Below are 57,139 nucleotides of genomic sequence, written 5' to 3'. Positions count from 1 at the left end.
CGGATGGATCGACCGAGCGGGTCGAGATAGGCGGCCTGGAACCGATTCGGCGTCGCACCGGTGCGGTCGCGCACGTCGATCCGATCGTTCAGCAGATTCTCCACGGTCACGTTCAACGTCGTGTTTTTGGCCCACGGCTGGTGCACCACCTGATCCGCGTGGAGCGAGCCGTAGGCGACGATCCAAGTACGTCCGGAGAAATGCAGGTCCGACGCGGCGATCGAATTGCGGACCCGCGTCGGTCCCTGCAATTGTGTATAGGTGCCGAGATTGACCGGCCCGAACGAGCCGCCGATATCGCCCGTCACTTCCCACCGTGGACGACCGCCTGTGCCGTTCAGCGTCGCGCCGTCGAGCAGGTCGAGCGTCGGCAGGCCGGCGCGCAGCAACGCGGTGTCTTCGAGCCGCAGCGTCGCATTGGTCGATGCGTAGAGATAGGGTCGCGGCTTCGGCGGCTTCGGGGGCGGCGCGACCTTCGCAGCGCCACCGGCGGGCGACGCAGCGGCGGCCGGTTTCTTCCCAAGCTGCGTGAAGATGCTTCCGGTGAATTGCAGGCTGCGCTCCCGTTCCTCGGCGACGTTGATCGAGCGCAGATCGACGCGGGTCAGCTGGCCGATGTCATTGCGCTGAAACAGCTCGGGAAAGGCAGATTGGAAGGCAGACGTCGCGCTTCCGACCGAGGTCATCTGGTTGACGGTACGACGGTCGACGTAATCGACCGACAAGCGGAGCGGTCCATCGGCGAACGGCGTCAGCGATACGCCAAACCGGGCGGCGTGACGGCGCTCGGGCAAGAGCAGCGGATTGCCCCCGCTGATCGTCGTCACCGTCGCCGTGGTGCCGGTGACAAAGTCGAAGAACGGCGTGTTCGGCGTTGAGAGGATCGGCAGGGTCAGCACCATGAGATCCGGCGGCGTCTGCGAAAGGTCGATCGACGCGTTGAATTGGATGCGCTTGTCGATCGCCCAGGTGAGGCCGTAGGTCGATCGGACAAGGCTGCCGTAACCGGACACGTCGGAGATGCCGATCGTACCGTTCAACGTCAGCCTTCCGACAAATGACAGCACGCCCTGATCCGGCGCCGTGACGGGGACGGTCGCGTTGATGCTCGCACCGCTTGTCGTCCGGGCCAGCGCCCGGTCCGAGCCGTTGGCAAGGCCGATCGTGCCGGTTCCACGCATATAGTCACCCGTCACGGTGACCAGGGCATCGCCTGCCGGCAGTCGGACCAAGGGCCCGTTCGCGGTCGCTTTTGCGGTCAGGTTGTCGGCGCTGCCACGGCGGCGCGTGGCCAGCCGCGCTGCCGTCTCCGCGGCATCCAGCGGCTGCAGCGGGTCGCCGCCCGCGGTGACGCTGGCCTGTAAGGCGTCGGTCGGGATGCCGAGCTCGTTGTAGGTGCTCGATTGGGAATGGTCGTAACTGCCGGTTACGTGCCACGACCAGCGACCGATCAGCCCGTGTATGCCGCCGCCGGCGTTCAATTTCAGGTTGGTGCTACGTTGATGGAGCGTGGTGTCGGCGAAGTAGCGCGATACCAAGGTGTCGCCCGCGAACGGCAGGACGCCACCGCCCGGCACGCGCAGCGTGGCGGCAGCGAGTCCGTTGCGACCAAGGGTTTGCTGTGCCTCCATCCCGAGGGTCAGCGAACCGGAGACGGCGTCGGCGATCGGCGCGGCGAACGTCGCATCGGCTTTCACGGTGTCGATCCGCGCCTGCAGCGTGCGGTAACGACCGATGTCGGTGATCGCCGGCCTGTTCGCGGTCGCGGTATAGGCGGCGAGGTTGCGCCGGCCGGCGGAATCGGTGGGCAATGCGGCGACCTTCACCGTGTCGCCCACGAGGCGGTCGAGGGCGGGATCAATGCTGCCGCCACCGACGGCGGCGACATTGCCGGTCAAGGCGAAAGGGATGTCCGCATCGGGCAGGATTGCGCGGGAATCCTGCTGTACCGGGTTCTGCCGCAACCAGGATGCATTGACCGACAGGCGCCGCGATCCGGACAGTCGGGTGGCGATCATTTCAAGATAATTGGTGCCGCCGCCGCCTTCGGTCGTCGTGCCAGCGAGCTGCTGGGTCGCCACCGAACGAAATTGCTTCTTGGTGATGAAGTTCATCACCCGCTGCGTCGGCGGGAAGCCGAATCGTGCCGCATCCTGTCCGGGCAAAATTTCCGTGCGCTCGATCGCCTCGGGCGGCAGTTCCCAAATTTCTTCCGGTGCGGCGGTGCGCCGGCCGTTGAGCAGGAAGATCGGCGCGGCACCGCTGGCGCTTGCCGTCAAGCCTTTCAGCCGCTGCACCAACTCCTTCATGTTCATTGCGCCCATTGCGCGGATCGCTGCGGGGTCTAGCACTGCGATCGGCGTGGCATCGCCGATCGCGGAGCCGGCGATGCGGCGGGCGCTGATGATCACATCGTCCGCGGTGCCCGCTTCGGTTGCGGCAGCGGCCCGATCGGCTGCCGGTGCTGCACCGTTTTGCGAAAGCGCCGGCTGGGGAATTGCCGACGCCAACCCACTGCACCCGGCCATCAGCAGCATCAGGGATGTCCCGCGCCTGGTCATTGGATTATCCCCCGAAAGCAAATCGTTACCGTGTCAATTCTGGCAAGCCCGCAATTTCCCCCGAGACGAATGCTAGTATCATTCGGGCGGTGTTGCATTCTCATCTCAGCGTAATCGATTGTATACAGCAGTTATAGGAGAGAGATTGTGGCCGGCATGTGGCCTCAAGGTCGACAACTGCCCGTAAAGCCAAAGTGGCGGCGCCCTGACTGGTATGGACCTACATGGCCGCCGCTTCGTTACCCTGGCACAGATCGCGCATTCGGCGCGGTGATGGGGGGATGATGACGCCAATCCGGTGGCGCGTGGCTCGTGGTGTGGCGGTGACGGTAGCGACGCTGCCGGCGCTGTCGGGTTGCGTCCCGGGTGTCCTCGATCCTGCCGGCCCGGTGGCGGCCGGCGAGAAGAGCATCCTGATCAACGCGCTCGGCATCATGCTGGCGATCGTCGTCCCGACCATTGTCGCGACGGGTGCCTTCGCCTATTGGTATCGCGCCTCGAACGACCGCGCCAAACGCTACCCGGACTTCTCCTTCTCCGGAAAATTGGAGCTCCTCGTCTGGTCGGTGCCGCTGCTGATCATCATTTTCCTCGGCGGCATGGGCTGGGTCGGCAGCCACCAGCTCGATCCGCCGCGGCCGCTCGTCAGCAAGCAGGCTCCGGTGACGGTGCAGGTCGTCGCCCTCGATTGGAAATGGCTGTTCATCTATCCCGATCAGGGCGTCGCCAGCGTCAACCGGCTGGTCATCCCCGCGGGGGTGCCGGTACGGTTCCAGATCACCTCGGCAACGGTGATGAACAGCTTCTTCATCCCGCAATTGGGCAGCCAGATCTATGCGATGGCGGGGATGGAAGCGAAGCTGAACCTGATGGCGGATCGGCCCGGCCAATATCGCGGCCTGTCCGCGCACTATAGCGGCGAGGGCTTCGCCAACATGAACTTCACCGTGAACGCCGTGCCGCCGGCACAATTCGCGGCCTGGGCGAACGGCGTGCGCGGCAGCGGCGGCGCCGTGCTGGACGGCGCCAGCTACCTCGCCCTCGCCAAGGCGAAGGGCAATGTCTTGCCCTTCACCTATCGCGCGGTGCCGCCCGGCTTCTTTGCCGCGGCGGTGCGCCAGGCGGGGGCGCCGGTGCATGAAGTCGACAACGAGGGGCGCGAAAGCTGATGTTGGGCAAGCTCGGCTGGCATTCGATCCCCTTCGACAATCCGTTGCCGCTGTTCGCCGCCGGCGTAGTCGGCGCGATGATCCTCGCCGCCGCCGTCTGGGCGTGGCGGCATGGCTATGTGCCCTATCTGTGGAACGAGTGGATCACATCGGTCGATCACAAGAAGATCGGCATCATGTACTGCCTGTTCGCCCTCGTCATGCTGGTCCGCGGTTTCGCCGACGCGGCGATGATGCGCTCGCAACAGGCGATCGCCTACAATAATGGCGGCTGGCTGCCGCCCGATCACTACGACCAGATCTTCTCCGCGCACGGCACGATCATGATCTTCTTCGTGGCGATGCCGTTCATGGTCGGGCTGATGAACTTCGTCGTGCCGCTGCAGCTCGGCGTACGCGATGTGGCGTTTCCGACCCTCAACTCGGTCAGCTTCTGGCTGACCGCGGCGGGCGCGCTGCTGGTCAACCTCAGCCTGGTGATCGGCGAGTTCGCCAAGACCGGATGGCTTGCCTATCCGCCCTTGTCGGAGCTGCGCTTCTCACCCGGTGTCGGCGTCGATTACTATCTCTGGGCGCTGCAGATATCCGGGATCGGCACGCTGCTCAGCGGCGTCAATCTGGTCACCACGATCCTGAAGATGCGGGCGCCGGGCATGACCTACAGCCGCATGCCGATGTTCTGCTGGACCTCGCTGGCCTCCAACCTGCTGATCATCGCCGCGTTTCCGATCTTGACCGCGACCTTCGCGATGCTGCTGCTCGACCGATATCTCGGCTTCCACTTCTTCACCAACGAGCTCGGCGGTAACCAGATGATGTTCGTCAACATGATCTGGGCCTGGGGCCATCCCGAAGTCTACATCCTGATCCTACCGGCCTTCGGCATCTTTTCGGAAGTCGTGTCGACCTTCTCGGGCAAGCCGCTGTTCGGCTATCGCTCGATGGTCGTCGCGACGATGGTGATCTGCATCCTGTCGTTTATGGTCTGGCTGCACCATTTCTTCACGATGGGGGCGGGGGCCGACGTCAACGGCTTCTTCGGCGTGACGACGATGATCATCGCGGTGCCGACCGGGGTGAAGGTCTTCAACTGGCTGTTCACCATGTATGGCGGCCGCATTCGCTTTCATGTGCCGATGATGTGGGCGGTGGCGTTCATGATGACCTTCGTCATCGGCGGCATGACCGGCGTGCTGCTCGCGGTGCCCCCCGCCGATTTCGTCCTGCACAATTCGCTGTTCCTGGTCGCGCATTTCCATAACGTGATCATCGGCGGCGTGCTGTTCGGCGCCTTTGCCGGCTATAATTACTGGTTCCCGAAGGCGTTTGGCTTCATGCTCGACGAACGCTGGGGCAAGCGCGCCTTCTGGCTCTGGGTGACGGGATTCTACCTCGCCTTCATGCCGCTCTACGTCCTCGGCCTGATGGGCATGACGCGGCGGATGCAGCATTATGACGTTGCGGGCTGGCAGCCGTGGCTGATCGCCGCCGCATTTGGCGCGGTGCTGATCGCCAGCGGCATGGCCTGTCAGGTCATGCAGTTCATCGTCTCGATCCGAGATCGTGCGAGGCTGGTGGATAGCAGTGGCGACCCGTGGGACGGCCGCAGCCTGGAATGGATCACCAGTTCGCCGCCGCCGGCGTTCAACTTCGCCGCGTTGCCCAATGTCGAGGGGCAGGAGGCCTATTGGGGCATCAAGGAGACGGCGCGGGAGAACAAGGAACTGTCGAAGCAGCCCAAATACGAGAGCTTCGAAATGCCGCGCAATTCGCCGACCGGCATGGTCACCGCCTTCTTCGCCACCGTAATGGGCTTTGCCCTGGTGTGGCACATCTGGTGGCTGGTAGTGCTCGGCTTCCTCGGCGCCTGGGCGACCTTCGTCATCTTCGCCTGGCGCGACAAGACCGAGTTCGAGGTCAGTGCCGACGAGGCCCGGCGGCTCGATGCGGATCGGCGGCGTGGCAAGGCGGCGATGCTCGACCTGCCGGTGGAGCAGACCGCGTGAGCGCCGCCGCCACCAGCGCAGGCGATCCCCACCGGCTCGGCCGGTCGGAAGCGCAGGGCAGCAGCCACAAGGGGCCGGCGCCGAAACGGATTGTCGTCGCCTATGGCTTCTGGATTTTCCTGCTGACCGACTTCGTCATGTTCGCGGGCTTTTTCGCCGGTTATGCGGTGCTCGAACGCGCGACCGCCGGCGGGCCGTCGGGACGCGACATTTTCGAACTGCCGCTAGTCGGGGCGGAGACGGTGCTGCTGCTGCTGTCCAGCTTTACCTGCGGGCTCGCCGGCATCGCCGCGAGCGTCAAGAACCGCCTGTGGTTCCAGCTCGCAATGGCCGCCACTGCATTGCTCGGCGCGGGCTTCCTGTGTCTTGAGGCCTATGAATTCCTACATTTGATCAATGAAGGACATGGGCCACAGCGCAGCGCCTTCCTGTCCGCCTTCTTCGCGCTGGTCGGCTGCCACGGCGTGCACGTCACGCTCGGCCTGATGTGGCTGACGACGATGATGGCGCAGGTCTGGGCCAAGGGCTTCCGCGACGACATCATGCGGCGCGTCGCCTGCTTCAGCCTGTTCTGGCATGCGCTGGACATCATCTGGGTGGCGCTGTTCACCGTGGTCTATCTGCTGGGATCGGGCGCATGAGCGACGATAATGCCGAACTCGACGACGATCGCGCGCCCGGCGACGGGGCGAGTGCGGGCGCCAGCGTCGGGGAGAAGGTGCGTACCTACGCCGCCGGTTTCGTACTCGCCGCGCTGCTCACCGGCGCCTCGTTCACGGTGGCGGGAACCGGTCTGGTGTGGGGACCGGCGATCCCGGTCGCCCTGATCGCGTTGGCGATCGCCCAGATGGGCGTCCACCTCGTCTTCTTCCTCCACGTGACCAGCGGGCCGGATAATACCAACAACGTGCTGGCTTTGGCGTTCGGCGTGCTGATCGTCGGTCTGGTGCTGGTCGGCTCGATCTGGATCATGGGGCATCTCGACCACAATCTGATGCCGGGCATGGTGCGCCAGCCGGCGATGTGACGGTTCAGCCGATCGTCACCTGGCGCGTCACGCGATCGACCCGGATGCGGGCGCCGCGGACTTCCAGGATGAAGCCGGCTGCGCCGTCCCAGGCCGCGTCCGTCATTGGCGACCCCGACAGATCATACCATTGCGGCTGCTGATACGGAGCCGGATAGCCCAGCCGATGCGCCTCGCGTAACTCCGCCAGGCCGGCGACGTAATCTTCCAGCGCGCCATCGCGCGCCGCCCAATCGACCCAGCCGATCGCATTGTCCTGCGCATAGGCATTGTTGTTACCATGCTGCGTGCGCCCGAATTCGTCGCCTGCGGTCAGCATGATCGTGCCGCGCGAGGCGAAGAGTGTCGCCAGCAGCGCACGCCGGTCGCGGTCGCGCGCCGCATTCACGGACGGATCACCGCTCGGCCCCTCAACGCCGTTGTTCCAGCTGTAATTGTCGCCGTGACCGTCGCGATTGCCCTCGCCATTGGCGTGGTTGTGACGTTGTTCGTAGGCGACGAGGTCGGCGAGCGTGAAGCCGTCGTGTGCGGCGACGAAGTTGACGCTGCGCGTACCGTCATTGCCGAAGATGTCGTCCGAGCCAGCGACCCGCGTTGCCAAGGCTCCGGCACCGAGATCGCCGCGCCAAAAGCGGCGGACGTCGTCGCGATAGCGGTCGTTCCATTCCAGCCAACCAGCCGGAAATTGACCGAGCTGATAGCCGCCGGGTCCGATGTCCCATGGCTCGGCGATCATCAGCCGACCGGCAAGCAGGGGGTCGGCGGCAATCTCTGCGAAGATGGGCGCATCGGCGGCGAAACCCGGACCGCGCGCCAGCACGGTCGCGAGGTCGAAACGGAAGCCGTCTACCCCCAGGGCCGAAAAATGGCGCAGGGAGTCGAGGATCAGCTGCCGCACCTCGGGCCGTGCACAGTCGAGCGTGTTGCCGGTCCCGGTGTCGTTGATCAGGCTGCCATAGGGCGCATGGGCATAATAGAGCGCGTCATCGAAACCGCGCAGCGACAGCGTCGGGCCGTGTACGTCGCTTTCGCCGCTGTGGTTGAAGACGAGGTCGAGGATCACGCCGATCCCCGCCGCGCGCAGCGTCGCCACCGTGTCGCGGAGCTCCGCCACGCCGCCGGGAGCGAGCCGCGGGTCGAGCGCCATCGGCACGACCGGATTGTATCCCCAGGCGTTGGTGAGGCCGAGCGGCGGCAGGTGACGCTCGTCGATCCAGGCGACGATCGGCATCAGCTCGACCGCCGCGACGTGCAGCTTCCGGAGATGCGCGATGATGGCGGGATGGGCGAGGGCCGCGATCGTGCCGCGCTGCGCCGGCGGCACGTCCGGATGAAGCATGGTGAAGCCGCGGACGTTGATCTCGTAGATCAGCCCGCCGGGCGCGAAGAGCGGCGGTAGTGGGCGCGTCGGGTTGAGCCTCGGTCGCACGATCGCGCGGGGAACCAGAGGGGCGGTCTCGACGCCGGGCTCGCCCAGAATGGGATCGTAGACGAAGGGGCGGTCGAGTTCGACCGCATAGGGATCGACCAGCAGCTTGGCCGAGTCGGTGGCGCAGCGATAGCCGTAGCGCTGGCCGGGTCCGACGCCGGCGACGCGCACGCTCCAAATGCCCGCGCCGGTGGCTTCCATGGCGATCCGGCGCTCGGCATCGCCGTCGTACAGGCAAAGAGTGACAGGAGCGGAAGCACGAACGGTAAAGCGGACGGCGTCCTCGTCGACGATCGCGCCGAAAGCGGGGGCCGACGCGACGGACCCCGCAAGCCCGATCACGTCACCACGTCGGGCGCGGTCCGCCCGGTGTGCCGCCCGATGCCCGCGATCGCATCCGCCGCCGCGACGATGTCGGCAAGCATCGTGCCGGTCTCCTCGTCCAGCCGACCTTCGGCGGGCTCGTAGCGCTCGAGGTAGACACGTAGGGTCGCGCCGCTGGTGCCGGTGCCCGACAGACGGAAGACGACGCGGCTGCCGCCCTCGAACAGGATGCGCACGCCCTGGTGGCGGCTCACCGACTGGTCGGTCGGATCGGTATAGGCGAAGTCGTCCGCCGCGGCGATCCTCAGCGAACCGACAGTGCGACCCGGCAGGTCGCCCAGTGAACCGCGCAACTCCGTCATCAGGGCATCTGCCCGCGCGCTCTCGACGCCTTCATAGTCGTGACGGGCGTAATAATTGCGGCCGTAGGTCGCCCAATGATCGCGGGCGAGCTGGTCGACCGACTTGCCGGTGACGGCGAGAATGTTGAGCCAGAGCAGTACCGCCCACAGGCCGTCCTTCTCACGGACATGATCGCTGCCCGTGCCTGCGCTTTCCTCGCCACAGATCGTCGCCATGCCGGCGTCGAGCAGATTGCCGAAGAACTTCCACCCGGTCGGCGTCTCGAAGGCGGGGATACTAAGGCGCTCGGCGACCCGATCGGCCGCAGCGCTGGTCGGCATCGAGCGGGCGATGCCCTTCAGCCCGCCGGCATAGCCGGGTGCGCAATGCGCGTTGGCGGCGAGCATCGCCAGGCTGTCCGATGGCGTCACGAAGCGGCCCCGGCCGATGATGAGGTTGCGATCGCCGTCGCCATCCGACGCGGCGCCGAAATCGGGCGCGTCGGCGGACATCATCAGATCGTACAGGTCCTTGGCATGGACCAGATTGGGGTCGGGGTGATGGCCGCCGAAATCCTCCAAGGGAATGCCGTTGCGCACCGTGCCCGGGGCGAAACCCAGCCTGCGCTCCAGGATCTCGGTCGCATAGGGGCCAGTCACCGCGCTCATCGCGTCGAAGGCCATGGTCAGCCCAGCGTCGCGGATCGCAGCAAAGTCGAACAAGCGCTCCATCAACGCGGCATAGTCCGCGACGGGATCAACCACTTCGACCGTCATTGCGCCGACCTGGCTCTCGCCCAGCGTATCGAGGTCGAGGTCGGCTGCATCGACGGTCAGCCAGCGGTCGATGGTCTTGGTTCGCGCGAAGATCGCCTCGGTCACCGCTTCGGGCGCGGGACCACCGTTGGCGATGTTGTACTTGATCCCAAAGTCCTCGGTCGGGCCGCCCGGATTGTGGCTGGCCGACAGCACCAGACCACCCAGGGCCCGGCGGATGCGGATCATGTTGCTCGCCGCCGGCGTCGACAGCAGGCCGCCGCGGCCGACCACGACGCGCCCGAAACCGTTGGCGGCGGCGATGCGGATCGCCTTCTGGATCACCGCGCGATTGAGGAAGCGGCCGTCGCCACCGATCACCAGGGTCGCGCCGTCCTTGCCATCGATGACGTCGAAGACCGACTGGACGAAATTCTCGGCATAGTTCGGCTGCTGGAAGACGGTCACCTTCTTGCGCAGCCCGGAAGTGCCCGGCTTCTGGTCTGGATAGGGCGTCGTCGAAACACTACGGGTCATGCGATCAGGCTCTTGTAAAGATCGGCATAGCGGCGGCCGCTCTCGTTCCACGAGAAGTCCGCACGCATACCGTTGCGTTGGATGGTGCACCACAGATCGGACCGTGAATAGGCCCGAACCGTCCGCGCTATGGCGTGGCTGAGACTATGGTAGCTGACCTCGCCGTGTTGGAAGCCCGTCGCGACGCCGGCGGCGAGCGCCGCTTCATTGGCGTCGATCACCGTGTCGGCGAGCCCGCCGGTCCGCGCGACGACGGGGACGCAGCCATAGGCAAGCCCGTAGAGCTGGGTCAGCCCGCACGGTTCGAAGCGCGACGGGATCAGGATCGCATCGGCGCCGCCCTGCAGCAGGTGCGACAGCGGCTCGTCATAGCCGACCCGCACGCCGATCCGACCGGCATGGCGCCGGCTGGCCGTCAGGAAGGCCTGTTCCAGCGGCGCGTCGCCCGAGCCGAGCAGCGCCAGCCGGCCGCCGCGCGCGACCAATTCGTCCAGGCAGTGGACGAGCACGTCCATGCCCTTCTGCCAGGTCAGGCGACTGATGACAGTAAACAACGGGCCGTCGCCGGCCTCCAGCCCGAACATCTTTTCCACCGCACGCTTGTTCGCACGGCGCCGGCCGAGCGCGCGGGCGGTATAGCGCTGGGGCAGGGCGGCGTCCGTTTCCGGGTTCCACACCGCCGGATCGATGCCATTGACGATGCCGTGGACGCGGGACACGCGCGCTTCGATCAACCCCTCCAGCCCCATGCCGAAGCGGTTCTCCCGGATTTCGGCGGCATAGGTCGGGCTGACCGTGGTGATCGCATCGGCGCTTTCCAGGCCCGCCTTGAGAAAGCCGACCCCGCCGTAATATTCGACGCCGTCGATGCCCCAGGCGGCGTCCGGCAAGCCCAGTTCCGAAAAGATGTCGGCACCGAACTGGCCCTGGAAGGCGATGTTGTGCACGGTCGTCACGCTGCGCGCCGTGCCACCGCCGTAGCGCAGGTAAGCCGGCGCCAGTGCGGCCTGCCAATCGTGGGCATGTAGCAGGTCGAAATCCTTCGCCACGTCCGCCGCCGCTTTCGCCAATGCTGCGAAGCGCCGCCAATCATCCGCGTGGCCGTACAGCCCGCCGGTCCGCGCGAACAGCGCCGGCGCGTCGAGCACGAGCAGCGGATGCTCGCCAATCCGTGCGCTCAGCAGCCGCGCCTCGCTGTCCATCAGGTCGGGCCAACGCCGCACGACCTTGGCGCCCTTCACCGCCTTGCCGACCACCGGATAGCCGGGGATCAACGTCGTCGTCTGCACGCCGTGCGGAGCGAGTGCCGCGGGCAGCGCCCCGACGACGTCCGCCAGCCCGCCGGTCTTGACCAGCGGGAAGGCCTCCGAGGCGACGGACAGGACCTTCACGCCGTCAGCCGGTCGATCATCGGCTGGGTGATCAGACAGACGCCCTTGTCGGTGCGGCGGAAGCGCTGGCCGTCAAGCATCGGATCCTCGCCGACGACGAGATTATCCGGGATCACCACGCCGCGGTCGAGCACCACTTTCTTCAGCCGCGCACCGCGACCGATGTGGCAATAGGGCAGGACGACCGCTTCATCGAGCGACGAGTAGCTGTGCGCCCGCACGCCGGTCGACAACAGGCTGCGGTGGATGGTCGATCCCGACACGATGCAATTGCCCGACACCAGGCTCGACACCGCCGAACCGCGCCGCCCGTCGAGATCGTGGACGAACTTCGCCGGCGGCGTGATCTCGGAATAGGTCCACAGAGGCCATTCCTTGTCGTACAGGTCGAGCTGTGGGATGATGTCGGTCAGGTCGATGTTCGCTTCCCAATAGGCGTCGACCGTGCCGACGTCGCGCCAATAGGCGGCCGGCTCCTCCGACGAGCGCACGCAACTGGCGGAGAAGCGGTGCGCCTGCGCCTTGCCGTGTTCGACGAGGTAGGGGATGATGTCCTTGCCGAAATCGCGGCTCGATCCCGGCGTGTCGGCATCGCGGCGCAATTCTTCGAACAGGAACTGGGTGGAGAAGACGTAGATGCCGAGCGAGGCAAGCGCGACGTCGGGCTGGCCGGGGATCGACGGCGGATCGGCGGGCTTCTCGACGAAGTCGATGATCCGGTCGGTCTCATCGACGTGCATCACGCCGAACGCACGCGCCTCCATGCGCGGCACCTCCATACAAGCAACCGTGACGTCGGCGCCACTGTCGCAATGCTGCTGGAGCATGATCTCATAGTCCATCTTGTAGATGTGATCCCCGGCCAGGATCACCATAAACTCGGGACCGTAACTCTCGATGATGTCGATGTTCTGATAAACCGCGTCGGCGGTGCCCTCATACCATTGGAATTCCGAGACGCGCTGGCTGGCAGGCAGGATGTCGAAGCTTTCATTGCGCTCGTCGCGCAGGAAGTTCCAGCCGCGCTGCAGGTGGCGGATCAGGCTATGCGCCTTATATTGCGTGGCGACGCCGATCCGGCGGATGCCCGAATTGATCGCGTTGGACAGCGCGAAGTCGATGATCCGGCTCTTGCCGCCGAAATAGACCGCCGGCTTGGCGCGGGTGTCGGTCAGTTCCATCAGCCGGCTGCCGCGCCCGCCAGCCAGCACATAGGCCATCGCATCGCGCGACAGCGGGTGACGTCCTATCCGGTCTACCATCGACCCCTCTCCATCATCTTGTTCATTGTCGTTGCCATGAGGATCAGCCCGCGAATTGCAGCATGATCGTCGCGAGCGGCGGCAGCGTGACCCACGCCCCGCCGTCCTTCGCCGTCACGCCGCCCAGATTGCCCAGGCCGGATCCCCAATATTCGTGCGCGTCCGAATTGATGATCTCGCGCCAGCAACCGTCGTGCGGCAGCGGGATGCGGTAGGGCGCGCGCGCCACCGGGGTCAGATTGGCGATCACTGCCACCGGCTTCTCGCCCGGCGCGGTCCGCAGCCAGGCGAAGACCGAGTTGAGCGCGTCGTCGGCGACCAGCCAGGCGAACCCCTCCGCCTCGCAATCGCGCGCATAGAGTGCGGGCGTGTCGCGATAGACGCGGTTGAGATCGCGCAGCAGATTGCGCACGCCTTCATGCGAATGGGCGCAGCGCAGACCCCAATCGAGCGCGCGATCCTCGCTCCATTCGCGGCGCTGGGCGAATTCCTGTCCCATGAACAGCAGCTTCTTGCCGGGATAGCCCCACATGAACGCGTAGAGGCTGCGCAGGTTCGCAAACTTCTGCCAGTCGTCGCCCGGCATCTTCTCGAGCAGCGTGCCTTTGCCGTGCACCACCTCGTCATGGCTCAGCGGCAGCACGAAATTCTCGTTGAAGGCGTAGACCAGGCCGAAGTTGATCTCGCCATGGTGATGGCGCCGATGGATCGGCTCACGCGCGAAATAGTGGAGCACGTCGTGCATCCACCCCATGTTCCATTTGAAGCCGAAGCCGAGGTTGTTGCGCGGCCCGTCGTCCAGGGCGGGGGCGGACACGCCCGGCCAGCTGGTCGATTCCTCGGCGATGGTGAAGATGCCGGGATGCTCGCGATAGACCGCGCGGTTCATCGCGCGCAGGAAGTCCACCGCCTCCCAATTCTCGCGGCCGCCCTCCGCATTCGGGATCCATTCGCCCGCTTGGCGGCTGTAGTCCCGGTACAGCATCGATGCGACCGCATCGACGCGCAATCCGTCGACATGGTAACGTTCGGCCCAGAACAGGGCATTGTTGACGAGGAACGCCTCGACCTCGCGGCGACCGAAATTGTAGATCGCCGTGTTCCAGTCGGGGTGGAAGCCGAGACGGGGATCGTCGTGCTCGTAGAGCGCGGTGCCGTCGAACCTGGCGAGGCCGTGCGCGTCGGTCGGGAAATGTGCCGGCACCCAGTCGAGGATGACGCCGATCCCCGCCTGATGCGCGCCATCGACGAAGCGCGCGAAGCCTTCGTGGTCGCCGAACCGCGCCGTCGGCGCGTAGAGGCCGGTAGTCTGATAGCCCCATGACGGGTCGTAGGGATGCTCGCTGACCGGCATGAACTCGATATGGGTGAAGCCCAGGTCGACGACATAGGGGATCAGCCGGTCGGCCAGCGCGTCCCAGCTGAGATACCAGCCGTTGTCGTCGCGATCCCAGGATCCTGCGTGCACTTCGTAGATGCTGATCGGCACGCGGCGCGGATCGACGCCTGCCCAGCTGTCGCGATGCGGTGCGTCGTGCCAGACATGCGCGGGTGGGGCGGTGGTGATCGACGCGGTCTTCGGCCGCAATTCGGCGGCGAAGGCGAAGGGGTCCGCCTTCAGCGGCTGGACGCTGCCGTCCGGCCCGACGATCTCGAACTTGTAGGCACGGCCAGGGCCGATGTCGGGAAGGAAGATCTCCCACACGCCGACCGCGCCACGACGGCGCATGACGTGCCGCGCGCCGTTCCAGTCGTTGAAGTCGCCGACGACCGACACCCGCCGGGCGTTGGGGGCCCAAACCGCGAAATGCGTGCCCTGTGCGCCCTCATGCTCGATCTGGTGCGCACCGACCTTGTCCCACAGGCGGAAGTGCGATCCCTCGGCCATCAGATAATCGTCGGTGGGGCCGAGCACCGGGCCGAAGCTATACGGGTCGGTCAGCCACCATTCGTTACCATAGCCCTGGGCCTTATACTTCACCGGCTGCGGATCACCGGCGACGTCGCCTTCGAACAGGCCGCGGTCGTCGATGCGGGTCAGCGGGCCAAGGCTGGTGCCGTCGAGCGCATGCGCCTCCACCGTCTCCGCGCCGGGTATCAGTGCGCGGGCGAAACTGCCCTTCGGTCCGGTGAAGACGCCGAGTAGCGAGAAGGGGTCGTCGTGCCGCCCCTCAATCAGGGCTGCCAGGGCGCCGCGCGGCGGCTTCACATCACGCCCCAGATGTCGCGGGCATATTCGCTGATCGTTCTGTCGGAAGAGAACCAGCCCATATTGGCGACGTTGAGGATCGCCGACCGACCCCAGGCGGCGGGGTCGCTCCAACGGGCATCGACCGCCCGCTGCGCGGCGGCATAAGCGTCGAAATCGGCAGCGACCATGAACCAGTCATGGTCGTACAGGCCCCCCATCAACCCCTTGTAGCGATCGGGATCGTCGGGCGAGAAGACACCGGAAGCGATCGCGCTGACTGCCTGCGCCAGCTCGCGCGAGCCCTCGATCACCTCGCGCGGTTCATAGCCGGCGGCGCGCTTTTCAGCGACCTCGTCGGCAGTCAGGCCGAAGATGAAGATGTTGTTGTCGCCGACGTGATCCTTGATCTCGATATTGGCGCCGTCGAGCGTGCCGATCGTCAGCGCGCCGTTCAGCGCGAACTTCATGTTGCCGGTGCCCGAGGCTTCCATGCCGGCGGTGCTGATCTGTTCGGACAGATCGGCAGCGGGGATCATCCGTTCCGCCAGGCTGACGTTGTAATTGGGCACGAAGGCCACCTTCAACAGCTCGCCGACCGCGGGATCGGCGTTGATCCGCTTAGCGACGTCATTGGCCAATTTGATGACCAGCTTGGCATTGTGGTAGCTCGACGCCGCCTTGCCGGCGAACAGCTTGACCCGCGGCGTCCAGTCCCGCTCCGGATGGCTGCGAATCTGGTCATACAGCGCCACCGTCTCGACGATATTGAGCAACTGCCGCTTATATTCGTGGATGCGCTTGATCTGAACGTCGAAGATGGCGTCAGGATCGGCGCGCAAGCCAATGCTTTCCTTCAGATAATTCGACAGTGCCACCTTATTCGAACGCTTCACCGCGGCGAAACGCTCCCGAAAGGCTGCATCGTCGGCATAGGGCGCGAGCGCGGTCAGCGCCTGCGCGTCGTCGCGGAACGTCTCGCCGATCGCGCCGGCGACCAGCTCGGTCAGGCCCGGATTGCATTCCTGCAGCCAACGGCGCGGGGTGATGCCGTTGGTCTTGTTGTTGATCCGGTCAGGAAACAGCCGGTGCAGGTCCGCGAACACCGTCTTCTTCATCAATTCGGTGTGCAAAGCCGCCACGCCGTTGACCGAATGGCTGCCGGCGAAGGCGAGGTTCGCCATCCGGACGCGCCGTTCACCCCCTTCGTCGATCAGGCTGATCGCGGCGATGGCACGATCGTCGATACCGTCGACCTTGCGCGCATCGCGCAACAGCTTGGCGTTGATCTGATAGACCAACTGCATATGCCGTGGCAGCAGGCGTTCGAACAGCGGCAACGGCCAGCTTTCCAACGCCTCGGGCAGCAAGGTGTGATTGGTGTAGCCGAAGGTCGCACGGGTGATGTCCCACGCCTCGTCGAAGGCCAACTCGTGGAAATCGACCAGCACCCGCATCAGTTCGGCGACAGACACGGCGGGATGGGTATCGTTCAACTGGATCGCCGCTTTATCGGGCAGGGTGCGGATGTCCCCGAAATATTGGACGTGCCGGCGCACGATGTCCTGGATCGATGCCGAGGAGAAAAAATACTCCTGGCGCAGCCGCAATTCCTGCCCCGCGGGGGTGGAATCGTTGGGATAAAGAACGCGGGTCAGCGTCTCCGCCCGCAGCTGCCCGGCAAGCGCACCCTGAAAATCGCCGGCGTTGAACTGGTCGAGGCGGATCGGGTCAAAGGCGCGGGCACGCCACAGTCGCAGCGTATTGACCCGCTTGCCACGCCAGCCGACCATCGGCGTATCGAAGGCGACCGCTTCCACCGCCTCTGCCGGCGACCAATGGGTCAGGCCGGCCGCCGTGCTTGTCACCTCGCCGCCGAAGCCGACGAAATAGGCGCTCTCCCGGCGCTCGAATTCCCACGGGTTGCCGTGCGCCAGCCACGTCTCTGGCAGTTCGACCTGCCAGCCATCGTCGATGCGTTGGCGGAACATGCCGTTCACGTAGCGAATGCCATAGCCGTAGGCCGGCAGGTCGAGGCTGGCGAGGCTTTCCATGAAGCAGGCTGCGAGCCGGCCGAGACCGCCGTTGCCGAGCGCGGCGTCGGGCTCGATCTCCTCGATCTCCGCAAGGTCGACGCCGAGCGATGACAGGGCCGCCGCCACCTCTTCGGTATGGCGAAGGTTGGACAAAGCGTCGCGCAACAGGCGGCCGATCAAGAATTCGAGGCTAAGATAATAGACCCGCTTCGCCCCGGCGGCATGCGCCGCCTTGGTGGACTCCATCCAGCGTTCGATGATCTCGTTGCGCAGCGTGAGGATCGTCGCCGCCAGCCAATCATGGGGACGCGCCGCCTGCGCGTCCTTACCGATCCGGTGGACGAGCGTGTCGACGATCGAAGAGGCGAGCGCCTGAGGAGAATCGCTATCGGTCACAATGGCCCCGTAACTTGGGAAATGGGTGAGCACGTACTGACGACAGGGCCCATAATCTTGGCACTGTTAACATGTTGCCGAGGGGCGAAACGGCGTGGTGATCAGAACATTCCCCACAGCAAGGTGATGTTCAAGCCAATGATCGTCGCCGCGATGATCCAGGCCAAAGCGCGCAGCCAGATCGGGCTGGCGAACCGTCCCATCACAGTCGAGCGGCCGGTGAAGGCGACCAGGGGCACCACGGCAAACGGCAATTGCAGGCTCAGCACGACCTGGCTCAGCACCAGCAGCCGGGTCGCGCCGCTGTCGCCCGCCGCTCCGACGACGAGGACCGCCGGGACGATCGCGAGCAGCCGGGTGACCAGCCGCCGCAGCCAGACCGGCAACCGGATGTCGAGGAACCCCTCCATCACGATTTGGCCGGCGAGCGTTCCGGTGACGGTGGAATTCTGCCCGGAGGCGAGCAGGGCGATGCCGAAGACGATGCTGGCCGCGCCGACCCCCATGGTCGGCGCCAGCAGGCGATAGGCCTCGTCGATATCGGCGACGCCGGTCTGGCCGCTGGCATGGAACACCGCCGCGGCAAGGATCAGGATGGCGGCATTGATGAAGAAGGCGAGGCCGAGTGCAAGCGTACTATCGAACGTCGCCAGCCGGACCGCTTCCGCCTTGGCCGCGTCATCGTCCGCGATCGCGCGGGTCTGCACGATCGAGGAATGAAGATAGAGATTGTGCGGCATCACCGTCGCACCGAGGATGCCGATGGCGAGGTACAGTTTCGTCGGATCGGACAGGATGCCGGGTGTCGGCAGCAAGCCCGCGACGACACCGCCGGCGTCGGGTCTGGCATGGAACAGCTCGAACGCGAAACAGCCGGCGATGATCAGCAGCAGCACGACGATGAATGCCTCGATCTTGCGAAAGCCGTAGCGCTGCAGGGCGAGGATCAGGAAGACATCGAGCGCAGTGACCAGAACGCCCCAGACGAGAGGCAGATCGAACAGGAGCTTCAACGCGATCGCGGTGCCGAGCACTTCTGCCAGGTCGCAGGCGATGATCGCAACCTCGGCCAGCGCCCAAAGGCCGAGCGTGACTGGCCGGGAATACTGCGCCCGGCACGCCTGGGCGAGATCCAGCCCGGCTGCGATGCCGAGCCGGGCCGACAAGGCCTGCAGCACGATCGCCATCAGGTTGGACAGCAGAACGACGGAGAGCAATGTATAGCCAAAGGCCGAGCCACCGGCGATGTCCGTCGCCCAATTGCCCGGATCCATGTAGCCGACCGCGACGAGAAATCCCGGTCCAAGGAATGCCGCCAACCGCCGCCCCGGTTTACCTCCGACCGGCACCACGACGCTACGGTGGCTGCCGATCAGCGAGGGGGCGGAAGCAGGTGGCATCGGCCGAATGTGTGGCGGATGATGGCACGATCGGCAAAGAGAATGTTTTGTTGTGCGGTGCGGAACCTTTTCGGCCACCGCCTTCTCATGAGACAAATGGGCCCTCACCTCGGCGGATCGGCTCTCATCATCTTGCCCGCTCGCGCGGATCGTAGCGTTGATGCCGGCGGGGGAGAAGCCGCCGGACATTACGGCTGCACGATCTCGGTAGACGGTTTCTTGGCGGAAATGGCAGCCCGGCCGGCCTATAGCGGGTCGCCGGCATGGCAGCGTTCGAGTTCGACGGGGTCGTGGGTACAGGTGATTGTGACCGCGTCACGCCGTTCGATCGACAGCGTCCGCAGCCGCTGTTGATTGGCGAGGCGGGCGACCCGATCGACCTCCATCAGCCGTTGATAGGCGCGCAGCCCCGGGGTGCAGCGCCGCTGCGCATTGCGCATCTCGCCGCGATAGAAATAGGCGTCGCCGGCATGAAGCAACCATCGGCCGTCGCCGACGCGGACCGCGACCCCGGCGTGCCCCCAGGTGTGACCGGGCAGGGGCAGCAACAGAATCTCCGGCGGCAAGCCGTCCAGATCGCGGACCGCGTCGAAGCCGAACCACGGTTCGCCCCTTGCGCCATAGCCGCGCCAGCGCTGCACCTCGTCGATCTGGGCGGGACGCCAGCGGTGGCGGGCGACGAAGCCGGCCCGTGGGCCGGTCGCATCGTCATATTCACGCTGCATGACATGGACCGTCGCCTGCGGAAAATCCTCCAACCCGCCAGCATGGTCGAAATCGAGATGGGTGGCGATAATATGGCGGACGTCGTCGGCGCGATAGCCAAGCGCCTCGATCTGGCGCCGCGCGGTCTCCCGCTCGTCGAGCTGGATATTGAGCATCGCCCGCCACGCCGGGGTGATGCGGGGGTGGGGGTGATGGTGGGGATGGGCGACGTCGCGCAGGCCATAGCCGGTGTCGACCAGCACCAGGCCGTGCGCGTCCGTCTCGATCAACAGGCAGTGGCAGACGATCCGCCCGAGTGGGCCGAGGCTGCGGCCGTCGAACAGGGCGCCGCCGAGCGGGCAGTCGGTGCCGCAGTTGAGGTGGTGGATTCGCATCGCGACGCTCCTGCCAGATCGCCGCCGGGCGACCGTTCCTGGCAGGTAACCTCCTGACATCGAACGGGATCAGCCGATGTTAGTCAGTCTGCGAGATTTGGATCAGACCGGCGCCTTGCTCAGCTCCACGTCGGGTCCGGCGCCATAATGATGCCAGGTGAAGATCGCGAGCGCGCCGCGGTGCGGGCGCCATGCCTCGGCAAGTTCCCGCACCAGCTTCTCGGAAGGACGGGTGTCGTGGCCGAGCAATTTGCCGATCTCGATCTGTACCGCCAGATCGCCAGCAGGCCAGACGTCCGGACGCCCCTCGGCGAACAACAGATAGATTTCTGCCGACCAGCGGCCGATGCCCTTGATCCGGACGAGTTGCGCGATCGCCTCTTCGTCATCGGCGGCCAGATGGTCGAGGTCGAGGCGGCCGCTCGTCACTTCTTCGGCGAGGCTGTGTGCATAGGATGCCTTTTGCCGCGACAGGCCGGCCGCGCGCAGCGTCTCGTCGCTGGCGGCGAGGATGGTGTGCGGATCGCTGGGATTACCGACCAGCGAGGCGAGCTTGGCATAGACCGCATTGGCCGACTGGACGCTGACCTGCTGTCCCAGGATCGTCCGCAGTAACGTATCGTAGCCGCGGGCGCGGATGCGCGGGGCGGGATAGCCGACGCGGGCGAGGCCGTCGGCAAAGGCGGGCTCGATCGCGCCGAGCGCATCGAGCGCGTCGCGCAACTGTTCGGCGTTCAGGCCCATGCTTGATCCCGGACGGCGCAGGCGGCTAGGGCGCGGAGACGAATTCTGGAGAAGATCATGGCCAAGCTTATCGTCGTCACGCGCACGGGGGAAGAACGCGAAGTCGCTGGCGACACGGGGCTTTCCGTGATGGAAGTGATCCGCGACGGCGGCATCGACGAGATCCTCGCGCTGTGCGGCGGTTGCTGCTCGTGCGCGACCTGCCACGTCCACGTCGACCCCGCCTTCGCCGACAAACTGCCGCCGATGAGCGAGGACGAGAATGACCTGCTGGATTCGGTCGACGACCGTGACGCGACCAGCCGGCTGTCGTGCCAGCTGCCGTTCGGGCCGGCGCTGGACGGGATGCGCGTGACGATCGGCGCGGACGAATAAGACGTTGCCGAGCCCCTCCGACGACGGAGGGGCTCACGGGCGATCAGCGGGCCGCCACTGCGTAGAGCGCGATCGCCGCGGCGTTGGAGACGTTGAGGCTTTCGACCTTGTGGCTGATCGGCAGTTTGGCGAGCTCGTCGCAATGCGCCTCGGTGTTCTGGCGCATGCCCTCGCCCTCTGCGCCGAGCACGATGCAGATGCGCTGTTTGCCCATCGCCTGTGCCAGCGTCTGATTGGCGTGGCCGGTCAGGCCGATCCGCCAGAAGCCGGCCTCGGCGATCTCCTCCAGCGCACGGGCGAGATTGACGACGCGGACCCATGGCACCGTCTCCAGCGCACCGGACGCCGAGCGGGCGACCGTGCCGCTTTCCGGCGGCGCGTGGCGATCCTGCGTGACGATGCCGAGCGCGTCGAACGCCGCTGCCGAGCGCAGGATCGCGCCGACATTGTGCGGGTCGGTGACCTGATCGAGCACGACGAGCGGGCGCTGGTCATCCTGCCCCTCGATCAGCAGGTCGCCCAGCCACATGTCTTCGAGCGGCTCGACCTCCGCGACCAGGCCCTGATGCGGGGCATCGGCGGGCACCAGCCGGCCGAGGTCGGCTACATCGGCGAAGGTCACCGGCAGCACCGGCGGCAGGTCGAGCGCGGCGAGCGCCTCGCGCGTGCCCCACAGCTTGCGCACGACGCGGTTCGGATTGGCGAGCGCCGCCGTCACCGCGTGACGACCCCAGAAGCGGGGACGGTTGGCGGTGCCGGTCGACGGACGGTGGCCACGACGCGCCATCAGCGGGCGCTCGTCATTCGGGGAAAGGCAGGATCAGTCATCATTGTCGCTATAGGCAAAGGGATCGGTGACCACCGGCCTGGTCGGCAGCGGCGGGCGAGGCAGCGCCTTGTCCGCATTGGCGGCGGAGAGCAAGACGCCGGCGAGCACGATCGATCCCTGGCGCATGTCCTCCGCCTTCAGATGGTCGTAGGTGTCGATCGCGCTGTGGTGGATGCGGCTGCCGTAGTCGAGCGGGTCCTGGATGAACTGGAAGCCCGGCACGCCAACCTGTTGCATGAAGACGTGATCGGTGCCGCCGGTCTGGCGCGCGACGACGTTGCCGGCGCCCATTGCGGCGTAGGGGGCCAGCCATTCGCGGAAGATCGGCACCACCGCCGGGTTGTTCTCCGCATACAGGCCGCGCAGCTTGCCCGAGCCGTTGTCGATGTTGAAATAGGCGGCGAGATCGCCGTAGCCGGGCAGCGGCGTGATCGGCCAGCGATCGGAAAAGCCGTAGAAGCCCTTCATGCCAGCCGGCATCGCTTCGCCCGGTGCGCCGCGGCGGGCGAGATGCGCCTGCACATAGGCCATCGAGCCGAGCAGGCCCTGTTCCTCGCCCGCCCACAGGGCGAAGCGGATCGTCCGCTTCGGGCGCACGCCGCTCGCCGCGAGGATGCGTGCCGCCTCCATGATCTCCGCCGAACCCGCGCCATTGTCGGCCGCGCCGTCGCCGGCGACCCAGCTGTCGAGATGCGCGCCGGCCATGACATAGCCGGCCTTGGGATCGGTGCCGGGGATCTCGGCGAAGACGTTGTACGCTTGCTGGTCGCTGTCGTCGAAGCGCACGTCGCTGGTGATCTCCAGCGTCGGCGCCGGACCGACCTTGGCCAGGCGGGCGAGGCGCAGATAATCCTCCTGCGCGATCTGTACCGAGGGCAGCGACGCCGTTTCGCCGGTGCCGAACAGATAGCCTTCGCCGGAGACGAGCTTGCCGTCGCGATAGGCCATGGTCGCGATCGCCACCGCCCCCTCGCTGTTCAGGAAGGCGTCTAGCTTCTTGGTGAAGTCGAGCCGCTTCAGTCGGCGGTCGGTCGCGGCGGGATCGTAGTTCGGCTGCTGGAACTGGTCGAGCTTGCCAATGTCCTCGCCGGACAGGCGCTTGAACGGCGCGTCGGTCGCATCGCCCGCGGCGCGCGGCAGGGTGACCATGACGATCTTGCCTGCCAGCTGGCCGCGATATTTCGCGAAGTCGCGTTCGTTGCCGATCGGGGCGACGACGACAGGCGCGGTGATCGTGCCGTTGGTCGCCGGTGTCCAGGCAACCGGAATGGCGGTCAGTTGGACCGCGCGCGGGGTCACCATGCGGACGCTGGCCCGCTCGATCGACCAGCCGCGGCCGAAGGCGAAGCCTTCCTTGTGGACGTTCTTCAGACCCCACTCGCGGAACTTGGCCTGGGTCCAGTCCTCCGCCCGGCGCATCGCCGGCGAGTTGGTCAGGCGCGGGCCGATCACATCCGACAGATGCTGCGCGATCGGCATCACCTCGCTGTGGTTGGTGCCCTGATCGATGATCGCGTTGACCGCGCCGCGATCCTGCGCGGTGGCGGCGCTGGCGAGCGCGACGGCGGACACGGCAAACAGCAGGTGACGCATGATATTCCCCCCGGGTGTTTCGTTGGCGAGGGTGCTAGGGTCCGCTGCCGGACGATGCAAGCATGCCGTTGACAGGGGCGTTCCGCTTCGCCAATAGGCCGCCTCCGCTTCGAGGGAAGCGACACCCCGGAAGGGTGGCCGAGTGGTTAAAGGCAGCAGACTGTAAATCTGCCCACGCAAGTGTACGCTGGTTCGAATCCAGCCCCTTCCACCATCGATCCGACATCGAGGGAGCAAGCGGGACGGCGCCGAGAGCGGCGGACGACCCGTTGCCGCGCGCGAGTCTTGACAGAATTGTCGCTTGGATGTTGCGAATGGCGCATCTGTCGTGACAGTAAATTGCACGATGAGAAAGAATCGGGTTAGCGCTGCACACGGCCTAGCGCCCCGCTCGCGTGTAGGACAGCGCGGTTTTTGGGCCGCCTTGATCTAGGCGTCGACATACGTCCTCAGCGCTAGCCCGGCGAAGGCCTAGCCGTAGGGTCAGCGCTACACCGGCGAAGGCCGGGGTTCAGGTGCGAGTCCGCTGCGGTCAGCGGGTACGCTCCGTCACCTGGGCCTTCTCCTCTGGAGCCCGGCATTCGCCGGGTGATGCTGGTGTGGAGGCTTGGCCCCTCTGGCTGGTCGGGACGACGCAACCGACCGCTTACTCGCCGCCCTGTACCGACAGATCTTCGGTGAGCTGGTCGTGAAGCGCGTCGGTATCCTTGTCCGACCGGACCGAATTCTGAGGAGCCGCCGGCTTCGCGCCGTCTTCGTCCACCTGTGCGGCAAGGGCCGTTTCGCCGGTGGTGTGCTGCGGCTGCATCGCTGCGCGCTGCGGAGTGTCGGTGATCGCGTCGGTGATCGGCTGATGGTCGGTCATGATTGTCTCCTGGCTGTTGCTGACGAACGCGCGGCGGCACGGATCGGCCGCTCCGGCCGCAAGATTCATGTTTATCTGTTTTAATTCAGGGGTGTAACGGTTGGAACGGGCAACCGTGGCGGCGGTTGGGCGGGCATTCGACGAGAGGAGATGCCGATGTCCGACGCCCGTGAAGGCCTGAGCGACGACGCGCCGCTGTCCGCCTCCAAACAGGCCCATGCCGCCGATGCCGCGACCGACGCGCTGGTCGAGGGCAAGGGCTCGTCGGTGGTCGGCCGCGCCGTGACGATCAACCGTCCGGTGGCAGAGGTCTACGGCTATTTCCGCGACTTCCAGAACCTGCCGAGCTTCATGGAGAATGTCGTGTCGATCACCGTCGGCGACGCGCAGCGTTCGCACTGGGTGGTCAAGGCGCCGGGCGGTTCGACCGTCGAATGGGACGCGCGCATCACCGCCGAGGAGCAGAACCGCTTCATCGAATGGACGTCCGAACCTGGCGCCGACGTCGCTAACAGCGGCCGCGTCGAGTTCCGCGACGCCGGTGCGCGCGGCACGGTGGTGAGCGCGACGATCGCCTATGATCCGCCAGGCGGCATCATCGGCAAGGTGATCGCCAAGATGTTCCAGCGGGAGCCCGCGATCCAGGCGCGCCGCGACCTGCGCCGCTTCAAGCAGTTGATGGAAACCGGCGAGATCGCGACCCCCGCGATGAATCCCAAGCAGTTCGAGGAGATGGGCCTGTGAGAGCGCTGGCTTGGCATGGCAAGCATGACGTCCGCATGGACACGGTGGACGATCCGGAGATCGTCAATCCGCGCGACTGCATCATCAAGGTGACGTCGACCGCGATCTGCGGATCGGACCTGCATCTGTACGACGGCTATATTCCAACGATGCAGGCGGGCGACGTGCTTGGCCATGAATTCATGGGCGAAGTGGTCGAAGTCGGCGCCAAGTCGACGCTGAAGAAGGGCCAGCGCGTCGTGGTGCCATTCACCATCTCGTGCGGCAGCTGCTACCATTGCAACAAGCACCAATATTCGGCCTGCCCGAACGGACTGCCCGCCGACAATCAGGACATTGCCATGTCCCTGTACGGGCAGGAGATGTCGGGCCTGTTCGGCTATAGCCACATGACCGGCGGCTATGCCGGGGGACAGGCGGAATATGTCCGCGTGCCGTTCAGCGACGTCGGCCCCATCGTGGTCCCCGATGGGGTCGACGACGACAAGGTGCTGTTCCTGTCGGACATCCTGCCGACCGGCTGGCAGGCGGCGGAATACGCGCAGATCGAGCCGGGCGACACCGTCGCGGTCTGGGGCTGCGGCCCGGTCGGCCTGTTCGCCGTCCAGTCGGCCTTCCTGATGGGCGCCGAGCGGGTCATCGCCATCGACCATTTCCCGCACCGGCTGGAGCTTGCCAAGCGCTTCGGCGCGGAGACGATCAATTTCGAGGAAAGCGCCACCTACGAGGCGCTGATGGAGATGACCGGCGGCATCGGCCCCGACGCGGTGATCGACGCCGTCGGGCTGGAGGCGCACGGGCTGTTCGTCGACAATATTATCGACCAGATCAAGGCGTCGACCTTCCTCGGCACCGACCGGCCGCACTCGATCCGCCAAGCGATCATCGCGTGTCGCAAGGGCGGGCGGGTGTCGATGCCGGCGGTCTATGGCGGCTTCGTCGACAAATTCCCGCTCGGCGCCTTCATGGAGAAGGGGCTGACGCTGAAGACCGGCCAGACCCACGTCCAGCACTACATGCCCGCGCTGCTCAACGCGATCATGGAGGGCAAGATCGACACCGAGTTCCTGATCTCCCACCGTATGCCGCTCGAGGACGCGCCCAAGGGCTACAAGATGTTCCACGACCAGCAGAACGACGTGACGAAGATCGTGCTGAAGCCGGGCATGGCGGCGGCGTGAGCCATCCCGCCGCCATCCTGTTCGTCATCTCGGCGCACGCCGGGATCCATGGACCCGATCGGTCGGCGTTGGCGCGTTCCACCGGCCGCCCGTGACCATGGGTCCCGGCTTGCGCCGGGATGACGAGGAAAAAAAGAGGAAGGATCACCATCATGGCCGATAAATTCGCGATCATCACCGGGGCCTCGACGGGCATCGGCTTCGAGCTCGCCACGCTGGCGGCGAAGAACGGCTACGACATTCTGGTCGTCGCCGACGAGCCGTTGATCGACGCCGCCGCGGCGGACTTCAAGCAGTTTGGCACCGAGGTACGCTCGGTGCAGGCGGACCTGTCGACGATCGACGGCGTCGATACGCTGCTAGCCGCCGCAGACGGGCGGCAGGTCGACCTGCTGTGCGCCAATGCCGGCCACGGCCTGGGTCGCGCCTTCCTCGACCAGGAGGTCAAGGACTGGCGGCTGGTGGTCGACACCAACATCACCGGCACCACCTATCTGCTCCAGAAGGTGCTGCGCGACATGGTCGCGCGCAATGACGGCAAGGTGCTGGTGACCGGCTCGATCGCCGGTTACATCCCCGGCGCGTTCCAGGCGGTGTACAACGGCACCAAGGCGTTCATCGACAGCTTCGTCGCGGCGATCCAGAACGAGATCAAGGATGCCGACGGCGTCACGCTGACCAATCTGATGCCGGGGCCGACCGACACCGAATTCTTCGCCCGCGCCGACATGCTCGACACCGACGTCGGCACCGATCCCAAGAAGGCTGATCCGGCCAAGGTCGCGCAGGACGGCTGGGACGCGCTGATGGCCGGCAAGGCCGCGGTCGCCTCCGGCCTCAAGAACAAGATCCAGTCGGCGATCGCCAACGTCACGCCCAATGCGGTGCTGGCGGAGCAGCATCGCAACATGGCCGAGCCCGGCACCGCCAAGAACTGAACCAAGCAGGAGGACCGACAATGAACCGTTTCCTTACCGCCGCCGCCATCGCGGCCATCCCCTTCGCCGCCGCCGTGGCGCAGACGCCGATGAGCGGCATGACCTATGTCGCCAAGGCCGGGGCCGGCGACCAATATGAGATCCAGTCGAGCAAGCTGCTGCTGCAGACGACGCAGAATGCCAAGCTGCGCAGCTTCGCCAACATGATGATCCAGGATCACACCAAGAGCACCGCCGAGGTTAAGGCGGCGGCGCAGCAGGCGCGCATGACCCCGCCGCCGCCGAAGCTCGATGCGATGGGCACGCGCGACGTCGCCGCGCTGCGCGCCGCCAAGGGCACCGCCCGCGACCAATTGTACGTCACCCAGCAGAAGGCAGCGCACCAGCGCGCGCTGGCGCTGCATCAGGGCTATGCCGCCAGCGGCACGGTCGCGCCGCTGAAGGCGGTCGCGGCGCAGGTCGCGCCGGTGGTGCAGACGCACATCACCGAACTCCAGTCGATGTAAGGCGGCGCAGCGCCGCAAGGTTCGTCGCGCGGACGGGGCGGGGCATGCTTGCGCACCCCGTCCCGTTTCGTTTAAGGGCTCAACCCTCGATGGCGATCCGCCCTCGCGGGTATAGCACAATGGTAGTGCAGCAGCCTTCCAAGCTGAATACACGGGTTCGATTCCCGTTACCCGCTCCATCGCCGCACGCCGCCTGACTGGCGGATCCGAACCGAAGCCATGCGGCTCTTAAGTCTCTCGGCGGCATAGTTCACGGCTTGCTTACCAGTGTCGCGCTAGCACAGCCGGCATGTATCACGATCCGGCGCTCGCGGCGCCTATCCAGCAGGCGAAGCGGCCAGCGTCCGCGGTGAGCAGCGGGGTCGGGCTGGCGGGGCTCGTCGGCTTCGCGCTGTGGGTGAGCGTCGCGCGCCACGTCGGCATGGACGGACCTTATGCGGCGCTGGTCGCGCTCGCCGCCTGCGCGATGCCGATGGTCGGCTGGTCGCTGATCGTCGACAAGGTGCACCGGCGCGCCAGCACCGGCATCGACTGGACCTTGCCGCACGAGCGGCGGACGACGCTGGACGTCAGCCTGACCAAGCTGTTCGGCCTGTACGCGACCTGGGCGGGGATCGCGCTGATCTATTGCATCTGCCGCTTCTATTGGCGCGGGCCGTTCGCCTTCGCGATGGAATGGCTGGCGCGGGCGATGCCGTTCGTCGCGGTGCTGGCGGTGCCCTATGTGCTGTGGCTCGACCGGCGGCTGGTGGACCCACGCGACGGCGCCTGGCATTTCGGCAGCTGGCTCTCGCGCCGGTCCGGCTGGCAGGCGGAGGCGATCTACGGCCATCTGCGGGCCTGGGCGGTGAAGGGTTTCTTCCTCGCCTTCATGCTGGCGGTGGTGCCGGGGGGCTGGAGCGATCTGATCCGCACCGACCTGACCCAGGCTGTGCGCGATCCGGTGGCGCTGACGCAATGGCTGATCGGCCTGATGTTCAGCGTCGACGTGATGTTCGCGACGGTCGGCTATGTGCTGACGCTGCGCCCGCTCGACGCGCATATCCGCAGCGCCAATCCGTTCGCCGCGGCGTGGACGGCGGCGCTGATCTGCTATCCGCCGTTCATCCTGATGGAGAGCGGCGGTCCGCTCGATTATCATCCTGGCACCCAGGATTGGGCGACCTGGTTCCAGTGGCATCCCTGGCTGCTCGCCGGCTGGGGGGCGATGCTGGTCGCGCTGACCGCGATCTACGCCTGGGCGACGGTGGCGTTCGGCCTGCGCTTTTCCAATCTGACCAACCGCGGCATCCTGACGCACGGTCCCTATGCGCTGTCGCGGCACCCGGCCTATTTGTCGAAGAACCTGTTCTGGTGGGCGTCGACGCTGCCGGTGCTGACCACGGGCAGCGTCGTCGACGCGGTGCGGGCGACGGCGCTGATGGGGGTGGTCAGCGGCGTCTACTACTGGCGCGCCCGGACCGAGGAGCGGCATCTGCGACTCGATCCGGATTATGTCGCCTACGATGCCTGGATCGCCCGCCAGGGCGCGGTGCCGCGCTTCCTGCACTGGATGGTAGCGCGCTGACCTCCCTGCCGGCGTGACGCGCGCGGAAGGTCGCAAAGGTCTCACCTGTGCGCCTTCGCGACCCGACCTCCCGACTTCGGAAAGTCTCGAAAGTCGCACCGGTACACGGCCGTCCGGCCGCGGAAGGTCGCAAACGTCTCAGCCGAGACGAATGGGGGCGGCGCCTGTGATCGACGATAAGAAAGAGCCGCGGTCAGCATAGCCGCCGCGGCCCGTGTAGGACAGCGTCAGAAGCTCGCCTCGGCATAGACGCGGGTGATGTCCTGCCGCCAGTCGCCGTTGTAGCGGTCGAGCAGTCGCTGGGCCGGCACCTTGCCGCTGCGCACCACCTCGCGCAGCGGGTCGAGAAAGCCGGTCTCGTCGTCGCCCGCGGCATTGAGGCGGCCGCGCGCGGCGAGGCCGGCATGGGCGATGTCGAGCACCCGGCCGGCGATGTCGTGGAGGCGTCCACCGCCGGGCAGCGGCGCGTCGAGGCCGAGGCGCGGCACCGCGTCGCGCAGCGCCTGCCGCTCGGCGAGGCTCCAGCCCTTGACCAAGTCCCAGGCGGCATCCAGCGCGCCCTGGTCGTAGAGCAGGCCGACCCAGAAGGCGGGGAGGGCGCAGATGCGGTTCCACGGCCCGCCGTCGGCGCCGCGCATCTCAAGGAAGGTCTTCAGCCGCACTTCGGGGAAGGCGGTGGAGAGATGGTCGTTCCAATCGTCGAGCGTCGGCTTCTCGCCGGGCAAGACGCTGAGCTCGCCCTTCAGGAAGTCGCGGAACGACAGGCCGGCGGCATCGATATACTGGCCGTCGCGGTAGACGAAGTACATCGGCACATCGAGCATGTAATCGGCGTAGCGTTCGTAGCCGAAGCCGTCTTCAAAGACGAAGGGCAGCATGCCGGTGCGTGCCGGATCGGTGTCGGACCAGATATGGCTGCGGAACGACAGGAAGCCGTTGGGCTTGCCTTCGGTGAAGGGCGAATTGGCGAATAAGGCGGTGGCGAGCGGTTGCAGCGCCAGGCCGACGCGGAACTTCTTCGCCATGTCGGCTTCCGACGCATAGTCGAGGTTCACCTGGATCGTGCAGGTGCGCAGCATCATGTCGAGGCCGAGGCTGCCGACGCGCGGCATGTGGCGCAGCATGATCGCATAGCGGCCCTTGGGCATGATCGGCAGCTCGGCGCGCGCCTTGTCGGGCCACATGCCGAGGCCGAGGAAGCCGAGGCCGAGCCGCTCGCCCGCCTCCTTGACCTGGCGCAGGTGCCGGCCGGTCTCGGCGCAGGTCAGGTGCAGGTTCTCGAGCGGCGCGCCGGACAGCTCGAACTGGCCGGCGGGTTCCAGGCTGACGCTGCCGTCGGCGCCGGTCAGCGCGATCAGCTTGCCATTCTCCTCGACCGGCTGCCAGCCGTGGCGTTGCAGGTCGGTGAGCAGGTCGCGAATGCCGCCGGCCTCGTCCCACGAAGGGGCACGGTGATCGCCAGAGGAGATGGCGGTGCGGTAGACGAACTTCTCGTGCTCGGTGCCGATCCGCCAGCGCTCGGCGGGCTTCTCGCCGCGGGCGAAGCTGGCGATCAGCTGGTCGCGCGACTCGATGATCGGCGAGTCCTTCTGGATGTCGGTCTTGGTCGTCATGGCGCGGGCCTTACGCGGGGATGAACGGAGGCGCCAGAGACCAAAGTTAAGCCCTGGATAGGACCGGATTTGCCCAATCGCCCGCCGCCGCCATCCACACGGCGACCGCCGCCGCCGCGGCAGTATCGGCGCGCAGGATACGGGGGCCGAGGCCGATGCCGACGGCGGCCGGATGCGCGCGGATCGCGGCACGTTCCTCGTCGGTGAAGCCGCCTTCTGGACCGATCAGGATCGCCGCCGGGCCGGGCCGGGCGCGCATCGCGTCGAAGGCCGCGACGCCGCCGCTCTCGTCGGCGAAGAACAGGGCGCGCTCCTGCGGCCAGTCGCGCAGCAACGCGGTCAGCTTGGCGGGCTCGGCAAGGCCGGGCAAAGCGGTGCGGGCGCATTGCTCCGCCGCCTCGACGATATGGGCGCGCAGCCGGTCGAGCTTGAGCTTGTCGACCACGGTGCGGCTGGTCAGCACCGGGACGAGCCGGTCGACGCCCAGTTCGCAGGCTTTTTCGGCCAGCCAGTCGATCCGACCCTTCTTGAGCGGCGCGGCGACCAGCCACAGGTCTGGCACCGGCTCGCGCGGGCGCAAATGGTCGGTGACCTCGACGGTCAGATCGCGCCGGCCGACGTCGCGGGCGATGGCCAGCCATTCGCCGCTGACGTCGTCGCACAGCTTGACCGGATCGCCGACCGCGAAGCGCAGCACGGAGAGCAGATAATGGGCGGGCGGGCCGTCGAGGCGGAGCGGGCCGGGGGCGAGCGGCGCCTCGACGAACAGCCGCGGCGTCGATTGCGGCGGCCAAGCGGGGGTGGCGGTCACTTCATCCTCCGGCGGCGCTGGCGCGCCCATAGCTTGCGCAGGACGATCAGCACGAGCAGCGCCGCGGCGGCGGCCGCGACCACCGCGACCGTCACCACCCCCGCCACGCGCAGGATCGCCCAGAACAGCGCCTCCACGAAACGGCCCACCGCTACCGACAAACCGATCATGCCTGAGGACGTGCACGATATTTGCGGCTGGCGCGAGGCAACAATTTATCCTCCCCGGCACGGGGAGGATAGGGTCTTGCGGTCGTCACATCGGCGGGGGAAGGAGCGGCATGGCCACCTCTACTCCCGAGATCGTCCCCGACAGCGAGCATAAGGGCCTTGTCGGACAGCTGCCGCAGCCGCTGCGCGGCCTGGCTTTGCTGGCGCGATTCGACCGGCCGATCGGCTGGTGGCTGCTGTTCTGGCCGGGCGCGTGGGCGGTGGCGCTGGCCGGCGGCGCGATCGCGCGCTGGCCGCTGATCCTGTGGATCCTGGTCGGCAGCATCGCGATGCGCGGCGCCGGCTGCGTCTACAACGATATCGTCGATCGCGACCTCGACGCGCAGGTGGCACGGACGCGCAGCCGGCCGATCCCGAGCGGGCAGGTGTCGCTGCGCCTCGCCTGGGGCTGGCTGATCCTGCTCTGCCTGATCGGGCTGGTCGTGCTCGTCCAATTGCACGGGTTGGCGATCGGCGTCGCGCTCGCCAGCCTGGCGCCGGTCGCCGCCTATCCCTTCATGAAGCGTATCACCTGGTGGCCGCAGGCGTGGCTCGGCCTCGTCTTCTCCTGGGCGGCGCTGGTCGGGTGGAGCGAGGTGACGGGGTCGCTGTCGCTGCCGATCTGGCTACTTTACGCCGGGTCGATCTTCTGGGTGGTCGGCTATGACACGATCTACGCGCTGCAGGATCGCGAGGACGATGCGCTGATCGGAGTGCGCTCGTCGGCGCTGCGGATGGGCGCGCATGTCCGCGGCGGCACGGCGCTGTGCTATGCGCTGGCCCTGTTGTGCTGGTCGGGGGCGATGTGGAGCGTGCGGCCCGATCCCGTCGCGGTGCTCGCCCTGGCGCCGATGGCGGTGCATCTGATCTGGCAGGTCGCGACGCTGCGCCCGGACGATGGGGCGGGGGCGCTGCACCGGTTCCGCAGCAACCGCTTTGCGGGGTTGCTGCTGTTCCTCGCCTGCCTGGTGGTCGGCAGCGCGTGAGAGGATAGCTCCTCCCCTGAAGGGGAGGGGCTTATAAGCCATTACGCCGCGACCACCGATCCTTCGCCCCAGCCGCGGTTGGCGAGGGCGCGGGCCTCGTCGACGGGGAGCGGGCGGCCGAAATAATAGCCCTGTACCTTCGTACAGCCGAGGTCCTGGACCATGTGATGCTCGGCCTCGGTCTCGACGCCCTCCGCGGTGGTCGCCATGCCCAAGCTCTGCGCCAGTGCGACGACGGCGCGGATGATCGCGATCGCCTCCTTGACCCCCTTGGACGCGCCCTGGACGAAGCTGCGGTCGATCTTGATCGACGAGAAGCGGGTGCGCGACAGATAGCCGAGGCTGGAATAGCCGGTGCCGAAATCGTCGAGGCTGAGCCGCACGCCGAGGTCGAGGATGCGTTCCAGCACCTTGGTCGCGCCGAGCCCCTCATGCATGAAGACGCTTTCGGTCACTTCCAGCTCGAGCCGCTCGGGCGACAGGCCGGAAGTGGCGAGCGCGCTGGTCACCACCTGGACGAAATTGGGGTTCTGCAGCTGGTCGGGCGAGACGTTGACCGCGACGCGCACCTCCGACGGCCAGCCCGCCGCCTCGTGACAGGCGGTGCGCAGCACCCATTCGCCAATCGGCTGGATCAGCCGCGCTTCCTCGGCGAGCGGGATGAACTTGGCGGGCGAGACGTTGCCGAACTGCGCGCTCTGCCAGCGCAGCAGCGCCTCGAAGCCCTTCAAGCCGCCGGTGCCGGCATCGACGACGGGCTGGTAGTTGAGGTGCATCTCGCCCTTCTCGAGCGCCTGGCGCAGCGCCATTTCGAGGACGCGGCGCTCCTCCGCCTGGACGTGCAGTTCGGGCTCATAGGCGTGATAGACGCCGCGGCCGGCATCCTTGGCGCGGTACAGCGCGAGATCGGCGGATCGGATCAGCATCTCGGCGGTGCGGCCGTCGCGCGGACCCATGGCGAGGCCGACCGAGGCTCCGATATAGAGCGTGTGCTGGTCGACCTCATAGGGGCGGGACAGCGTTTCGATGATGCGGCGGGCGAGCTTCTCGACCTCGGCGGGATCGCGAGCGTCGCGGACGACGACGGCGAATTCGTCGCCGCCCAGCCGGCCGCACATTTCGTTCTGGCTCATCAGCTGGGCCAGCCGCTCGGAGACGCGCCCCAACAGGCGGTCGCCGATCGGATGGCCGAGCGTGTCGTTGACCGCCTTGAACCGGTCGAGGTCGATCATCATGAAGGCGCAGCGGCCGCCCCATTGTTCGGCGTCGCTCATCGCGCGCTGCAGCGTCTCGTTGACCATCACCCGGTTGGGCAGGCCGGTCAGCGTGTCGAACCGCGCCATGCGGTTGATCTTGTCCGCCGAGGCGCGCTGTTCGGTGACGTCGGAGCCGACGCCGCGGAAGCCGCAGAAGCTGCCCGACGGGTCGAAGCGCGGCGAGGCGGCGAGTTCCCACCAGCGTTCCTCGCCCCCGACCGTCACCGGCAGGCGCAGGTCGCGGAAGCTTTCGCGGCTCTTCAGCTTTTCCGCCAGCGTGTGCAGGCCGGCGGCGAAGGTGCCCGTCTCCCAGCTCGGCCCGGCGAGCACTTGCAGGAACGGCATGCCGTTGATCGTGACGGGGTCGAGACCGCAGGCGAAGGCGAAGCGCGGGCTGGCCTTGACGATGCGGCGCGCCGAATCGGTCTCCCACAGCCAGTCGGCGTTGGTCTCCTCAAACTCGCGCAGCAGCAGGCTGACCGTCTCGTCGCGCTCGCCGAGCGCCATCTGCACGCTGCGAATCGCCACCATCGCCCGCGCGCGGTGGACGCAGGCGACGATCAGCAGGGCGGTGAACAGGCAGGTCGCCGCCGCCTCGGCATAGCCGCCGGTGACCAGCAACTTGACCGACACCGCCGTGCCCAGTCCGCCGAGGAAGGCGATCGTCGCCAGGGCGAGCGGCGCCATCGCGAACGAGCCGGCGGTCATCAGCACCGACAGGATCATCCACAGCGCATAAGCGGTGGCGGAGGCCGGGCCGCTGATGAAGATGATCGGCGCGATCGACCAGGCGAGCGCCAGCGCCGCGCCCTCCAGGCCGGTGTTCCGCAGCTCCGTGGTCGTCGCATAGCCGTCGGAGCGATGGTGCGTCGCCAGCCGGCGCATCGCCACCGCGATCGAAACGACCGCGACCAGACCGGCCCAGGCGCCGAGCTGCCAATGCGGCACCAGCGGCGCGAACAGTCCGACGGTGAGCGCGGCGGCGACCAGATTCGCGCCCAACAGGACGATCGCCATCTGCCGTCCGGCGTGCAGCTGCGCGGCGCGGATCCGCGCCCACTGCGCCGCGTCCGCGCCGTCGCTGAGGCCAAGCAGTTGCGCGAAACGGATCGCGGTGGGGTCGGAAGGGGCGGTATCGTTCGTCACGCGCCGGAGTCTATCGCCCGGCTGGTTGACGCATGGTTGAGAGATCAGGATTTTTTGATTTGGCTCAGCATAGAGGCGCCGCTCCGGCGCGAACGGGCGCGGTCAGGCTGCCGTGCTCCCGGGAACAGGTCCGGGAGCACGGAAGCGGTGCCGAGCCGACGCCGATGTCCGGAGCGACCCGCCGGTCGCGCCGGTGTCAGGCGGCGATGTCGTAGGGCTTGATGTCGCCTGACAGGTAGAGGTTGCGCGCCTTGGCGCGGCTGAGCTTGCCGGAGCTGGTGCGCGGCAGCGTGCGCGGCGGGATCAGTTCGATCACGCAGTTCATGCCCGTCACCGAACGGACGCGCTCGCGAATCTCCTCGCGCAGCCGCTGGCGCTCGTCCTCGTCGCTGCTGCGGCACTGGACCAGCACCGCCGGCGTTTCCTCGCCCCCCGGCGTGGTGATGGCGAAGGCGGCGATGTCGCCCGCCTTGAACCCCGGCAACTGCTCCACCGCCCATTCGATGTCCTGGGGCCAGTGGTTCTTGCCGTTGATGATGATCATGTCCTTGGCGCGGCCGACGATATAGATGTAGCCGCCCGACATATAGGCCATGTCGCCGGTGTCGAGCCAGCCGTCGGTCATGCACGCCGCGGTCGCCTCCGGATCGCGGAAATAGCCGACCATGACGCTCGGGCCCTTGCACCACAATTTGCCGATCGCGCCCTCGGGCAGCGGCGTGCCGTCCTCCTCGCGGATCTCGACGGTCATGTCGCGCACCGGCTTGCCGCAGTTGACGATCGCGCGAAAACGCTGCGGACGGGGGCCGTCGTTGGCGGCGAGCGACGGTTCGTCCGACCCGCCGGACAGCTGCGTCTCCTCGACCAGCTCGACGCGGATGCCCTCGCCCGGCGGCATGATCGACACCGCCAGCGTCGCCTCGGCCAGGCCGTAGCTGGGCAGGAAGGCGGAGGCCTTGAAGCCGGCATCGGCAAAGGCGTCGACGAAGGCCTGCATCACGTCGGGGCGGATCATGTCGGCGCCATTGCCGGCGATCCGCCAGCGCGACAGGTCGAACCGGTCCGACGCCTTGGTCTGCGACGACATGCGGCGGGCGCAGATGTCGTAACCGAAGGTCGGCGAATAGGAGAGGGCGGTGCCGTCGTGGCGGCTGATCAGATCGAGCCAGGCGAGCGGCCGCCGCGCGAAATCCTCGGTCTTCAGATAATCGGTCGAGACCTGATTGGCGATCGGCGACAGGAAACAGCCGACCAGGCCCATGTCGTGATACCAGGGCAGCCAGCTGATGCAGCGGTCGGTGCCGTCGATCTCCATGCCGTGGCTGTGCGCGGCGAGGTTGTTGAGCAACTGATGATGGGTGATCGCGACGCCGTGCGGGAAGCGCGTCGAGCCGCTGGAATATTGCAGATAGGCGATGGCGTCGCCCGAGGCCTGGGGCAGGGGCGTCTCGGGCGCGTCGGATTGCGCAAATTCGGCCCAGTCGATGCCCTGCGTGCCCGCCAGCGCCGCGGCCTCGGCCGCGAAGGCGGCGAGTTCGGGCGGGTAGATCAGCATCTTGGGTTCGCAGCTGGCGAGCTGGACGCGCAACTGCTCGATGTACGAATCACGGCCGCCGAAGCTGGTCGGCAGCGGCAGCGGCACCGGCCAGGCGCCGGCATAGACCGCGCCGAAGAACAGCGCCGCGAAATCGGGGCCGGTCTCGGCGACCAGCGCGATGCGATCCTCTGGCTGCACGCCCGCGGCGATCAGCCGACGCGCCATCGCCAGCGCATCCTCGCGCAGCTCGGCAAAGGGATAGGGACGGGTCAGCGTGCCGCGCGCATCGTGGAAGTTGAGGCCGCGCCGGCCGCTGGCGGCATAGTCCAACGCGTCGCCCAGTGTCACGAAATCGGCATAACGGCGGGGCAGTTCGTCCAGCGTCGGCGTCGGAGTCGGCGCAAGCTGGGGAGGAAGCTGCTCGGTCATTCGGTCGGTCCTGTTCACTCGTGCGCCCGTCGCCAGGGCTCCATCACTACGCCGCCCGTCACGACGGCAAGCGTTCTTTTTCTCGCGCCACTGTGGCAACAACAAGGCCATGACGCGCCTCCGCTCCGCCGACCGCGATCGCGATGGTCCCGACGCCCCATCGCGGCGAAGGTTGCCGCCGCCGCTCGATGCCGCGGCGCTCGACCGGCTGGCGCTGCGCTACGTCGAACGGTTCGCAACGACGCGGGGCAAGCTCGCCGACTATCTGAGGCGCAAGATCCGCGAGCGGGGGTGGGACGGGCCGCCCGCCGATCCCGCCGCGGTCGCCGAGCGCATGGCGTCGCTGGGCTATGTCGACGACCGCCTCTATGCGGAAAGCAAGGCGGCGGCGCTCGGCCGGCGCGGGCTGGGCGCGCGGCGCGTCGCACTGGCGCTGCGCGCGGCGGGGATCGAGGCCGCCGATGCCGACCATGTCGCCCCCGCCATTGCGGAGGATGCGGAGGCGGCGGCGGTGCGGTTCGCCCGACGCCGGCGGCTCGGCCCGTTCGGCCCGCCACCGATCGACCGCGCGGCGCGGGAGAAGCAATTGGCCGCGATGCTGCGCGCCGGACATCCCGTCGACCTCGCCCGGCGGGTGCTGGCGGCCGCATCACCCGACGATTTGGCGCAAGAGGGGTAAAAAGCACTAGGTAAACGGGTCTTTCGCAATTGCGGTAGCGACGCAACGTGCTAGCGTGGCGGCAACAGGGGTGCAGTGATGCGTAGCGAGCCGCAACAGGAGGGCGACGAGCACGGTGGGGGCGTCATGCCCGCCGACCCTGTCGTCGTGCGAGGAACGATCAAATGGTTCGACGGCACGCGCGGCTTCGGCTTCGCGGTGTCGGAGGATCCGGCGATCGGCGATGTCTTGGTCCACTTTTCGGTCCTGCAGCCGCATGGCCGGCGCAGCCTGCCCGAAGGCGCGCGCGTCGAGGCGCTGGCGGTGCAGCGCGGCCGCGGCTGGCAGGCGCGCGAGATCGTCGCCATCGACCTGTCGCAGGCCGTCGAAGAGGCGCCGCGCCCGCCGCGCGGCGGCGGCGACCGGGTCGATCCGGTCGCGCTGATCGATGCCGCCGGGGCATTCGAGCCGACCGCCGTCAAATGGTTCAACCGGCTGAAGGGCTACGGCTTTCTGGTTCGCGAGTCCGACGGCAGCGACGTGTTCGTCCATATGGAGACGTTGCGCCGCGCCGGAATCGCCGTCATCGAGCCGGACCAGCCGCTGCGCGCCCGTATCGTCAGCGGGCGCAAGGGGCCGTTGGCGGTGATGGTCGAGGGTGATGAGGCACAATGATCGGTAGCAAGGCGCTGATCGCGATCGTCGCGGTTCTCGGTATCGGCGGCGCCGGCGTCGCGGTGCAGCAGGGCCTGTTCTCCGGCAAGCCCGACAGCGTCGCCGACGCCAAGGCGCCGCTGGCGGTGACGATCGCCTCCGCCAACGGTTCGCACCGCTTCACCGTCGAGCGCGCGGTGACCGTGCAGGAGCAGGAGCGGGGCCTGATGTTCCGCACCGACCTGACACCCGATGGCGGCATGCTGTTCTGGCCCTATCCGGCCGGCGGCGGCGGGCCGCGCGAGGCGAGCTTCTGGATGAAGAACACGCCGACGCCGCTCGACATCATCTTCATCCGCCCCAATGGCACGATCGCGACGATCGCCGAAAATGCCGTGCCTTACTCGGAAACGCCGATCCCGTCGGGCGAGCCGGTCGATGCGGTGCTGGAGCTGATCGGTGGCCGCAGCGCCGAGCTGGGCATTGCCGCTGGCGACAAGGTGAGCTGGGCGGGGCGCTGACGTCCAATCCGTCCGGCACCGGCGCGACGGTCGAGCCGTGCCAGAGCCGGCCATGGCGGCAGCGTACCGGAATCTCGGTTGAAGCGCGCGGCGGGGGCGGGTAAGCGCTGGGGCCATGGGCATCAACCTCAATCCCTTCACCTGGTGGAACGGCGCGACCTGGGGCACCGTCCTCTACGGCCTGCGCGGCATGAAGCAGGTCGGCACCGACGAGCTGGGCAACGTCTATTGGGAAGGCGGCAAGGATACCGCCGGCCGCGCGCGCCGCTGGGTCATCTATGAGGGCGCGAACGATGCCAGCCGGGTGCCGCCCGATTGGTTCAGCTGGCTGCACCACCATATCGACGACGTGCCCGATCGCGCGCTGCCGCCGGCGCGGCCGTGGCAGAAGCCGGCGATGCCGAACATGACCGGCACGCCGCTGGCCTATCGACCGAGCGGCGCGCTCGAGAAGGGCGGGCATCGCCAGGCCGCGACCGGCGATTACGAAGCCTGGACGCCGGAAGGGTGACACGCCGCTGGCTGGCCGCCGCCGTGCTGGTGGCGGTGCTGGCGCTGGCCGGCATATTCGGCTGGCGCGTCTATCGGGGCGGTGAGGGCGCGGCGACCTCGTCCGTGGTCGCGACCCAGGACATCGGTCCCGCCCCGCGCGACGCCGCGGCGAACGGGATCGAAACCGTGGCGGGGCCGGACGAGGCGGTGCCGACCGGCGGCACGCCGATGGCGGAACGGGTCGCGGTGGTCGGCCTGCTCAACAAGCGCAACGGCGTCGCCCGCGAGCTGACCCTGAAGCCGGGTCAGGCGGTACGGGTCGGCGACGCGATCGTGCGGCTGCGCGCCTGCGAGAAGACGGCGCCGTGGGAGCAGGATCCGCTGACCGGCACCTTCGTGCAGCTCGACGTGCGCGGCAGCGACAAGCACTGGCGCCGCTATTTCTCCGGCTGGCTGTACAAGGAACGGCCGGGGCTCAACGTCGTGCCCCATCCGGTCTACGACGTCTGGGCCAAGAGCTGTGCGATGAGCTGGCCGGCGACCGGCCCGGACACGGTGTCGCTCAACGCCGTCGCCGCCGGCAATCGATCGAGCGCCCCGAAATCGGCCGCGGCCGATGCCAACGACGATGCCGCCGATGGCGAGGCGGACGGCGGCGCGGCGGCAACCCCGTCGAGCGCCCCGCTCAGCAATGCGCAATAGGCGTCACGGCTGATCTCCACCGCGCCCAGCGATTCGAGGTGCGGGGTCTGGAACTGGCAGTCGAGCAGTTCGAAGCCGCCGACGCGTAGCCGGGCGACCAGCCAGGCGAGCGCGACCTTCGACGCATCGGTCCGCCGGCTGACCATCGATTCGCCGAAAAAGGCACGGCCGAGCGCCAGGCCGTAGAGGCCGCCGACCAGTTCGTCGCCGTCCCAGCATTCGATCGAATGCGCGAAGCCGAGCCGGTGCAGGGTGACGAACACCTGTTCGATGCCACCGTTGATCCAGGTTTCCGGCCGGTCCGCGACACTCTCCGCGCACAGGCGCAGGATCGATTCGAACGCGGTGTCGGCGGTGACGCGGAAGCGGTCGCGGGCGATCGTCTTGCGCAGCGAGCGCGACAGGCGAAAACCGTCGAGCGGCAGGATCGCGCGGGTGCGCGGCTCCACCCAATAGACGCTGTCGGCATCACGCCGATCCGCCATGGGAAACACCCCCATCGCATAGGCGCCGAGCACCGTTCTTGGGTCGAGCAGCTGCATGGCCACCCGCAAGGTGGCGGCTGGGCGCGGCGATGGCAAGGCGTTGCGTCGGTCGGGCGGATGGGCCGCATTAGCGGCCGTTAGGTGTTCAGTCCCGCCCTTGGCTAGCGGGATGATGTAGTCGGGTACTGTGGATGGCGTGATGACGCCGCGCTCAAAGCTGATGCGGCAGAGAGGCTCGGAGGCCGTGCGCGTTGCGCCTGCCCGGCGCGCGCTCTTATCCGCTTGGTCAAAGCTTCATCGCCCGTTGCTCAGATGCTGCTTTGCCTGCCGCATTTGAATCCCAGTTTTGATTCACCCGCTTATTCTGAAAGCGGGTGAATCACTTCGAGTTTGACCTCCGTTAACCTTTGCAGGGAATCCGGGAGGCCGCTCTGTTGCAATTTTGATTGAACGGGTCCGTATCAGAGTGACCAGGTATCCACTGCCCGCCGCCACCGTATGCCTTCTGCTGCAGGTATTCACGATATCTCTGGTCAATGCAGACTTGCTCTGTCGCATAACCGAGATGATTATCAGGATCAGCCTGACAGTCCGTTATAGCCTGTCCTCTGAGATAGATGTCCTCCCCCTGCGCGGCCACGGGGGCAGAGGGGATGGCGACGCTGCCGACTACTAAGCCGAAAATCCCGATTTGCTTCCACATGAGACTCTCCTCCTGGTTCCGCAGTGTGCGGAAAGGTGAGAATTGCTGGTGTATCTTGATCTGGCAACCGCCTGCGTGCTCATAGAGCGCAAGATCGGCTGGATCGGCTGGATCGGCTGTATGGCAGCGGCACCGGTGTGACGCTGCAGGCGGTGATGGAGCTGAGCTTGCCGGTCATGCCGAACAGGCGCAGGCGATGCTGCATCGCGCATGGCCCGTCCGCTCCGGCCGTGGTCATCTCGAGGTCGGGGATGAAAAGGAGTCATGGCGTGCGATCTGCATCGCAATCGTCAATTCTCCCTATTGGCACCGTTTCGATCTTGCCCGCTTGCCGCAGTCGGACCTCGTGGCGAGCGTCGCGCGCGGATAAGCCATGCTGCCCGTATCAGGGCGCGGGCTGACTAAGCGGATTGGCGATGCGCGCGCGGTCCTCGGCAATCAGGCTGCGCAGCGTCGGCGACCGCGTCAGCCAGTCGGCCGCGATCGCCCAATTGGCATGGGCCGGCTCGAAGCGCGTCAGCGGCCGGCGCGTCGCGCCGAACTCGCCCGCATTCATGCCGACGACGGTGGTTCCGGCGAGCAGCGGCGCGCCCGACGCACCCTCGCGGGTGGCGCAATCGTGGAACAGCCAGCCGCGACGCCGGTCGAATGCCCGGATCGTGCAGCCCTGTTGGACACTCAGCCGCCGCATGCTGCGGTCGCGCGAGATGCTCGCCATGACCAGCGGGACGCCGGGGATCGCGTCGGCAGAGGGCAGGCCGAGCGGCAGGTCGAGCCACCCGATGTCCCGGCCGTAGCAATGGTCGAGGCGGATCAGCGCGACATCGGGCGCCGCCGGGCCGGCCGGGTCCCAGACGCGCACTTGCCCGCGCGCCATCACCGCGGCGCTGCCCTTGGCATCGATGCCGAAGCGGATGCGGACGGCATAACGCGCCATCGGATCGTAGGAGACGAGGGCGGTGCCGAACAGCACGTGATAGCTGGTCATCGCATAGCAGGGCGACACCAGAAAGGTGGTGCCCATGCCCGGCATGATGCTGCCGAAGCCGTCCTGACCCTGCTTGTTCTGCATGGCGAATTCGGAGGTCAGCTGTCCGACGGGCAGCAGCCTGCGCCACAATGGGTCGCGCGATTCCAGATAGCGGCGTGGGTCCGTGCCGTCGGCCGAGAAGACATTGGCGGGGGCGGGCGGCGATGCGGCGGCGACCGCCAAGGCGGCGATGGCCGCCAACCGCCGCCGCATCACCGACTGCACCGGATCAGCGCGCCGCCGCGACCTTGTCATAGGGCGTGAAGGCGCCGAACTGGCAAACGCCCGACGGCACCGAAGACGTCGCCTGGACGGTGCGGAAACGATCGCCGCTGCACAATTGCGCGCCACGCCGTTCGACCACCAGGCTGCGCATCGGATGCAGGCCGGGGCAGGCGCCCTGCGGATGCGTGATCCACATGCGGTTGGCGGTGCGCGAATAGGCGATGGTCTTGTCGTCGACGATACGCACCTGCGATCGGGCGTCGAGATCGCTGATACATTGCACCGTCTTGCCCGCGGTACGACCGGCAAGCGGATCGTCCTTGGCCGCGGTAAGCGCCAATGCCGGAATGATGAGGAGGAGAAGCCGCTTCGTCATATAATTGACTCCCGATTGTAACACGAGTTCTCGTAATCTTCGGTGCGAGTGCCGTAGCTTAGAAGCGGCACTATCGGGCGGCAATGGCGAAAGTCTATTTGAAGGACCTTCGATCGAATAGTTCGCCAGACGCGCGGATCGATGCCGCTTCGCGAGCCGGGCGCGTCCGGCGCGGCCCCCTTCGCCCGTTCGGCGACGGCAAGGGGGCTCAAGGTTCGGTGGCGGTCGCCGATCAGAACGCGCCCGACAGCGTCAGAAATGCCTGGCGCGGCGGCTGGGCATAGCTGTTCCACGTCTTGCTCGGGGCAGCGACGACGATCTCGTAGATGCCCTTGCGATTGGTCACGTTGGCGATGTTGACCGACAGGCGCAGCGACTTGAATGCGGTGCCGGGAATCGGGCCAAGGCCGTAGGCCGCCTGCAGGCCGAGCAGGAACCGGCCGGGCACCGACTGGTCGTTGGTGAAGGTGGCGAAGCGCCGGCCGACATAATCGCCGATCGCCTGTACCTCGACCGGCCCGGCAGTGGCGGTGACCACCGTCTTGTTCAGCCAGCGCGCGACGTTGGGCACGTCCTTGCCCGCGGTCGGCACGACGGTGCTGCCGCTGGTGTAATCGTCGTCGTAGCGCGAGCGATTGTAGGACAGCGCGTTGTACAGCGACAGGCCGCCGCCGAAGCGCAACGTCGCCGCCGCGTCGATGCCGTCGGTGGTGACGCCGCCGACGTTCTGCAGGATCGGCACGCCGCCGATCACCGACGAGATCACCGACGTCGGGCTGATCGACAGCAACCGGTTGCGGAAGGCGACGTGATAGGCGCTGACCTGCGCCTCGAAGCCGGTGACCGGCCCCAAGGCGAGCTGGTGGCGGGTGCGCAGGCCGGCCTCGTAAGTCCAGGAGCTTTCCGGTTCGACGCTGCTGCGGATCCGGTCGAACGCCTGCTGGCTGCCGACGTTGTAGGGGGACTGGCCGGCCGCGACCGACGCCTGGAACTGGCGCACGTTCTTTTGGACGTGGGCGAACAGTTGATCGTCGGGCGTGATGTCCCACACCGCGCCGATCGCGGGCAGGAACCATTTGCGGGTGTTGAGCCGCCCTTCCGGGAAGCCGGTCGACGAGCCGGGCAGGGCGCCGGGCAACGGCTGGACGGGGATGCGGCCGTCGGCGAATTGCAGGCTGGACTTGAACCCGGCCTCGATCGCCAGATCGGGGGTGACGTGCCAGCGATCCTGCAGGTGGAGCTGGACGATGTCGTAGCTGACGATGCTGGCATATTGCGTCAGCCGGCGCAGCGACGGGTCGGCCCATTGATAGGGCGAGGGCGGGCTGTCGACCGGCGCGGCATACCAGCGGCGGAAGATCGTGTTGCGATTGTGCTCGTACCAGCCGCCGAATTCGATCTCATGCGCGCCGGTACGGACCTGCAGCGTCGAGACGAGGCCGCGCCGGTCGATGCCATATTCGGTGGTGCGCAGCGCATAGCCGGAATTGCCGAACACCTGCTTCAAATTCTGGCCCGGATAATAGATGCGGAACAGGCCGGGCAGGCCGGCGGCGGCGATCGGTCCGGTGATCTGGCCCTGACCCTCGTCATGATGGCCGTAGATCTGGTGCGACAGGCTGACCGCGTCGCTGAAGCAATATTCGTATTTGAGATAGGCGAGATAATCGGTGCGCTGCGCATCGCCGAAGTAATTGGCGTAATTGTTCGGGTTGCTGGCCGGCGGCGCGCCGTTGCCGTCGACGTAGCGCAGCGCCGCCTGCCAGTCCGGAAACAGCAGCGAGCGGTAGTAAGGCTCCGCGCCGCCGGCATTGTGGGCGACCGAATCCTGATTCGGTTCGACCTTGTCGGACAGGGCGAAATAGCCGGTCAGGGTATCGCGCTCGCCCTTGTGGACGAATTTGGCATTGGCCTGCCAGCCGCCCTGGCGCGCGTCGAACTCCCACGCCCGCGCGCGCTGGCGCACGACCGCGACATAGCCGGCATTGCTGCCGCCGAGGCCGTCGACCAGCCCGCTGTCGAGGCGGAGATAGGTGCGGTTCGCGTCATAGCTGCCGATCGTCTGGCCGAAGCGCGCGCCATAGCTGGCGGCAGGATCGCTGGTGTAGGTTTCGAGGCCGCCGCCGAGATTGCTGACCGAGGCGGTGCCGAGATCGGCCGCGCCGGCGGTGAGCCTGACGCTGCCGACATTCTCGCTGATCACGGCGCGCTGGGGAGAAAGGCCGTTGAAATTGCCGTAGCTCTGATCGCCGAGCGGGACGCCGTCGAGGGTGAATCCGAGCTGGTTCTGGTTGAAGCCGTGGACGAGCAGCGAGATATTCTGTTCGTTGTTGCCCCAGGGATCGGCGGTTTCGAACTGGACGCCGGGCAGCGTCTGGATCGCCTTGACCGGATTGACGCCGGGCAGCACCTTCTGGATCTCGCTGCCCTCCAGCGTCACCGCGGAGCGGGTCGCGCGCTTGCCGGTGACGACGATCAGCCCCTCCTCACTGTGAGGGGCGTCGGACTGTGCGGCGGCCGGTGCGCCATCCTGGGCGAGCGCGGGTGTCGCGGCGAGCAGCGACGATGCCAAAGCGAGCGCCGCACGACAGCGTGCGCCGGACGAAGAAACGGCCATGTTATCCCCCAAGGTCCGCGGGATCGCGGTGGTGGGCGATTAGGGGCGGGATATGACCGTTTCGGGATCGCCCTATGTCATGCCGATGACGGTTGCCGGGCGATCCGCCGCTCGATCGCGATCCAGAGATCGCAAAAGGCGCGTGTGGCCGCGGAGCGCGGCGCGTAGGCGCCGACCGGCGCGCGATGCTGCCCCATCGCCTCGACCGCGCTGGCGGCCGGGATCGTCGGCCAGTCCGGCTTCGCCGCCAAGGCGTCGGCATGGAGCCGGCGACGGCGGTCGACCATGGCGTGGACCGGCAGCACCGGCACCTTGCCGCCGAGATGCCGCGTCACTTCGTCCAGGGCACGTTGCGCGAGCGGGGCGGGGACGACGGGCACGACGATAAGGTCGGCGGCGCGGATCACCTGTTCGGTGGTTTCGGTCAGACCGGGTGGGCAGTCGAGCAGGACGTGATCATAGTCGCCGAGGCCGTCGATGAGCCGGCCGAGCCGCTTGCGCTTGCCCAAGGCGTGGAGGGTATGGTCGAGGTCACGCAGCGATGGGTCGGCGGCGATCAGGTCGAGCCGCGGCACGGCGGTCGGGCGCGCCTGCGCCGCGGCGGCGACGTCCTGGGTGAAGATCGCTTGCGCTCGATCCGCTGCCCGTCCGCCCGGCCGGGCGAGGATCCAGCTTGCCGCCGCCTGTGGATCGAGATCCCAGACGAGGGTGCGGCGGCACGACTGGGTCGCGGCGCACCAGCCGAGGTTGACCGTGATGCTGGTCTTTCCGACGCCGCCCTTGGAACTGTAGATCGCGATGGTCGCCATGCGGCGGAACGTATCGTTTTGGACCTATCGCGTCGAGATGCGTCACCCGGTTGTAACAAAAAAGGGCCGGCGGCTCATGCCACCGGCCCCATTTGTGCGGGTCAGACCGACCCTATCAGGACTTGCAGGTCAGCGAGTCCTTGCCCGGCCGGGTCAGGGTGATGTTGCTGGGGTTGCCGGTCAGCTTCCAGCCGCCGGTGGCGGTCAGCGGATCGCCGCCCTTGTCGGCGGTCAGGCGGGTCGGCGAGCCGGCCTTCTCCGTGCGTACCAGCGCCTGCTTGTCGCCTTCGAAGAAGGTGACGTAGACGAGGCTGTTGTCCTTGCAGCGGAAGGTCTTCTCCGCCTTGATGGCGGGCGGCAGTTCGACCGGGGCCCGGTTGGCGAGCTGCGTCGCCATCGGATCGGGATTGGTGTCGACGACCTCGGGCTGGGCCGGCTTGTTGTTGCAGGCGGCCAGCGCGAGCAGCGTGGCGGCGGCGGGGAGGAGGAGGGGGCTCTTCATAGCGCGGCGGTGCTTCGCGTATGCAACATGGAGCGTCAAGGGCGTTGCGTCCCCATTGCGGCGAACCGCCAAGTCCAGCTTGCGCTTTTGCAAGCTGGCCTGCGCCGCGCCGCGATCGCGGGTTGCCGCGCCGCCTGGCCCGCGCCATCTAGCGGCGATGCACACGACCCCCGACACGCTCGCCCTGATCGGCAACACCCCGCTGGTCCGCCTGAAAGGGCCGAGCGAGGCGACCGGCTGCGATATCTTCGGCAAGTGCGAATTCGCCAATCCCGGCGCGAGCGTGAAGGACCGCGCCGCGTTGGGCATCGTCGAGGATGCGGAGGCGCGCGGGGCGTTGCGGCCGGGCGGCACGATCGTCGAGGGCACGGCGGGCAATACCGGCATCGGCCTGGCGCTGGTCGCCAATGCCAAGGGCTACAAGACGATCATCGTCATGCCCGAGACGCAGAGCCGCGAGAAGATGGATACGCTGCGCGCGCTCGGCGCCGAACTCGTGCTGGTGCCCGCTGCGCCCTATTCGTCGCCCTATCATTTCGTCCACACCAGTCGCCGCATCGCGGAGGAGCGCGACAATGCGCTGTGGGCGAACCAGTTCGACAATGTCGCCAACCGTCGCGCCCACATCACCGGCACCGCCGAGGAGATCTGGGCGCAGATGGAGGGGCGGATCGACGGCTTCACCTGCGCGGTCGGCACCGGCGGCACCTTCGCGGGCGTCGGTCTGGGGCTGAAGGCGAAGGACGAGGCGGTGTGTATCGCGCTCAGCGATCCCTATGGCGCGGCGCTCTACGATTATTACGCCTGCGGCGAATTGCGCAGCGAGGGCAGTTCGGTGGCGGAAGGAATCGGCCAGGGGCGGATCACCGCCAATCTGGATGGGGCGCCGGTCGACACGCAGTTTCGCATTTCCGACCAGGAGGGATGGGAATGGGTGCAGCGGCTGCTGGCGGAGGAGGGGCTGTGCCTGGGCCTGTCATCCGGGATCAACGTCGCCGGCGCGGTGCGGCTGGCGCGGCATCTCGGGCCGGGCAAGCGCATCGCGACGATCCTGTGCGATACCGGCTTCCGCTATCTGTCGTCGCTCTACGATCCGGCGTGGCGGGAGGCGAAGGGGCTGGCGTGATTCGGGCCTTCCCGCCATCGTCGCGTCCGTATTCGACAAACGCGTGACAAGCCGTTATATTGATACGGCAAGATGAGATCGTCGCGCGACACATCCCAAACCGTCCAGCGGGTCAAGGTCGGCATGATCGGCCTGGTGGCCGTGGTGCTGCTGATCGCCGTCGCCTCCGCGATCCTGGGCTCGGCCACGCGCGAGCGGCCGATCGCCACCGCGGGATCTGCCCAGGCATCGGTGGTCGCCAACATCGCCATCACCAACATCGATTCCGGGCAGACCGACGGCTCGGGCGAACCGCTCGCCGAACTCGGCGTCGCCCCCTCCACCAGCAACAGCCTCGCCGCCAAGTGATCCGGCGGGGAAAATCGGGGACGGTGCCCGTAAACGGCGCCGGCAGCGGTGATTCCGGTCGCTCGACCGGGTTCCAGCGCCTCACGTTTTGGGGCCATTCCCCGCCGGATTGACCCGCTGGTGGGTGCGAATTCCCCGCCTTTCCCCTAAAATCCCGTTGCGTCCCCGCAGGCCTGTTGGTATCGACAGCGAACAACGGGGCAGGTGTCACCCTTTGCTTTGCGCAAAGATGCTCGGAAGCCGGTGATGGCCGGTTTTCGAAGGTGTGATGCCGTGCGCGCCATGGTGCGAGGCGGGCGTGACGGAAAGGGGCAACTATCAGGGAAGCGGACTTGCTCTTGTCGACGACAAGGGCCGTGTCGCGATCCCGAATGCCCTGCGCTCGACGCTGGCCGAAAATGCGCCGCGCGCCGACGGCAAGGACGGCGGCACGGTGATCGTCGCCGCGCACGAGGACCAGCCCTGCCTGATCGCCTACGACCCGGCCTATGTCGACGAACTGAAGCGCGAGCTGAACGAGCGGGTCGCCTTGTCCCGCGGTGCCGACGGCAAGATCGACCACAATATCAAGCGCGGCGGCGCCAATGGCGAGGCGGTGCCGTTCGACGGTTCCGGCCGGTTCATCATGCCGGGCTTTCCGCGCTTCTACGCCAACATCGGCGCGCACGCCTTCTTCTGGGGGACGTTCGACTATATCGAGATCTGGGACCCGAAGACCTTGCTCTCCACTCCCGGCATCGCGCCGCAGATGGTCGCTGCCTGCCGCTTCTACTGCCAGGACAAGGGGATCGCGCTTGACTGACGCTCCCCATATCCCGGTGCTGCTCGGCGAGGTGATCGCCGCGCTGGCGCCTGCGCCCGGCGAGACGATGGTCGACGCGACCTTCGGCGCCGGCGGCTATACGCGCGCGATCCTGGCGACCGGCGCCCGCGTCATTGCATTCGACCGCGATCCCGATGCGATCGCGGCGGGACGGGCGGCGGCCCTCGACGGCCTTACGCTGGTGCACAGCGACTTTTCGGCGCTGGAGGCGGCGCTCGACGCGCCGGTCGACGGGCTGACGATGGACATCGGCGTGTCGTCGATGCAGCTCGACCAGGCGGGGCGGGGCTTTTCGTTCCAGGCGGACGGGCCGCTCGACATGCGGATGAGCCAGGACGGGCCGAGCGCCGCCGACTTCCTCAACACCGCCGACGAGAGCGAGATCGCCGACGTCCTCTACCATTATGGCGAGGAACCGCGGTCGCGGCGGGTCGCGCGCGCGATCGTCGCGGCGCGACCGCTGACCCGGACGGGCGAGCTGGCGACCGTGGTGCGCAAGGCGCTGGGTCACCGGCCGCATGACAAGAAGGATCCGGCGACGCGGACCTTCCAGGCGATCCGCATCCATGTGAACCGCGAGCTGGACGAGCTGGCCGATGGGCTGGCGGCGGCGGAGCGGGCGCTGAAGCCGGGCGGCCGGCTGGCGATCGTCACCTTCCACAGCCTGGAGGATCGGCTGGTCAAGCGCTTCCTGCGCGAGCGGTCGGGCGCGACGCCGGGCGGTTCGCGCCACCTGCCGCAGGCGGTGGCGGGGCGTGCGCCGACCTTCGAACGGGTCGGCAAGCCGGTGCGCGCCGGTGCGTCGGAACTGGCGCGCAATCCGCGCGCGCGGTCGGCGACGCTGCGCGCCGCGGTGCGGACCGCGGCCCCGGCCTGGCCGGCGCAGGAATCGAGCGTGGGGTTCAACACCAATTTGGGTCCGGGGGCGGACAGCAAGCAGGAGGCACGGGCATGACGGCGGCGTATCGGTTGAAGGGGATCGGGTGGTTCGGCGGCTGTGTCGCCGTCGTCCTCGGTTTCTACCTGGTGTCGCTGCAGGTCGCCGCCGAGCGCAAGAAGCTGGAAGGCATAGACCGCAAGATCGAATCGGCCCAGCGCGAGATCCGCGCGCTGGAGACCGAATTCGACACGCGCGCCAATCTCGCGCAGCTGGAGAAATGGAACGGCGAGACGCTGGCGCTGGCCGCGCCGACCGCGGGCCAGTTCGTCACCGACGAGGCGGCGCTCGCCAGCCTCGACGCCAACCACGGACCCAATGGCAGCGACGGCAAGACCCAGACCGCCGCGCTGGTCGTGCCGTCGCTCGTCACGCCGCATGTCCCGGCCGCCCCCGCCGCGACCCCGGCGCCCGCCGTCGTCCAGGTCGCCGCCGCACTGCCCGAGGCGCGCCGTGCCGTGATCCCGACCCACCGCGCCGCCGCCGACGCGACCGTGATCCATGCGACCGCGATGGAAAAGAGTCCGCGGATGATCGCCAAGCTCGACGATGCCGCGCGCAGCAAGGCGGCGGTCGCCAAAGTACGGCCGCAGGCGGTGGCGCTGCTCGACAAGAAGCTGCTGTCCGACACCACCTTGGGCGAGATCCTGTCGAGCGCGCGGGCGGAGGCTCGCAAACGGTGACCGTCATTGTCGCCCGACCTGCAGCGCAGCGGCGCAGCGCCGGCCAGCGCCAGGCGCTGGTCGCGACCAGCCACACCCGGCTGATGATGCTGCTGCTGCTGTTCGCGGCGGCGGTGGTGGTGGTGATCATGCGCCTGGCGATGCTGGGCGCCTTCTCGGGCGAGGAAGCCGCGGCGCGGACCGCGGCGCTGGCGGCGCGCGGCGACATCGTCGACCGCAACGGCGCGCCGTTGGCACGGACGATCGACGCCTGGACGATCGCGGTGCATCCGCGCAAGGTGCTGGGCGACAAAATGGAGATCGCGGCCCGGCTCGCCGCGCTGATGCCCGACCGCGGCGACCAGGCCTGGTTCTACGCACAGCTGACCAAGCCGGTCAGCTTCACCTATCTGCAGCGCCGCGCCAGCCCGGCGCTGGTCGAGCAGGTCAATGCGATCGGCGAGCCCGCGATCGTCTTTGCGCGCGAGACGCAGCGCCTCTATCCGCAGTCGACGCTGGCGGCGCATGCGCTCGGCTTCCTGTCGACCGACGGCCACGGCATGAGCGGCATGGAGCGCGTGCTCGACGAGCGGCTGCTCGACCCGGCCAAGGCGGGCCAGCCGGTGGCGCTGTCGATCGACACGCGGGTGCAGGCAGCGCTGGAGAGCGAGCTTGGCCGCGCGATGACCACCTTCTCGGCGCATGCCGCCGGCGGCATCGTCCTCGACGTCCATACCGGCGAGGTGATCTCCATGGTGTCGTTGCCGACCTTCAACCCCAACCGGGTCGGCAAGTCGGGCAGCGACGAGCTGCGCAACATCACCACGCAGAGCGTGTTCGAGCTGGGCTCGACGTTCAAGCCGATCACCATGGCGGCGGCGATCGACAGCGGCGTCGTGACGAGCCTCAACCGCCGGTTCGACGCGACCCATCCGCTGCAGGTCGGCCGCTTCACCATCCATGACGAGCGCGGCGATCCGAAGCGCTGGCTCAACATGGCGGAAACGCTGATTTATTCGTCCAACATCGCCACCGCACGCGTTGCCGACGAGGTCGGGCCGGAGCGGATGCAGGCGATGTTCAAGCGACTGGGCTTCGACACCAAGCCGGACATCGAGCTGCGCGAGAAGGGACGGCCGCTGTGGCCGGGCTTCTGGGCGCGGACGACGACGATGACCACGGCCTATGGCCACGGCATCGCGGTGACGCCGCTGCACCTCGCCTCGGCTTATGCCGCGCTGGTCAACGGCGGCATCTGGCGGCCGGCGACGCTGATGAAGACCGCGGTGGGCGACGCGCCGCGCGGGCGCCGGGTGATCAGCGAGGCGACCAGCGCGCGCATGCGCCAGATGCTGCGGCTGATCGTGCTGCGCGGCACGGGCCGCAAGGGCGACGCGCCGGGCTATCGCGTCGGCGGCAAGACCGGCACGGCGGAGGCCGCGGTGGCGGGCGGCTACGACCGATCGCGCAACGTCGCCACCTTCGCGGCGGCCTTCCCGATGGATGCGCCGCGTTATGTCGTGGTGGCGATGCTCGACTCGCCGCAGGGAACGAAGGAGACCGGCGGGTGGAAGACCGCCGCGTGGAACGCCGCGCCCGTCGTCGGCCGCACCATCGCCCGGGTTGGGTCGATGCTGGGCGTGGTGCCCGACGAGCGGCGCGACATCGACGTGTCCGACATCACCCCGACTTTGTGGCAGGATCCCAGCGCGCCACCAGTCGACGGCCGGTGATCCGGGCGATAGGGTCGATCGCATGAGGCTGGGACAATTGATTGGCGGTGACGGGCAGGCGATCGTCACCGGGTTCGCCATCGATCACCGCAAGGTCGCGCCGGGCACGATCTTCGGCGCCTTCCAAGGCGCGCGCGTCAATGGCGAGGATTTCATCGCCGACGCGGTGCGCAGTGGGGCGATCGCCGTGGTGGTACGGCCGGGCGTCGCGGTCGAGGGCGCGCTGGCCATCGAGGACGAGACGCCACGCGAAAAGTTCGCGCAGCTCGCCGCCGCCTTCTTCGCGCCGTTTCCCGATGTCGCGGTCGCAGTCACCGGCACCAATGGCAAGACCTCGACGGTCGAGATGACGCGGCAATTGTGGCGGATGGCGGGCCATCATGCCGCATCGATCGGCACCTTGGGCGTCACGACGGCCGACGAGCGGGTGACCACGGGGCTGACCACGCCCGACGTCGTCACCTTCCTGTCCAACGTCGCCGGCCTGGCGCGCGAGGGCGTCACCCATCTCGCCTTCGAAGCGTCGAGCCACGGCCTGACCCAATATCGCACGGAAGGGCTGCGCGTCGCCGCCGCCGCCTTCACCAATCTCAGCCGGGACCATCTCGACTATCACGGCGACATGGGCGCCTATCTGACCGCCAAGCTGCGGCTGTTCTCGGAAGTGCTCGACCCCGCCGGCACCGCGGTGGTGTGGGCGGACGACATCCACGCCGATCGCGTCGTCGACCTCGCGCGGGCACGCGGCAATCGGCTGATCAGCGTCGGCGAGCGCGGCGCGACGCTGCGGCTGGCGCGGCGCGACCCGACGCTGCTGGGGCAGGGGCTGACGATCGAAGCCGATGGGCGGGAGCATCGCGTCACACTGCCGCTGATCGGCGGCTATCAGGCGGCGAACGCCTTGGTCGCAGCCGGGCTGGTGATCGCGACCGGTGGCGACGTGACGCGGACGATCGCCGATCTGGCGCGATTGCAGCCGGTGCGCGGGCGGCTGGAGCGGGCGGTGATTACGCGCAGCGGCGCGCCGGTCTATGTCGATTATGCCCACACTCCCGATGCGCTGGAGGCGGCGATCGCGGCATTGAAGCCTCACGCCGGCGGCCGGCTGATCGTGGTGTTCGGCGCCGGTGGCGACCGCGACCCCGGCAAGCGCGAGACGATGGGCCAGGTCGCGGGCACGCAGGCCGACGTTGCGATCGTCACCGACGACAATCCGCGGACCGAGAACCCGGCGGCGATCCGCGCCGAGATCCTGCGTGGCGCGACCGGCCTGCGCGAGATCGGCGACCGGCGCGCGGCGATCGCGGCGGCGATCGCCGAGGCGGGGCCTAAGGATATCGTGCTGATCGCCGGCAAGGGCCATGAGCAGGGCCAGATCGTCGGCGATCTGGTGCTGCCGTTCGACGATGTCGGCGTCGCGCGCGAGTGCGCGGCGTGAGGATGGTGGAGCAAGCGCTTCCCGTCCCGGGGAGGATCTGATGGCGCTCTGGACCGCCGCCGAAATCGCCGCGGCGACCTCCGGCATCGCTGCCGCCGACTTCGCCGTCACCGGCGTCGCCTTCGACAGCCGCGAGGTCGGGCCGGGCGATCTGTTCGTCGCGCTGACCGGCGAGAGTACCGACGGCCACCGCTTTCTCGACCAGGCCTTCGCCCAAGGCGCGGCGGGCGCGATCGTGTCGCAGGAGACGCCGCACCCGCACGTCCGCGTCGCGGACACCGCCGCCGCGCTGAACGACCTGGGCCGGGCGGCGCGCGCGCGGATGGCGGGCGTGGTGATCGGCGTCACCGGCTCGGTGGGGAAGACGAGCGCCAAGGAGGCGCTGTTCGCGGCGCTCGACCGGTCGCTGTCGGGTCGCGTTCATCGCTCGGTGAAGAGCTACAACAATCATACCGGCGTGCCGCTCAGCCTCGCCCGCATGCCGCGGGATACCGAGGTCGGCGTGTTCGAGATGGGGATGAACCATGCCGGCGAACTGGCTCAGCTGACCCGGCTGGTGCGACCGCATATCGCGATCGTCACCGCCATCGCGCCTGCGCACACCGCCTTCTTCCCCGACGAGAGCGCGATCGCCGACGCCAAGGGCGAGATATTTCAGGGGCTCGAGCCGGGCGGGACCGCGATCGTGCCCTATGACAGCCCGCATCGCGACCGGCTGATCGCCGCCGCCACGCCTCATGCGGCGCGGATCGTCACCTTCGGCCTCGACAAGGGCGCCGACGTCCATGCGCTGGAGGCGATGCGGCTGCCCACCGGCGGCACCTTCGTCTCGGCGCGGATCGGCGCGCGCGAGCTGTCCTTCACGCTGTCGCAGCCCGGGCTGCACTGGGTGTCGAACGCGCTGGCGGTGCTGGCGGCGGTCGACGCGGCTGGCGCCGACCTTGGCCTCGCCGGTCTTGCGCTCGCCGAACTCGGCGGCCTCATCGGGCGCGGCGCGCGCTTCCTCGCGCCGGCCGCGGGCGGCGAGATGCTGGTCATCGACGAAAGCTACAACGCCAATCCCGCCTCGATGCGCGCGACGCTGGCGGTGCTGGCGCAGGAGCCGGGGCGCCATCTGGCCGTGCTCGGCGAGATGCGCGAGCTGGGCGACGACAGCGACGCCTATCATGCGGGTCTGGCGGAGCCGATCGTCGCGGCACGCGTCGAAACGGCGCTGCTCGTCGGCGAAGCGATGACGCCGCTCGCCAAGGCCCTTGAGGGGCGCGTCGATGTCGTCCATGTGCCCGACGCCGCGACCGCCCTGGGCCGCCTTCGGGACCTGGCCCGTGCCGGCGACGCGGTACTCGTCAAAGGATCGAATGGGGTGGGGCTGTCGCGGCTGATCGCGGGCCTTGGGGGCGGAACTACCTGACATGCTGTATTGGATCGCCGAGCACCTGAGGTTCTCCGGGCTGCTGAACCTCATCCGCTACCAGTCCTTCCGGACCGGGGCGGCGATCGCCACCGCGCTGTTCATCGGCTTGATCATCGGGCCGCGGTTCATCGGCTGGCTGCGCGTGCGGCAGGGCAAGGGCCAGCCGATCCGCGCCGACGGGCCGCAGACCCACCTCGCCAAGCGCGGCACGCCGACGATGGGCGGGCTGATGATCCTGACCAGCATGGCGCTGTCGATCCTGATCTGGATGGACGTCGCCAATCCGTTCGTCTGGGCCTGCCTGTTCGTGACGCTCGGCTTCGGCGCGATCGGTTTCCTCGACGACTATGACAAGGTGCGCAAGGCGAGCACCGCCGGCGTGTCCGGGCGCACCCGGCTGCTGCTGGAATTCGCCATCGCCGGCATCGCCGCCTGGATCATCATGGGCCAGAACGGGCCGCATCTGTACCTGCCGTTCACCAACCGGCTGTACCTCGACCTCGGCTATTTCTACCCGGTGTTCGCGGCGTTCACGATCGTCGCCTTCGGCAATGCGGTGAACCTGACCGACGGGCTGGACGGACTGGCGACGATGCCGGTGATCATCGCCAGCGTCACCTTCGCGATCATCACCTATCTCGCCGGCAACGTGAAGTTCGCCGAATATCTGGGCATCGCGCACGTGCCGGGGGCGGGCGAGCTCGCCATCTTCTGCGGCGCGGTGATCGGTGCCGGCCTCGCCTTCCTGTGGTTCAATGCGCCGCCTGCCGCGGTGTTCATGGGCGACACCGGCAGCCTGGCGCTAGGTGGCGCACTCGGCACGATCGCGGTGGTGGCGCATCACGAGATCGTGCTCGGCATCGTCGGCGGCCTGTTCGTCGTCGAGGCGCTGAGCGTGATCATCCAGGTGTTCTTCTACAAGCGCACCGGCAAGCGCGTGTTCCGCATGGCGCCGATCCACCATCATTTCGAACAATTGGGCTGGAGCGAGCCGACCGTCGTGATCCGCTTCTGGATCATCAGCCTGGTGCTGGCCCTGGCCGGCCTGTCGACGTTGAAGCTGCGGTGAGAACGATGGCGTTCTCCACACGCCCACCGTCACCCCGGACTTGTTCCGGGGTCCACTGTTCCGCAGGGGCTGACAGCCTTGCGATCCTGGACGGGTGGACCCCGGAACAAGTCCGGGGTGACGGTGCGTGTTTGACGAGCGACGCCGCATGATCCTCTCCGCTGCCTGGGCAGGCCAACGCTACGCCGTGCTCGGTCTCGCCCGTTCCGGCATGGCGACGGTGCGCGCGCTTGCCGCGGCGGGCGCGCATGTCGTCGCCTGGGACAGCGATGCCGCGGCGCGCGAGCGGGCGGCGGCGGTCGATGGCGTCATCGTCCACGATCCGGCGCTGCTCGACCTGAGCGGGGCGGCGGGGCTGGTCGTCTCGCCCGGCGTGCCGCTCAACACCCATCCGCTGGTGGCGCAGGCTCGCGCGGCCGGCGTGCCGGTGATCGGCGACATCGAGCTGTTCGCCCAGGCGCGCGCCGAGCTGCCGCCGCACAAGGTCGTCGGCATCACCGGCACCAACGGCAAGTCGACCACGACGGCGCTGGTCCACCATATCCTGAAGACCGCGCGCGTGC

At 67.6% G+C, this 57,139-nt stretch carries 49 protein-coding genes, 2 tRNA genes and 1 pseudogene (2 of these 52 only partly in view); 28 read left to right on the top strand and 24 right to left on the bottom strand.

The genetic code is table 11. From position 1 onward, the window contains the following. Nucleotides 1-2,411, bottom strand: partial view of a porin family protein gene (locus ACU5AX_RS14205; protein WP_446691468.1) — the 5' portion only. 25 nt of this gene lie to the left of the window's left edge; only the first 2,411 of its 2,436 coding nucleotides appear in the window; it begins with the start codon at nucleotides 2,409-2,411; its stop codon lies off the left edge, out of view. Between the two features lie 455 nt (nucleotides 2,412-2,866). On the opposite strand from ACU5AX_RS14205, the gene cyoA reads away from it, so the two are divergent. From cyoA to cyoD, 4 genes are read left to right on the top strand one after another with little or no spacing between them, the layout of a single operon-like run. Beyond that, on the top strand, nucleotides 2,867-3,730 hold the full coding sequence (gene cyoA, locus ACU5AX_RS14200; protein WP_446691467.1) for a ubiquinol oxidase subunit II: 864 nt from the start codon (nucleotides 2,867-2,869) through the stop codon (nucleotides 3,728-3,730). Continuing rightward, on the top strand, nucleotides 3,730-5,736 hold the full coding sequence (gene cyoB, locus ACU5AX_RS14195; protein ID WP_446691466.1) for a cytochrome o ubiquinol oxidase subunit I: 2,007 nt from the start codon (nucleotides 3,730-3,732) through the stop codon (nucleotides 5,734-5,736). The genes cyoA and cyoB overlap by 1 nt, the downstream gene beginning before the upstream one ends. Beyond that, entirely contained in the window at nucleotides 5,733-6,377 is a 645-nt protein-coding gene (cyoC, locus tag ACU5AX_RS14190) for a cytochrome o ubiquinol oxidase subunit III (protein WP_198354731.1), read from the top strand. The genes cyoB and cyoC overlap by 4 nt, the downstream gene beginning before the upstream one ends. Next, the gene (gene cyoD / locus ACU5AX_RS14185; RefSeq protein WP_198354732.1) at nucleotides 6,374-6,763 is read left to right on the top strand and encodes a cytochrome o ubiquinol oxidase subunit IV; all 390 of its coding nucleotides are present in this window, start codon (nucleotides 6,374-6,376) and stop codon (nucleotides 6,761-6,763) included. Before cyoC ends, cyoD begins: the two co-directional genes overlap by 4 nt. A gap of 4 nt (nucleotides 6,764-6,767) precedes the next feature. Here the strand turns inward: cyoD and glgX are convergent, their stop codons facing one another. The 9 genes from glgX to ACU5AX_RS14140 all read right to left on the bottom strand — a co-directional run bounded on the left by glgX (nucleotide 6,768) and on the right by ACU5AX_RS14140 (nucleotide 20,667). Further along, nucleotides 6,768-8,531, bottom strand: a complete 1,764-nt coding sequence (glgX, locus tag ACU5AX_RS14180) for a glycogen debranching protein GlgX (protein WP_446691628.1) — start codon at nucleotides 8,529-8,531, stop codon at nucleotides 6,768-6,770. Continuing rightward, entirely contained in the window at nucleotides 8,531-10,150 is a 1,620-nt protein-coding gene (locus ACU5AX_RS14175) for an alpha-D-glucose phosphate-specific phosphoglucomutase (protein WP_446691465.1), read from the bottom strand. Before ACU5AX_RS14175 ends, glgX begins: the two co-directional genes overlap by 1 nt. Then, nucleotides 10,147-11,541 (bottom strand): glycogen synthase GlgA, encoded by a 1,395-nt coding sequence (gene glgA / locus ACU5AX_RS14170; RefSeq protein WP_446691464.1) that lies wholly within the window; start codon nucleotides 11,539-11,541, stop codon nucleotides 10,147-10,149. The genes ACU5AX_RS14175 and glgA overlap by 4 nt, the downstream gene beginning before the upstream one ends. Further along, on the bottom strand, nucleotides 11,538-12,803 hold the full coding sequence (gene glgC, locus ACU5AX_RS14165; RefSeq protein ID WP_198354735.1) for a glucose-1-phosphate adenylyltransferase: 1,266 nt from the start codon (nucleotides 12,801-12,803) through the stop codon (nucleotides 11,538-11,540). Before glgC ends, glgA begins: the two co-directional genes overlap by 4 nt. A gap of 43 nt (nucleotides 12,804-12,846) precedes the next feature. After that, nucleotides 12,847-15,012 (bottom strand): 1,4-alpha-glucan branching protein GlgB, encoded by a 2,166-nt coding sequence (gene glgB / locus ACU5AX_RS14160; RefSeq protein ID WP_446691463.1) that lies wholly within the window; start codon nucleotides 15,010-15,012, stop codon nucleotides 12,847-12,849. After that, nucleotides 15,009-17,423: a glycogen/starch/alpha-glucan phosphorylase gene (locus ACU5AX_RS14155; protein WP_446691462.1), complete on the bottom strand. Its 2,415-nt coding sequence runs from the start codon at nucleotides 17,421-17,423 to the stop codon at nucleotides 15,009-15,011. The genes glgB and ACU5AX_RS14155 overlap by 4 nt, the downstream gene beginning before the upstream one ends. Before the next feature lie 101 nt (nucleotides 17,424-17,524). Beyond that, nucleotides 17,525-18,823, bottom strand: a complete 1,299-nt coding sequence (locus tag ACU5AX_RS14150; protein WP_446691461.1) for an Nramp family divalent metal transporter — start codon at nucleotides 18,821-18,823, stop codon at nucleotides 17,525-17,527. A gap of 245 nt (nucleotides 18,824-19,068) precedes the next feature. Further along, nucleotides 19,069-19,923: an MBL fold metallo-hydrolase gene (locus ACU5AX_RS14145; RefSeq protein WP_446691460.1), complete on the bottom strand. Its 855-nt coding sequence runs from the start codon at nucleotides 19,921-19,923 to the stop codon at nucleotides 19,069-19,071. Nucleotides 19,924-20,025: 102 nt separating this feature from the next. Further along, the gene (locus tag ACU5AX_RS14140) at nucleotides 20,026-20,667 is read right to left on the bottom strand and encodes a DNA-3-methyladenine glycosylase family protein (protein WP_446691459.1); all 642 of its coding nucleotides are present in this window, start codon (nucleotides 20,665-20,667) and stop codon (nucleotides 20,026-20,028) included. Between the two features lie 57 nt (nucleotides 20,668-20,724). Between ACU5AX_RS14140 and ACU5AX_RS14135 the strand changes: the two genes are divergently transcribed. Continuing rightward, on the top strand, nucleotides 20,725-21,042 hold the full coding sequence (locus tag ACU5AX_RS14135) for a 2Fe-2S iron-sulfur cluster-binding protein (RefSeq protein ID WP_198354740.1): 318 nt from the start codon (nucleotides 20,725-20,727) through the stop codon (nucleotides 21,040-21,042). 43 nt (nucleotides 21,043-21,085) lie between these two features. Here ACU5AX_RS14135 and rlmB read toward each other — a convergent pair whose 3' ends face one another. Together rlmB and ACU5AX_RS14125 are read right to left on the bottom strand one after the other, a co-directional pair. Then, a complete protein-coding gene (gene rlmB, locus ACU5AX_RS14130; RefSeq protein WP_198354741.1) occupies nucleotides 21,086-21,829 on the bottom strand; it encodes a 23S rRNA (guanosine(2251)-2'-O)-methyltransferase RlmB in 744 nt (247 codons plus the stop codon). 33 nt (nucleotides 21,830-21,862) lie between these two features. Next, on the bottom strand, nucleotides 21,863-23,464 hold the full coding sequence (locus ACU5AX_RS14125) for a M20/M25/M40 family metallo-hydrolase (RefSeq protein ID WP_446691458.1): 1,602 nt from the start codon (nucleotides 23,462-23,464) through the stop codon (nucleotides 21,863-21,865). A 128-nt stretch (nucleotides 23,465-23,592) separates the two neighbouring features. Between ACU5AX_RS14125 and ACU5AX_RS14120 the strand changes: the two genes are divergently transcribed. Beyond that, nucleotides 23,593-23,678: transfer RNA gene (locus ACU5AX_RS14120), tRNA-Tyr, on the top strand. Nucleotides 23,679-24,110: 432 nt separating this feature from the next. Here the strand turns inward: ACU5AX_RS14120 and ACU5AX_RS14115 are convergent. Further along, nucleotides 24,111-24,329 (bottom strand): hypothetical protein, encoded by a 219-nt coding sequence (locus tag ACU5AX_RS14115; protein WP_446691457.1) that lies wholly within the window; start codon nucleotides 24,327-24,329, stop codon nucleotides 24,111-24,113. Nucleotides 24,330-24,485: 156 nt separating this feature from the next. Here ACU5AX_RS14115 and ACU5AX_RS14110 point away from each other — a divergent pair, with 156 nt between their 5' ends. From ACU5AX_RS14110 to ACU5AX_RS14085, 6 genes are all read left to right on the top strand, one after another. After that, nucleotides 24,486-25,073: an SRPBCC family protein gene (locus ACU5AX_RS14110; protein WP_198354744.1), complete on the top strand. Its 588-nt coding sequence runs from the start codon at nucleotides 24,486-24,488 to the stop codon at nucleotides 25,071-25,073. Then, nucleotides 25,070-26,254, top strand: coding sequence for a zinc-dependent alcohol dehydrogenase (locus tag ACU5AX_RS14105; protein ID WP_446691456.1), 1,185 nt, complete (start codon nucleotides 25,070-25,072; stop codon nucleotides 26,252-26,254). The genes ACU5AX_RS14110 and ACU5AX_RS14105 overlap by 4 nt, the downstream gene beginning before the upstream one ends. A gap of 152 nt (nucleotides 26,255-26,406) precedes the next feature. After that, nucleotides 26,407-27,192 (top strand): SDR family NAD(P)-dependent oxidoreductase, encoded by a 786-nt coding sequence (locus ACU5AX_RS14100; protein ID WP_446691455.1) that lies wholly within the window; start codon nucleotides 26,407-26,409, stop codon nucleotides 27,190-27,192. 20 nt (nucleotides 27,193-27,212) lie between these two features. Then, nucleotides 27,213-27,698 (top strand): DUF4142 domain-containing protein, encoded by a 486-nt coding sequence (locus tag ACU5AX_RS14095; protein WP_446691454.1) that lies wholly within the window; start codon nucleotides 27,213-27,215, stop codon nucleotides 27,696-27,698. 105 nt (nucleotides 27,699-27,803) lie between these two features. After that, nucleotides 27,804-27,877, top strand: a tRNA-Gly gene (locus tag ACU5AX_RS14090). A gap of 110 nt (nucleotides 27,878-27,987) precedes the next feature. Further along, entirely contained in the window at nucleotides 27,988-29,265 is a 1,278-nt protein-coding gene (locus ACU5AX_RS14085; RefSeq protein WP_446691453.1) for a methyltransferase family protein, read from the top strand. Nucleotides 29,266-29,492: 227 nt separating this feature from the next. On the opposite strand, the gene ACU5AX_RS14080 is transcribed toward ACU5AX_RS14085, so the two are convergent. Genes ACU5AX_RS14080 through ACU5AX_RS14070 form a run of 3 tightly spaced genes read right to left on the bottom strand, consistent with a single transcriptional unit; the run spans nucleotide 29,493 to nucleotide 31,859 of the window. Next, entirely contained in the window at nucleotides 29,493-30,878 is a 1,386-nt protein-coding gene (locus ACU5AX_RS14080) for a glutamate--cysteine ligase (RefSeq protein WP_446691452.1), read from the bottom strand. 46 nt (nucleotides 30,879-30,924) lie between these two features. After that, nucleotides 30,925-31,689 (bottom strand): 16S rRNA (uracil(1498)-N(3))-methyltransferase, encoded by a 765-nt coding sequence (locus ACU5AX_RS14075; protein ID WP_446691451.1) that lies wholly within the window; start codon nucleotides 31,687-31,689, stop codon nucleotides 30,925-30,927. Continuing rightward, a complete protein-coding gene (locus ACU5AX_RS14070) occupies nucleotides 31,686-31,859 on the bottom strand; it encodes a hypothetical protein (protein ID WP_198354750.1) in 174 nt (57 codons plus the stop codon). Before ACU5AX_RS14070 ends, ACU5AX_RS14075 begins: the two co-directional genes overlap by 4 nt. Nucleotides 31,860-31,969: 110 nt before the next feature. Here ACU5AX_RS14070 and ubiA point away from each other — a divergent pair, with 110 nt between their 5' ends. Continuing rightward, on the top strand, nucleotides 31,970-32,884 hold the full coding sequence (ubiA, locus tag ACU5AX_RS14065; protein WP_446691450.1) for a 4-hydroxybenzoate octaprenyltransferase: 915 nt from the start codon (nucleotides 31,970-31,972) through the stop codon (nucleotides 32,882-32,884). Between the two features lie 41 nt (nucleotides 32,885-32,925). Here the strand turns inward: ubiA and ACU5AX_RS14060 are convergent, their stop codons facing one another. Beyond that, nucleotides 32,926-35,286, bottom strand: coding sequence for a putative bifunctional diguanylate cyclase/phosphodiesterase (locus ACU5AX_RS14060; RefSeq protein ID WP_446691449.1), 2,361 nt, complete (start codon nucleotides 35,284-35,286; stop codon nucleotides 32,926-32,928). 196 nt (nucleotides 35,287-35,482) lie between these two features. Next, nucleotides 35,483-37,252: a fatty acyl-AMP ligase gene (locus ACU5AX_RS14055; protein ID WP_446691448.1), complete on the bottom strand. Its 1,770-nt coding sequence runs from the start codon at nucleotides 37,250-37,252 to the stop codon at nucleotides 35,483-35,485. 109 nt (nucleotides 37,253-37,361) lie between these two features. Here ACU5AX_RS14055 and ACU5AX_RS14050 point away from each other — a divergent pair, with 109 nt between their 5' ends. The 5 genes and pseudogenes from ACU5AX_RS14050 to ACU5AX_RS14030 all read left to right on the top strand — a co-directional run. Next, nucleotides 37,362-37,931 carry a regulatory protein RecX gene (locus ACU5AX_RS14050; protein WP_446691447.1) on the top strand — a complete coding sequence of 190 codons (570 nt, stop codon included), beginning with the start codon at nucleotides 37,362-37,364 and terminating at the stop codon, nucleotides 37,929-37,931. Nucleotides 37,932-38,009: 78 nt separating this feature from the next. Then, on the top strand, nucleotides 38,010-38,585 hold the full coding sequence (locus tag ACU5AX_RS14045; RefSeq protein ID WP_446691446.1) for a cold-shock protein: 576 nt from the start codon (nucleotides 38,010-38,012) through the stop codon (nucleotides 38,583-38,585). Further along, nucleotides 38,582-39,085, top strand: coding sequence for a DUF192 domain-containing protein (locus ACU5AX_RS14040; RefSeq protein ID WP_446691445.1), 504 nt, complete (start codon nucleotides 38,582-38,584; stop codon nucleotides 39,083-39,085). Before ACU5AX_RS14045 ends, ACU5AX_RS14040 begins: the two co-directional genes overlap by 4 nt. A gap of 115 nt (nucleotides 39,086-39,200) precedes the next feature. After that, the gene (locus ACU5AX_RS14035) at nucleotides 39,201-39,596 is read left to right on the top strand and encodes an NADH:ubiquinone oxidoreductase subunit NDUFA12 (RefSeq protein ID WP_198354755.1); all 396 of its coding nucleotides are present in this window, start codon (nucleotides 39,201-39,203) and stop codon (nucleotides 39,594-39,596) included. Between the two features lie 209 nt (nucleotides 39,597-39,805). Then, a pseudogene (locus ACU5AX_RS14030) lies at nucleotides 39,806-40,039 on the top strand (DUF2155 domain-containing protein); the annotation flags it as partial. 35 nt (nucleotides 40,040-40,074) lie between these two features. On the opposite strand, the gene aat reads toward ACU5AX_RS14030, so the two are convergent. The 6 genes from aat to ACU5AX_RS14000 all read right to left on the bottom strand — a co-directional run bounded on the left by aat (nucleotide 40,075) and on the right by ACU5AX_RS14000 (nucleotide 47,026). Then, nucleotides 40,075-40,821 (bottom strand): leucyl/phenylalanyl-tRNA--protein transferase, encoded by a 747-nt coding sequence (gene aat / locus ACU5AX_RS14025; RefSeq protein ID WP_446691444.1) that lies wholly within the window; start codon nucleotides 40,819-40,821, stop codon nucleotides 40,075-40,077. A gap of 1,031 nt (nucleotides 40,822-41,852) precedes the next feature. Next, entirely contained in the window at nucleotides 41,853-42,710 is an 858-nt protein-coding gene (locus ACU5AX_RS14020) for a trypsin-like serine peptidase (RefSeq protein ID WP_446691443.1), read from the bottom strand. Nucleotides 42,711-42,726: 16 nt separating this feature from the next. Continuing rightward, nucleotides 42,727-43,098: a DUF6491 family protein gene (locus ACU5AX_RS14015; RefSeq protein ID WP_446691442.1), complete on the bottom strand. Its 372-nt coding sequence runs from the start codon at nucleotides 43,096-43,098 to the stop codon at nucleotides 42,727-42,729. A gap of 232 nt (nucleotides 43,099-43,330) precedes the next feature. Further along, the gene (locus tag ACU5AX_RS14010) at nucleotides 43,331-45,715 is read right to left on the bottom strand and encodes a TonB-dependent receptor (RefSeq protein ID WP_446691441.1); all 2,385 of its coding nucleotides are present in this window, start codon (nucleotides 45,713-45,715) and stop codon (nucleotides 43,331-43,333) included. Between the two features lie 77 nt (nucleotides 45,716-45,792). Beyond that, on the bottom strand, nucleotides 45,793-46,524 hold the full coding sequence (locus ACU5AX_RS14005) for a ParA family protein (RefSeq protein WP_446691440.1): 732 nt from the start codon (nucleotides 46,522-46,524) through the stop codon (nucleotides 45,793-45,795). Nucleotides 46,525-46,639: 115 nt separating this feature from the next. Further along, nucleotides 46,640-47,026: a hypothetical protein gene (locus ACU5AX_RS14000; protein WP_198354763.1), complete on the bottom strand. Its 387-nt coding sequence runs from the start codon at nucleotides 47,024-47,026 to the stop codon at nucleotides 46,640-46,642. A gap of 157 nt (nucleotides 47,027-47,183) precedes the next feature. On the opposite strand from ACU5AX_RS14000, the gene ACU5AX_RS13995 reads away from it, so the two are divergent. The 10 genes from ACU5AX_RS13995 to murD all read left to right on the top strand — a co-directional run. Beyond that, a complete protein-coding gene (locus tag ACU5AX_RS13995) occupies nucleotides 47,184-48,152 on the top strand; it encodes a cysteine synthase A (RefSeq protein ID WP_446691439.1) in 969 nt (322 codons plus the stop codon). 72 nt (nucleotides 48,153-48,224) lie between these two features. Further along, a complete protein-coding gene (locus tag ACU5AX_RS13990) occupies nucleotides 48,225-48,500 on the top strand; it encodes a hypothetical protein (RefSeq protein WP_446691438.1) in 276 nt (91 codons plus the stop codon). A 298-nt stretch (nucleotides 48,501-48,798) separates the two neighbouring features. Then, complete coding sequence (locus ACU5AX_RS13985) at nucleotides 48,799-49,302, top strand: division/cell wall cluster transcriptional repressor MraZ (protein ID WP_332838015.1); 504 nt, start codon at nucleotides 48,799-48,801, stop codon at nucleotides 49,300-49,302. Beyond that, on the top strand, nucleotides 49,295-50,278 hold the full coding sequence (gene rsmH, locus ACU5AX_RS13980; RefSeq protein ID WP_446691437.1) for a 16S rRNA (cytosine(1402)-N(4))-methyltransferase RsmH: 984 nt from the start codon (nucleotides 49,295-49,297) through the stop codon (nucleotides 50,276-50,278). The genes ACU5AX_RS13985 and rsmH overlap by 8 nt, the downstream gene beginning before the upstream one ends. Then, nucleotides 50,275-50,943 carry a hypothetical protein gene (locus ACU5AX_RS13975; protein ID WP_446691436.1) on the top strand — a complete coding sequence of 223 codons (669 nt, stop codon included), beginning with the start codon at nucleotides 50,275-50,277 and terminating at the stop codon, nucleotides 50,941-50,943. The genes rsmH and ACU5AX_RS13975 overlap by 4 nt, the downstream gene beginning before the upstream one ends. Beyond that, nucleotides 50,940-52,655, top strand: coding sequence for a peptidoglycan D,D-transpeptidase FtsI family protein (locus ACU5AX_RS13970; RefSeq protein ID WP_446691435.1), 1,716 nt, complete (start codon nucleotides 50,940-50,942; stop codon nucleotides 52,653-52,655). Before ACU5AX_RS13975 ends, ACU5AX_RS13970 begins: the two co-directional genes overlap by 4 nt. 22 nt (nucleotides 52,656-52,677) lie before the next feature. Further along, on the top strand, nucleotides 52,678-54,093 hold the full coding sequence (locus tag ACU5AX_RS13965) for a UDP-N-acetylmuramoyl-L-alanyl-D-glutamate--2,6-diaminopimelate ligase (RefSeq protein WP_446691434.1): 1,416 nt from the start codon (nucleotides 52,678-52,680) through the stop codon (nucleotides 54,091-54,093). 40 nt (nucleotides 54,094-54,133) lie between these two features. Next, nucleotides 54,134-55,504 (top strand): UDP-N-acetylmuramoyl-tripeptide--D-alanyl-D-alanine ligase, encoded by a 1,371-nt coding sequence (locus ACU5AX_RS13960; protein WP_446691433.1) that lies wholly within the window; start codon nucleotides 54,134-54,136, stop codon nucleotides 55,502-55,504. Between the two features lies 1 nt (nucleotide 55,505). After that, complete coding sequence (gene mraY, locus ACU5AX_RS13955) at nucleotides 55,506-56,576, top strand: phospho-N-acetylmuramoyl-pentapeptide-transferase (RefSeq protein ID WP_446691432.1); 1,071 nt, start codon at nucleotides 55,506-55,508, stop codon at nucleotides 56,574-56,576. Nucleotides 56,577-56,724: 148 nt separating this feature from the next. Next, nucleotides 56,725-57,139, top strand: partial view of a UDP-N-acetylmuramoyl-L-alanine--D-glutamate ligase gene (gene murD / locus ACU5AX_RS13950; protein ID WP_446691431.1) — the 5' end (the start) only. Its footprint extends 893 nt past the window's final position; 415 of the gene's 1,308 nt are visible here — the first part of the coding sequence; the start codon lies at nucleotides 56,725-56,727; its stop codon lies off the right edge, out of view.

The organism is Sphingomonas benefaciens (assembly GCF_052907485.1).
The sequence above is the reverse complement of the archived record's forward strand: the minus strand, read 5'-3'. Positions and strand labels throughout refer to the sequence as shown.

Coding starts and splice junctions, on each gene's coding strand:
- cyoB (WP_446691466.1), top strand. CDS start 3,730: ATGTTGGGCAAGCTCGGCTGGCATTCGATCCCCTTCGACAATCCGTTG.
- cyoD (WP_198354732.1), top strand. CDS start 6,374: ATGAGCGACGATAATGCCGAACTCGACGACGATCGCGCGCCCGGCGAC.
- ACU5AX_RS14175 (WP_446691465.1), bottom strand. CDS start 10,150: ATGACCCGTAGTGTTTCGACGACGCCCTATCCAGACCAGAAGCCGGGC.
- glgC (WP_198354735.1), bottom strand. CDS start 12,803: ATGGTAGACCGGATAGGACGTCACCCGCTGTCGCGCGATGCGATGGCC.
- ACU5AX_RS14150 (WP_446691461.1), bottom strand. CDS start 18,823: ATGCCACCTGCTTCCGCCCCCTCGCTGATCGGCAGCCACCGTAGCGTC.
- ACU5AX_RS14145 (WP_446691460.1), bottom strand. CDS start 19,923: ATGCGAATCCACCACCTCAACTGCGGCACCGACTGCCCGCTCGGCGGC.
- ACU5AX_RS14140 (WP_446691459.1), bottom strand. CDS start 20,667: ATGGGCCTGAACGCCGAACAGTTGCGCGACGCGCTCGATGCGCTCGGC.
- ACU5AX_RS14135 (WP_198354740.1), top strand. CDS start 20,725: ATGGCCAAGCTTATCGTCGTCACGCGCACGGGGGAAGAACGCGAAGTC.
- rlmB (WP_198354741.1), bottom strand. CDS start 21,829: ATGGCGCGTCGTGGCCACCGTCCGTCGACCGGCACCGCCAACCGTCCC.
- ACU5AX_RS14125 (WP_446691458.1), bottom strand. CDS start 23,464: ATGCGTCACCTGCTGTTTGCCGTGTCCGCCGTCGCGCTCGCCAGCGCC.
- ACU5AX_RS14115 (WP_446691457.1), bottom strand. CDS start 24,329: ATGACCGACCATCAGCCGATCACCGACGCGATCACCGACACTCCGCAG.
- ACU5AX_RS14110 (WP_198354744.1), top strand. CDS start 24,486: ATGTCCGACGCCCGTGAAGGCCTGAGCGACGACGCGCCGCTGTCCGCC.
- ACU5AX_RS14100 (WP_446691455.1), top strand. CDS start 26,407: ATGGCCGATAAATTCGCGATCATCACCGGGGCCTCGACGGGCATCGGC.
- ACU5AX_RS14095 (WP_446691454.1), top strand. CDS start 27,213: ATGAACCGTTTCCTTACCGCCGCCGCCATCGCGGCCATCCCCTTCGCC.
- ACU5AX_RS14085 (WP_446691453.1), top strand. CDS start 27,988: ATGTATCACGATCCGGCGCTCGCGGCGCCTATCCAGCAGGCGAAGCGG.
- ACU5AX_RS14080 (WP_446691452.1), bottom strand. CDS start 30,878: ATGACGACCAAGACCGACATCCAGAAGGACTCGCCGATCATCGAGTCG.
- ACU5AX_RS14070 (WP_198354750.1), bottom strand. CDS start 31,859: ATGATCGGTTTGTCGGTAGCGGTGGGCCGTTTCGTGGAGGCGCTGTTC.
- ubiA (WP_446691450.1), top strand. CDS start 31,970: ATGGCCACCTCTACTCCCGAGATCGTCCCCGACAGCGAGCATAAGGGC.
- ACU5AX_RS14055 (WP_446691448.1), bottom strand. CDS start 37,252: ATGACCGAGCAGCTTCCTCCCCAGCTTGCGCCGACTCCGACGCCGACG.
- ACU5AX_RS14050 (WP_446691447.1), top strand. CDS start 37,362: ATGACGCGCCTCCGCTCCGCCGACCGCGATCGCGATGGTCCCGACGCC.
- ACU5AX_RS14045 (WP_446691446.1), top strand. CDS start 38,010: ATGCGTAGCGAGCCGCAACAGGAGGGCGACGAGCACGGTGGGGGCGTC.
- ACU5AX_RS14040 (WP_446691445.1), top strand. CDS start 38,582: ATGATCGGTAGCAAGGCGCTGATCGCGATCGTCGCGGTTCTCGGTATC.
- ACU5AX_RS14035 (WP_198354755.1), top strand. CDS start 39,201: ATGGGCATCAACCTCAATCCCTTCACCTGGTGGAACGGCGCGACCTGG.
- aat (WP_446691444.1), bottom strand. CDS start 40,821: ATGCAGCTGCTCGACCCAAGAACGGTGCTCGGCGCCTATGCGATGGGG.
- ACU5AX_RS14020 (WP_446691443.1), bottom strand. CDS start 42,710: ATGCGGCGGCGGTTGGCGGCCATCGCCGCCTTGGCGGTCGCCGCCGCA.
- ACU5AX_RS14015 (WP_446691442.1), bottom strand. CDS start 43,098: ATGACGAAGCGGCTTCTCCTCCTCATCATTCCGGCATTGGCGCTTACC.
- ACU5AX_RS14010 (WP_446691441.1), bottom strand. CDS start 45,715: ATGGCCGTTTCTTCGTCCGGCGCACGCTGTCGTGCGGCGCTCGCTTTG.
- ACU5AX_RS14005 (WP_446691440.1), bottom strand. CDS start 46,524: ATGGCGACCATCGCGATCTACAGTTCCAAGGGCGGCGTCGGAAAGACC.
- ACU5AX_RS14000 (WP_198354763.1), bottom strand. CDS start 47,026: ATGAAGAGCCCCCTCCTCCTCCCCGCCGCCGCCACGCTGCTCGCGCTG.
- ACU5AX_RS13995 (WP_446691439.1), top strand. CDS start 47,184: ATGCACACGACCCCCGACACGCTCGCCCTGATCGGCAACACCCCGCTG.
- ACU5AX_RS13990 (WP_446691438.1), top strand. CDS start 48,225: ATGAGATCGTCGCGCGACACATCCCAAACCGTCCAGCGGGTCAAGGTC.
- ACU5AX_RS13975 (WP_446691436.1), top strand. CDS start 50,275: ATGACGGCGGCGTATCGGTTGAAGGGGATCGGGTGGTTCGGCGGCTGT.
- ACU5AX_RS13965 (WP_446691434.1), top strand. CDS start 52,678: ATGAGGCTGGGACAATTGATTGGCGGTGACGGGCAGGCGATCGTCACC.
- ACU5AX_RS13960 (WP_446691433.1), top strand. CDS start 54,134: ATGGCGCTCTGGACCGCCGCCGAAATCGCCGCGGCGACCTCCGGCATC.
- mraY (WP_446691432.1), top strand. CDS start 55,506: ATGCTGTATTGGATCGCCGAGCACCTGAGGTTCTCCGGGCTGCTGAAC.